Source organism: Saprospira grandis DSM 2844 (assembly GCF_000275825.1).
GTDB lineage: Bacteria > Bacteroidota > Bacteroidia > Chitinophagales > Saprospiraceae > Saprospira > Saprospira grandis_A.
On record NZ_JH719942.1, the window covers coordinates 3,078,070 to 3,135,740 of the forward strand.

Annotated in this window: 46 protein-coding genes, 1 tRNA gene and 1 other RNA gene (1 of these 48 running past the window's edge); 24 read left to right on the forward strand and 24 right to left on the reverse strand. The window is 46.0% G+C overall.

The features are described 5' to 3' along the window. Positions 1–737 precede the first annotated feature (737 nt). From SAPGRDRAFT_RS14010 to SAPGRDRAFT_RS14035, 7 genes are all read left to right on the forward strand, one after another. Positions 738–929 carry a hypothetical protein gene (locus tag SAPGRDRAFT_RS14010; protein WP_037350288.1) on the forward strand — a complete coding sequence of 64 codons (192 nt, stop codon included), beginning with the start codon at positions 738–740 and terminating at the stop codon, positions 927–929. Positions 930–1,303: 374 nt separating this feature from the next. Further along, positions 1,304–1,450 carry a hypothetical protein gene (locus SAPGRDRAFT_RS23140; protein WP_172635361.1) on the forward strand — a complete coding sequence of 49 codons (147 nt, stop codon included), beginning with the start codon at positions 1,304–1,306 and terminating at the stop codon, positions 1,448–1,450. Between the two features lie 178 nt (positions 1,451–1,628). Next, on the forward strand, positions 1,629–3,185 hold the full coding sequence (locus SAPGRDRAFT_RS14015) for a T9SS type A sorting domain-containing protein (protein ID WP_002659906.1): 1,557 nt from the start codon (positions 1,629–1,631) through the stop codon (positions 3,183–3,185). A 113-nt stretch (positions 3,186–3,298) separates the two neighbouring features. Next, positions 3,299–3,553, forward strand: a complete 255-nt coding sequence (locus tag SAPGRDRAFT_RS14020) for a hypothetical protein (RefSeq protein ID WP_002659907.1) — start codon at positions 3,299–3,301, stop codon at positions 3,551–3,553. A gap of 130 nt (positions 3,554–3,683) precedes the next feature. Then, on the forward strand, positions 3,684–4,889 hold the full coding sequence (locus SAPGRDRAFT_RS14025) for a glycosyltransferase (protein WP_002659908.1): 1,206 nt from the start codon (positions 3,684–3,686) through the stop codon (positions 4,887–4,889). Beyond that, on the forward strand, positions 4,855–6,102 hold the full coding sequence (locus SAPGRDRAFT_RS14030; RefSeq protein ID WP_002659909.1) for a bifunctional 3,4-dihydroxy-2-butanone-4-phosphate synthase/GTP cyclohydrolase II: 1,248 nt from the start codon (positions 4,855–4,857) through the stop codon (positions 6,100–6,102). Before SAPGRDRAFT_RS14025 ends, SAPGRDRAFT_RS14030 begins: the two co-directional genes overlap by 35 nt. A 243-nt stretch (positions 6,103–6,345) precedes the next feature. After that, entirely contained in the window at positions 6,346–6,936 is a 591-nt protein-coding gene (locus SAPGRDRAFT_RS14035; RefSeq protein WP_002659910.1) for a bifunctional nuclease family protein, read from the forward strand. Positions 6,937–7,173: 237 nt separating this feature from the next. On the opposite strand, the gene SAPGRDRAFT_RS14040 is transcribed toward SAPGRDRAFT_RS14035, so the two are convergent. The 3 genes from SAPGRDRAFT_RS14040 to SAPGRDRAFT_RS14050 form a co-directional block, all read right to left on the reverse strand. Beyond that, positions 7,174–10,605: a T9SS type A sorting domain-containing protein gene (locus tag SAPGRDRAFT_RS14040; protein ID WP_002659911.1), complete on the reverse strand. Its 3,432-nt coding sequence runs from the start codon at positions 10,603–10,605 to the stop codon at positions 7,174–7,176. A 574-nt stretch (positions 10,606–11,179) separates the two neighbouring features. Continuing rightward, positions 11,180–12,316, reverse strand: coding sequence for an OmpA family protein (locus SAPGRDRAFT_RS14045; protein ID WP_002659912.1), 1,137 nt, complete (start codon positions 12,314–12,316; stop codon positions 11,180–11,182). Between the two features lie 62 nt (positions 12,317–12,378). Beyond that, positions 12,379–13,146 carry an alpha/beta fold hydrolase gene (locus SAPGRDRAFT_RS14050; protein WP_002659913.1) on the reverse strand — a complete coding sequence of 256 codons (768 nt, stop codon included), beginning with the start codon at positions 13,144–13,146 and terminating at the stop codon, positions 12,379–12,381. A 356-nt stretch (positions 13,147–13,502) separates the two neighbouring features. Between SAPGRDRAFT_RS14050 and topA the strand changes: the two genes are divergently transcribed. The 3 genes from topA (at position 13,503) to ffs (ending at position 18,705) form a co-directional block, all read left to right on the forward strand. Beyond that, positions 13,503–16,148 carry a type I DNA topoisomerase gene (topA, locus tag SAPGRDRAFT_RS14055; RefSeq protein WP_002659914.1) on the forward strand — a complete coding sequence of 882 codons (2,646 nt, stop codon included), beginning with the start codon at positions 13,503–13,505 and terminating at the stop codon, positions 16,146–16,148. A 357-nt stretch (positions 16,149–16,505) separates the two neighbouring features. After that, on the forward strand, positions 16,506–18,368 hold the full coding sequence (locus SAPGRDRAFT_RS23760) for a T9SS type A sorting domain-containing protein (RefSeq protein WP_002659915.1): 1,863 nt from the start codon (positions 16,506–16,508) through the stop codon (positions 18,366–18,368). A 264-nt stretch (positions 18,369–18,632) separates the two neighbouring features. After that, positions 18,633–18,705: signal recognition particle sRNA small type (gene ffs / locus SAPGRDRAFT_RS20950), an RNA gene on the forward strand. A 532-nt stretch (positions 18,706–19,237) separates the two neighbouring features. On the opposite strand, the gene SAPGRDRAFT_RS14070 is transcribed toward ffs, so the two are convergent. After that, the gene (locus tag SAPGRDRAFT_RS14070; protein ID WP_002659917.1) at positions 19,238–23,266 is read right to left on the reverse strand and encodes an AAA domain-containing protein; all 4,029 of its coding nucleotides are present in this window, start codon (positions 23,264–23,266) and stop codon (positions 19,238–19,240) included. A 307-nt stretch (positions 23,267–23,573) separates the two neighbouring features. On the opposite strand from SAPGRDRAFT_RS14070, the gene SAPGRDRAFT_RS14075 reads away from it, so the two are divergent. Both SAPGRDRAFT_RS14075 and SAPGRDRAFT_RS14080 read left to right on the forward strand, forming a co-directional pair. Next, the gene (locus tag SAPGRDRAFT_RS14075) at positions 23,574–23,960 is read left to right on the forward strand and encodes a hypothetical protein (protein ID WP_002659918.1); all 387 of its coding nucleotides are present in this window, start codon (positions 23,574–23,576) and stop codon (positions 23,958–23,960) included. 42 nt (positions 23,961–24,002) lie between these two features. Continuing rightward, the gene (locus tag SAPGRDRAFT_RS14080; RefSeq protein ID WP_002659919.1) at positions 24,003–24,494 is read left to right on the forward strand and encodes a hypothetical protein; all 492 of its coding nucleotides are present in this window, start codon (positions 24,003–24,005) and stop codon (positions 24,492–24,494) included. Positions 24,495–24,516: 22 nt separating this feature from the next. Here SAPGRDRAFT_RS14080 and SAPGRDRAFT_RS23290 read toward each other — a convergent pair whose 3' ends face one another. Beyond that, positions 24,517–24,954: a hypothetical protein gene (locus SAPGRDRAFT_RS23290; RefSeq protein WP_216593848.1), complete on the reverse strand. Its 438-nt coding sequence runs from the start codon at positions 24,952–24,954 to the stop codon at positions 24,517–24,519. A gap of 282 nt (positions 24,955–25,236) precedes the next feature. Here SAPGRDRAFT_RS23290 and SAPGRDRAFT_RS14090 point away from each other — a divergent pair, with 282 nt between their 5' ends. From SAPGRDRAFT_RS14090 to SAPGRDRAFT_RS14135, 9 genes are all read left to right on the forward strand, one after another. Beyond that, positions 25,237–28,263 (forward strand): amidohydrolase family protein, encoded by a 3,027-nt coding sequence (locus SAPGRDRAFT_RS14090; RefSeq protein WP_002659921.1) that lies wholly within the window; start codon positions 25,237–25,239, stop codon positions 28,261–28,263. Between the two features lie 299 nt (positions 28,264–28,562). Next, positions 28,563–29,855 carry an amidohydrolase family protein gene (locus tag SAPGRDRAFT_RS14095; RefSeq protein WP_002659922.1) on the forward strand — a complete coding sequence of 431 codons (1,293 nt, stop codon included), beginning with the start codon at positions 28,563–28,565 and terminating at the stop codon, positions 29,853–29,855. Between the two features lie 126 nt (positions 29,856–29,981). Next, positions 29,982–30,359 carry a 30S ribosomal protein S6 gene (gene rpsF, locus SAPGRDRAFT_RS14100; protein WP_002659923.1) on the forward strand — a complete coding sequence of 126 codons (378 nt, stop codon included), beginning with the start codon at positions 29,982–29,984 and terminating at the stop codon, positions 30,357–30,359. A 51-nt stretch (positions 30,360–30,410) separates the two neighbouring features. After that, the gene (gene rpsR / locus SAPGRDRAFT_RS14105; protein ID WP_002659924.1) at positions 30,411–30,680 is read left to right on the forward strand and encodes a 30S ribosomal protein S18; all 270 of its coding nucleotides are present in this window, start codon (positions 30,411–30,413) and stop codon (positions 30,678–30,680) included. Between the two features lie 35 nt (positions 30,681–30,715). Next, positions 30,716–31,240 carry a 50S ribosomal protein L9 gene (gene rplI, locus SAPGRDRAFT_RS14110; RefSeq protein WP_002659925.1) on the forward strand — a complete coding sequence of 175 codons (525 nt, stop codon included), beginning with the start codon at positions 30,716–30,718 and terminating at the stop codon, positions 31,238–31,240. A gap of 128 nt (positions 31,241–31,368) precedes the next feature. Next, positions 31,369–32,112 carry a type III pantothenate kinase gene (locus SAPGRDRAFT_RS14115; protein WP_002659926.1) on the forward strand — a complete coding sequence of 248 codons (744 nt, stop codon included), beginning with the start codon at positions 31,369–31,371 and terminating at the stop codon, positions 32,110–32,112. Then, positions 32,087–33,466, forward strand: coding sequence for a hypothetical protein (locus tag SAPGRDRAFT_RS14120; RefSeq protein WP_002659927.1), 1,380 nt, complete (start codon positions 32,087–32,089; stop codon positions 33,464–33,466). The genes SAPGRDRAFT_RS14115 and SAPGRDRAFT_RS14120 overlap by 26 nt, the downstream gene beginning before the upstream one ends. Positions 33,467–33,828: 362 nt before the next feature. After that, positions 33,829–35,256 carry a hypothetical protein gene (locus tag SAPGRDRAFT_RS14130; protein ID WP_002659928.1) on the forward strand — a complete coding sequence of 476 codons (1,428 nt, stop codon included), beginning with the start codon at positions 33,829–33,831 and terminating at the stop codon, positions 35,254–35,256. A gap of 434 nt (positions 35,257–35,690) precedes the next feature. Then, a complete protein-coding gene (locus tag SAPGRDRAFT_RS14135; protein ID WP_002659929.1) occupies positions 35,691–36,845 on the forward strand; it encodes a vWA domain-containing protein in 1,155 nt (384 codons plus the stop codon). Between the two features lie 65 nt (positions 36,846–36,910). On the opposite strand, the gene SAPGRDRAFT_RS14140 is transcribed toward SAPGRDRAFT_RS14135, so the two are convergent. The 13 genes from SAPGRDRAFT_RS14140 to SAPGRDRAFT_RS14210 form a co-directional block, all read right to left on the reverse strand. Continuing rightward, entirely contained in the window at positions 36,911–38,422 is a 1,512-nt protein-coding gene (locus tag SAPGRDRAFT_RS14140) for a GH3 auxin-responsive promoter family protein (RefSeq protein WP_002659930.1), read from the reverse strand. A gap of 345 nt (positions 38,423–38,767) precedes the next feature. Next, positions 38,768–39,487 carry a YdcF family protein gene (locus SAPGRDRAFT_RS14145; protein ID WP_002659931.1) on the reverse strand — a complete coding sequence of 240 codons (720 nt, stop codon included), beginning with the start codon at positions 39,485–39,487 and terminating at the stop codon, positions 38,768–38,770. 228 nt (positions 39,488–39,715) lie between these two features. Next, positions 39,716–40,885, reverse strand: a complete 1,170-nt coding sequence (locus SAPGRDRAFT_RS14150) for a TlpA family protein disulfide reductase (protein ID WP_002659932.1) — start codon at positions 40,883–40,885, stop codon at positions 39,716–39,718. 41 nt (positions 40,886–40,926) lie between these two features. After that, positions 40,927–42,180 carry a hypothetical protein gene (locus SAPGRDRAFT_RS14155; protein WP_002659933.1) on the reverse strand — a complete coding sequence of 418 codons (1,254 nt, stop codon included), beginning with the start codon at positions 42,178–42,180 and terminating at the stop codon, positions 40,927–40,929. Between the two features lie 156 nt (positions 42,181–42,336). Continuing rightward, complete coding sequence (gene secG / locus SAPGRDRAFT_RS14160; RefSeq protein ID WP_002659934.1) at positions 42,337–42,561, reverse strand: preprotein translocase subunit SecG; 225 nt, start codon at positions 42,559–42,561, stop codon at positions 42,337–42,339. A gap of 49 nt (positions 42,562–42,610) precedes the next feature. Continuing rightward, on the reverse strand, positions 42,611–43,204 hold the full coding sequence (locus SAPGRDRAFT_RS14165; protein WP_002659935.1) for a hypothetical protein: 594 nt from the start codon (positions 43,202–43,204) through the stop codon (positions 42,611–42,613). Next, positions 43,201–43,464, reverse strand: coding sequence for a hypothetical protein (locus SAPGRDRAFT_RS14170; protein WP_002659936.1), 264 nt, complete (start codon positions 43,462–43,464; stop codon positions 43,201–43,203). Before SAPGRDRAFT_RS14170 ends, SAPGRDRAFT_RS14165 begins: the two co-directional genes overlap by 4 nt. Before the next feature lie 238 nt (positions 43,465–43,702). Next, positions 43,703–44,083 (reverse strand): RNA recognition motif domain-containing protein, encoded by a 381-nt coding sequence (locus tag SAPGRDRAFT_RS14175; protein ID WP_002659937.1) that lies wholly within the window; start codon positions 44,081–44,083, stop codon positions 43,703–43,705. A 226-nt stretch (positions 44,084–44,309) separates the two neighbouring features. After that, a complete protein-coding gene (locus tag SAPGRDRAFT_RS14180; protein WP_002659938.1) occupies positions 44,310–45,071 on the reverse strand; it encodes a class I SAM-dependent methyltransferase in 762 nt (253 codons plus the stop codon). A 1-nt stretch (position 45,072) separates the two neighbouring features. After that, the gene (locus tag SAPGRDRAFT_RS14185) at positions 45,073–45,618 is read right to left on the reverse strand and encodes a hypothetical protein (RefSeq protein WP_002659939.1); all 546 of its coding nucleotides are present in this window, start codon (positions 45,616–45,618) and stop codon (positions 45,073–45,075) included. 9 nt (positions 45,619–45,627) lie between these two features. Beyond that, positions 45,628–46,230: a hypothetical protein gene (locus SAPGRDRAFT_RS14190; RefSeq protein WP_002659940.1), complete on the reverse strand. Its 603-nt coding sequence runs from the start codon at positions 46,228–46,230 to the stop codon at positions 45,628–45,630. Positions 46,231–46,237: 7 nt separating this feature from the next. Further along, positions 46,238–46,861, reverse strand: a complete 624-nt coding sequence (locus SAPGRDRAFT_RS14195; RefSeq protein WP_002659941.1) for a hypothetical protein — start codon at positions 46,859–46,861, stop codon at positions 46,238–46,240. Between the two features lie 745 nt (positions 46,862–47,606). Continuing rightward, positions 47,607–48,497, reverse strand: coding sequence for a hypothetical protein (locus SAPGRDRAFT_RS14210; protein WP_002659943.1), 891 nt, complete (start codon positions 48,495–48,497; stop codon positions 47,607–47,609). A 335-nt stretch (positions 48,498–48,832) separates the two neighbouring features. Here SAPGRDRAFT_RS14210 and SAPGRDRAFT_RS14215 point away from each other — a divergent pair, with 335 nt between their 5' ends. The 3 genes from SAPGRDRAFT_RS14215 to SAPGRDRAFT_RS14225 all read left to right on the forward strand — a co-directional run bounded on the left by SAPGRDRAFT_RS14215 (position 48,833) and on the right by SAPGRDRAFT_RS14225 (position 50,901). Next, a complete protein-coding gene (locus SAPGRDRAFT_RS14215; protein WP_002659945.1) occupies positions 48,833–49,630 on the forward strand; it encodes a UDP-2,3-diacylglucosamine diphosphatase in 798 nt (265 codons plus the stop codon). Positions 49,631–49,639: 9 nt separating this feature from the next. Then, complete coding sequence (locus tag SAPGRDRAFT_RS14220; protein WP_002659947.1) at positions 49,640–50,446, forward strand: hypothetical protein; 807 nt, start codon at positions 49,640–49,642, stop codon at positions 50,444–50,446. A gap of 382 nt (positions 50,447–50,828) precedes the next feature. Continuing rightward, a tRNA-Phe gene (locus SAPGRDRAFT_RS14225) sits at positions 50,829–50,901 on the forward strand. A 167-nt stretch (positions 50,902–51,068) separates the two neighbouring features. Here SAPGRDRAFT_RS14225 and SAPGRDRAFT_RS14230 read toward each other — a convergent pair. From SAPGRDRAFT_RS14230 to SAPGRDRAFT_RS14260, 6 genes are all read right to left on the reverse strand, one after another. Further along, the gene (locus tag SAPGRDRAFT_RS14230) at positions 51,069–51,647 is read right to left on the reverse strand and encodes a hypothetical protein (protein ID WP_156001936.1); all 579 of its coding nucleotides are present in this window, start codon (positions 51,645–51,647) and stop codon (positions 51,069–51,071) included. Between the two features lie 187 nt (positions 51,648–51,834). Next, entirely contained in the window at positions 51,835–52,896 is a 1,062-nt protein-coding gene (darG, locus tag SAPGRDRAFT_RS14235) for a type II toxin-antitoxin system antitoxin DNA ADP-ribosyl glycohydrolase DarG (RefSeq protein WP_002659949.1), read from the reverse strand. A 131-nt stretch (positions 52,897–53,027) separates the two neighbouring features. Then, entirely contained in the window at positions 53,028–53,483 is a 456-nt protein-coding gene (locus SAPGRDRAFT_RS14240; RefSeq protein ID WP_002659950.1) for a hypothetical protein, read from the reverse strand. A 402-nt stretch (positions 53,484–53,885) separates the two neighbouring features. Then, a complete protein-coding gene (locus SAPGRDRAFT_RS14250; protein WP_002659951.1) occupies positions 53,886–54,851 on the reverse strand; it encodes a polymorphic toxin type 23 domain-containing protein in 966 nt (321 codons plus the stop codon). A 251-nt stretch (positions 54,852–55,102) separates the two neighbouring features. Further along, entirely contained in the window at positions 55,103–57,517 is a 2,415-nt protein-coding gene (gene pbpC / locus SAPGRDRAFT_RS14255) for a penicillin-binding protein 1C (RefSeq protein WP_002659952.1), read from the reverse strand. Positions 57,518–57,589: 72 nt separating this feature from the next. Continuing rightward, a protein-coding gene (locus SAPGRDRAFT_RS14260; protein WP_002659953.1) for an SPFH domain-containing protein crosses the window boundary here: on the reverse strand, positions 57,590–57,671 show its end. Its footprint extends 977 nt past the window's final position; 82 of the gene's 1,059 nt are visible here — the last part of the coding sequence; the start codon falls outside the window, past its right edge — the gene reads right to left on this strand; the stop codon is at positions 57,590–57,592.

Consider the following 57,671-nt stretch of genomic DNA (forward strand, 5'->3'; position numbering starts at 1 on the left):
AGGCCCTCGCAGAGGGCTGTCTAAAAAAGCTAGCCTAGGGGCTTGTCCCTAGGCAGCAAGAAGGGCAGACACAAAATTTTAAATACGCCCATTTATTAGTCCCTCAACTTTTTCTTGGAGTTTTGAAAAAAGGAGAGGTAAAGAAAGTGTCTTTTAGTGGCTGGGTAGCTTTGGGCCGAAGCTTAATGGAAAGCTATAAGTAGAAAAAGCGAACAAGGACTTTAGTCCGTCAGTTCGCTCAGTTAATAACCCTGGGCTTCAGCCCAGGGCGGTAAGCATAGCAATTGTTTTTACCCCTGATTTTTTTGTGTGGACTTGTTTGGGGCCCATGGGCTGAAGCCCATGGTTGCGGGTCTATGCAAACTGGCGGGCTAAAGCCCTTCTTTGCTGATGGAGCCTAGTGGAACAGCAAATCCCCTCGAATGAGGGGATGGCGTTTTTTTCAATAGCCTAGGGCCTTGGCCCTAGGGTTCCTATGAAATTTATGGGGGAGAAATAATAGCAATTGTTTTTTTGTGTGGAGTTGTTTTGGGCCCATGGGCTGAAGCCCATGGTTGCGGGTCTATGCAAAGAGCGGGCTAAAGCCCTTCTTTGCTGATGGAGCCTATTGGAACAGAAAATCCCCTCGAATGAGGGGATGGCGTTTTTTTCGATAGCCGAGGGCCTTGGCCCTAGGGTTATTATGAAATTTATGGGGGAGACAAAAACAAAATCAAACTACCGAAGAAAAACAACCCTTGTTCAAAGCGGTAGAGGATTTTAATCCTCTCCGCACTATAGATGTAGAATGGGGTTGTTGTATGGCTGCTGGTTTCAACCTGCAGCCACGGCTAGCAGGCGGCAGTATTGAGATAGTTTTATTAGTCCCTCAACTTTTTCTGGGGTTTTTTGAAAAAGGAGAGATAAGAGATAAAGAAAGCGTTTTTTAGTGGCTAGGTAGTTTTGGGCTGAAGCTTAATGGAAAGCTACAAGTAGAAAAAGCGAACAAGGACTTTAGTCCGCTAGTTCGCTCAAGTCTACAACCCTGGGCTTCAGCCCAGGGCAGAAATAATAGTAATCGTTTTCATTCCTGAATTTTAGTGTAGAATTGTTTTGGGCCCATGGGCTGAAGCCCATGGTTGTGGGGCTATGCAAAGAGCGGGCTAAAGCCCTTGTTTGCTGATGGAGCCTATTGGAACAGAAAATCCCCTCGAATGAGGGGATGGCGTTTTTTTCGATAGCCTAGGGCCTTGGCCCTAGGGTTATTATGAAATTTATGGGGGAGACAAAAACAAAATCAAACTACCGAAGAAAAAAATAACCCTTGTTTAAGTTCAAAGCGGTAGAGGATTTTAATCCTCTCCGCACTATAGATGCAGAATGGGGTTGTTGTATGGCTGCTGGTTTTAACCTGCAGCCACAGCTAGCAGGCGGCGAAGCCGCCGCAAAGGAGCGAAGCGACTTGGCCTAGGGGCCTGAAAGGGTGGCCGCAGGCCAGACCGAAGCCCGAAGGGCTGAAGGGCCGAGCAGACCTGCGAGCCCTGCAAGGGCCCGGCCGCCGTAGGCGGCAGGCCCCAAAAAAATAGAAATAGACCCCTTTAAAAGCTAGGCGAAATTGTATATTAGGGCGCACCTTAAATTGTAATATTATGTTTCGATTATATCAATTTTTTATCGCCTTCATTTTGTTGGCGCCTGCATTGCTTTGGGCCCAGCAAGCCAGTCATTTAAATTGTGGGACCAGTCATCAGGCCCAAGCCATTGGGGTAGAACGCCTAGCAGAAAACCGCCGTATGGCCCCCCAACTCTTGGCCGATTGGCAGCAGCAGCTACAAAGCCGCAATAGTTTTGATAGTACGGTTTATGTCCCTATTGTTTTTCATCGGGTATCTAGAGGCGATGGAACAGGAGCCGCAACTTATCAGCAATTGCATGATAACCTCTGTGCTATCAATGGTTTTTATGCCGATATGAATGTGGTTTTTTATATTCATGAAATTAACGAAATTGCCAGCACGCAGCTATATGTCAATCAAGACAATACGGCGGATTATGTGCGTTCTTTGCACAAACGCAATGGCTATGTCAATATTTATGTGGGGGGGCCATATCAGCAAGGGACAAGCTATGGGGCCTATTATGCGCCCAATTTTGACTGGATCTTTGCCTGGAACAACCAAATTGCTGGGGGAACTACCCTGGCCCATGAATTAGGGCACTATTTTACCTTGGCCCATACGTTTTATGGCTGGGAGGGCATGGAGTACAGCAGCGCATCGGTAGGAAATAAGGCCCCAGAAATGGGCAGCAATGGCCGCCCAGTAGAAAAAGTGATCCGTGGCCAAACTGGCGAAAACTGCCAATGGGCCGCAGATGGCTTCTGTGATACCCCCCCAGATTATGCTTCTGGAGGCGGAGGATGTAGCTTTACCGAAACTTGGAGAGATCCCGATAGCATCTTGATTACGCCTAGCAGCAATACGCCACTAATTAATAACCATATGAGCTACTTCTCTTGCCGGACCAGCTTTACAGACCAGCAAAAAGAGGCCATTATGCTCGATATGATTTCTAGAGGACAGCATTATAATGCCGCCCCAGCCGCCCTTACTGCCGATGGTACGCCCAGCCTGATCTTTCCAGAAGATGGGGGACTTATCCCCAATGTAGACCAGGGGGTAGAGTTGCGCTGGCAGGCCGCTAATGCAGCTCATGCCTATTGGGTTGTGGTAGAAAAAGTAACGCCCAACAGTTGTATTCCCACCGGACAAACTCAGGAGTTTATAGCTCAAGGAACCTACCTTTGGTTGGATCTAGAGCCTGGGCAATACTATCGCTGGAGCGTTCGGGCGATGGGAGCCGAAAACCCCTGTAACTACAATGCAAGTCCCTGGGCTTGCTTCCGTACCGAGGCTTGGACCACCGCCGTAGCGGCTACAGAACAATTGGCCAGCGCCAAACTTTGGCCCAATCCACAGCTTGTAGGCCAAGAGCTGATTTTGTCTTTAGAAACAGCCCAAAGCCAAAAAGCCAGCCTTGAAATTTATAACAATTTGGGCCAGCGCGTGGCTAGCCAAAGCCTTTCTTTAGCGGCTGGCGAGCAGCTACTTCGCATAGCTACCCAAGATTTGCAGGCAGGGCACTACTGGCTCAATTTGCAAATGCAGAGCAAAAATAAGCAACTGCCTTTTGTTTTAGTCGATTAAAAAAGAAAGGGGCCAATTGGTTTTTTAAGAGATAAACTATATTTTTACCGCTAATCTATTAAGATTTCATTAGCACACTAGGCCTTTTGGCCCTACTATAATTCCTTTAGAATATGTCTAGAAAACAATATGCCCCTCCTGGTGGATCTCATGAAAAGAAAACAACCCGCCGTGAGAAGAAAAAAATGCGCAAAGAAAACCCCCTACAACCACTAGAACAAACTACAGAAGTGGTCGAAGAGCAAAACATGATGTTTACCGCCCCCGATGAGGAGGACCGCAAGCAGTTGCGTATGCTCACCATCATTGCGGTAGTTAGTCTTTTTGCCCTAATGTTCTTGATGTACTTTGTCTTCATCTCGACCTAATCGGCCAAAATGCCAAGAAAAAAGAGTCAGCCTTTTTAGGTTTGACTCTTTTTTTGTGCCACCAGTTTTTCAACCACTTCTTCCACTAAGGCAAAAAATATGCGTAGTTTTGCGGCCTAAAAGCAGCTAAATGATATTTGGAATAGGGCTTACAATTTTTTTGCTTTCCTCTTTTGCCGTGGTGTACACTTATGTACTCTACCCCTTTTTGCTGCGCATTCTAAGCCAAGGGAAATCTTTGCAAGGAGCCATTTACGCCCCAAAAGACCCCGATTTGCCCGTTTTGGCCGTACTCATGGCCGCCCATAATGAGGAATTGGTCATGGAGCAAAAGATGCAGCAGCTATTAGCTGCTGAATATCCCGCCAAAAAGCTGCATATTTATGTGGGCTCCGATTGCTCTACCGATGCTACTAATGCCATCATGCAAGCTTATACGGCCCAATATCCTGCCCGCATTCACTTTTTCCCTTTTCAAGAACGACAAGGCAAACCCGCTATCATCAACCAATTGGCCGAGGCAGCCAAGGCCATATCTGCTGAGGTCCTCCTGATTACCGATGCCAATGTAATGCCCAAACCGGCCAGTATTTACGAGCTGCTCAAGCACTTTAAACAAAGCGATATTATCCTCGTCGATAGCAATATTCAGCACTATGATAGCGAGGCGGCAGGCATTGGCCGCAACGAACAAGGCTACATCTCTCAGGAAGTACAGGCCAAATACCGAGAAGGCCTAATTTGGGGCCGTACCCTAGGCCCATTAGGCGGCTTTTTTGCCCTGCGGGCCAGCCATTTTTCAGCTATCCCCAAAGGCTATTTGGTCGATGATTTTTATTGGGCTATGCGGGCCTTTGAACAAGGTGGCCGAGCCATTAGCGAACTCAAAGCCCTTTGCCTAGAAGATGTATCGGGCAACCTGGCCGGAGAGTTCCGCCGAAAGGTGCGCATTGCTAGCGGCAACTATAAAAACTTAGCCACCTTTAAGCATCTGCTTTTGCCCAAATGGGGGAGCCTCGCCTTTGTTTTTTGGTCGCATAAGGTCCTGCGTTGGCTAGGACCTGTTTTTATTCTGTTAAGTTGGAGCAGTTTGGCCCTGCTCAACCTCCTAGATAACAACTTAATCTGGACCCTCTTGTTTACAGGACAAAACCTCTTATTTTTTATCGTTCCATTGCTCGATTGGCTATTAGAGCAAATGGGCATACATCAGAAGTACCTGCGGTACATCCGATATTTTTTAGCCATGAATATTGCCCTAGTGAAGGGATTTATCAACTATATAAAAGGAGTCAAAACCAATGTCTGGCAACCAACAAAACGAAAGCTTGGATAGAAAACTGGATAGTATTGAAGCTGCCATTCAGGATATTCGCGACGGAAAAATCATTATTGTCGTCGATGATGAGGACCGTGAAAATGAAGGGGATTTTATCTGCGCCGCAGAAAAAATTACCCCCGAACTGGTCAACTTTATGGCCACGCATGGCCGCGGCCTCATTTGCACGCCACTTACCGAAGATCACTGCAAGGAACTTAAGCTCAAGCCCATGGTGCAAACCAATACCTCGCATCATGAAACTGCTTTTACGGTCTCTGTCGATCTGATTGGCCATGGCTGCAGTACGGGCATCTCTGCCTACGACCGCTCTACCGGAATCCGCCTACTGACCGACCCCAACACGAGCTGGACCGATTATGCCCGCCCAGGCCACATTTTCCCTCTTATCGCTAAAGATGGAGGCGTTTTGCGCCGCGCTGGACATACCGAGGCAGCTGTAGACCTCGCCCGCCTGGCTGGCTTGGCTCCCGCTGGCGTTTTGGTCGAAATCCTCAATGAAGACGGTACCATGGCCCGCCTACCCGATTTGATGAAGGTGGCCGAACGCTTCGACCTCAAAATTATTTCTATTGCCGACTTGATCAAGTACCGAGTAGAAAACGAAAAGTTGGTAGAGCGCCTCATTGATGTGCAAATGCCCACCGAATACGGCGACTTTCAATTGATCGCTTTTGAGGATAAAACCAGAAATGAAACGCATTTGGCCCTCAAAAAAGGCGACTGGAAGGCCGATGAACCCGTTTTGGTCCGGGTGCACTCTTCTTGCCAAACTGGCGATATCCTAGGCTCTCTCCGCTGCGATTGTGGGCCCCAATTGCATGCCGCCATGAAGCAAATTGAGGCAGAAGGCAAGGGACTTTTGCTCTATATTATGCAAGAGGGCCGTGGCATTGGCCTGCTCAATAAACTCAAAGCCTATAAGCTACAAGAACAGGGCTATGATACCGTAGAAGCCAACCTGATGCTCGGATTCAAAGCCGACGAACGAGACTATGGCATTGGGGCGCAAATTCTTAGAGAGTTGAAAATCAGTAAGATGCGACTAATGACCAACAACCCCACTAAGCGTATTGGCCTCATTGGCTATGGCCTTGAGGTTGTAGAAAATGTAGAACTAGAAATTGACCCCAATGAGCATAATGAGTTCTACCTCTTTACCAAAAGAGACAAAATGGGCCATACTATTCTAGATAAGAAAAAGTCTTAGGATTTGGGGCCTCCCGCCTTCGGCGGGCGCTACGTTTCAGGGCTCGCTATTCGCTCGGCCCTTCAGCGCTTGCAGCGCTTCGGTCTGGCGCTTTGCGCCACCCTTGCACATCGCTAGGCCTGCGGCGGCTTTGCCGCCTGTACCCTGCAAAAAAGCCCTGCCGATAAAGCAAAAGGGCTTTTTTGCTTTCCTATAATTTTTTATCTTTGTGCCCTTTGCTGTTCAAACACAACGCATCACCAAATGAAAAAAGTAGAGTTAGAAATTGTCGCCCTTTCGCATAGTTTGGCCCAATCACAGAATTATGCCGTAGTTTTGGGCGAAATGGAGGGCAGTCGCCGTTTGCCTATTGTCATCGGAGGATTTGAGGCCCAGGCTATTGCTGTGGCCATGGAGGGCATGCAGGCTAGCCGACCGATGACCCACGACCTATTCCGCAATACGATTGATACCCTGAATGTAGAATTACAAGAGGTCATTATTAGTAATTTGGTAGATGGTATTTTCTATGCCAATTTGGTGTTTATCCAAAATGGAAAAACCATAGAAATTGACTCTAGAAGCTCGGATGCCTTGGCCCTAGCGGTCCGCTTTGAATGCCCAGTATATACCTATGAGTTTATTTTGGAGCAGGCGGGTATTGTGCTAGAGGAAGAAACCGAAAGAGAGATGGAAGAGGCCAAAAACCGCCGTCAGGAACAACAAAAAAGCCGTTCATTAGAAGATCTGAGTCTAGAAGAACTAGAGCAAAAGCTCAATGAGGTTTTGCAGGCCGAAAACTATGAGCAGGCGGCAAAGATCCGAGATGAAATGAATCGCCGAGGGAGCAACTAAGCCCTATTGGTCCAGATAAAAGAAAAGCCGCTCTCCATTTTAGGAGAGCGGCTTTTTGCGTTTTGCAGGCGGCGAAGCCGCCGCAGGCCCAGCGCTGCGCAGCCGTGGCCCGCAGGGCCAGACCCAAGCCGCCGCAGGCGGCTGCAGGGCCGAGCAGACCTGCGAGCGGCAGAGCATAGCGGCGGCCGAGCTAGGCGAAGCCTAGCCGGCCGCGGGCCCCAAAACCCAGAATAAAAACTAGTTAATTTTAGAAAAGCGCAGTGTTTTTTGGTAGCTACCGCCTTCACTTTTGATACAAATAAAATACTGGCCAGCGGGCAAGTTGGCTAGGGGGCTGAGCTCAAACTCTTGGATGCCTGCCTGTAGGTTTAGCTGAGGCATTTGGGCCAAATTGCGGCCTAGTACATCGGTAATTTGGACCTCTAGCTGCATATCTTGGGGCAATTGCAGGCGCAAAAAGGCCGTAGAGCGGCTTGGGTTGGGGTAGAGCGTCAAGAAATTGAAGCCCTTATCATCTTGATAGCGAAAATGCTGTTGTTCGCAGATTTGTTCTAGGCTGCCATCCAGTTTTTCGAGAACCAAGCGATAATAGTAATCGGTATTGGGCCAGAGGATTTGGTTTTCTTGCCATTGGTAGTTTTGTGCTGTAGCCTGATTGCCCGTAGAGGGGACAAAAGCAACAGTTTGGAAATCGCCATCTGCATTGGCTCTTTCAATGTGAACAGCAAGATGATCTTCTTCTTGGGCTAGGGTCCAAAAGAGGCGAGGCTGTCCAGATTCGCTATTTTCGACTTGGAAATTCTCGCAATTGGTGGCTACGAGAACGCAGCTAATCGTCACATTATTAGTTAGGGCACAACTGCCATCTGTTGCATTGACTTGGTAGGTCGTGCTGCTGCCTATTGGGGTAGCCGTAGGGTTGGCAATATTGGGATCGGAAAGGGTGGCTGTGGGCGACCAGTTGTAGTAATTAACGCCACCAATTTGATAATCTACACGGGCATCTGTTAAGCAAGAGTAGTTTCCTGAGCAGGAGAAATTCACATTATTGTTGGGGACGAGCGTAAGGGTCACTTGGCCGTCGTCATTCCAGCTGTTCCAGCTAGCGCTAGGAATAAGGACCGTATTGCAAAATCCGGGAGAGCCACAATCGGAATAAGAGGCGCCAGCAGTTACTTCATTGAAGAAGCCAAGGCTAACTCCATCTTCACCGAAGAGTTCGACTCCTTCACTACTAGAGCCATAGTCTCCTTCTATGCAAAACTCTAGAGAAACATTGCTAGAGGCATCGGGAACAGAACCATTAAAGAGGAGTTGGTGGGTATAATTGAGGGTCGTTCCAGAGCAATCATTTCCGCCAGCAGCAGGCGTACAATAGCTAAGTTCCATCCGAAGCGAGTCACCTCCACAGAGGCTTTCATTGATTCCACCTTGGTCGGTTGCGGTAAAGACAATGCTGCCATTGGCGGCCCAAGCATCAATTTGGGCATCTGTTAGGCTAATCGTAGTGCTATGTACGGTACCGCATTGGGTACCGCCTCCGCCTATGCTTCCGATAGGGCTGCCATTTTCGTCATCGATATCCCAGACTTCATTACTACCATTAAGGTCTCCATAGGCGTAGATAGTAAGTGTACCACCACCTGAAGCTCCTATGGGAGTTCCTGCAAAAGTAATAGTTGTTATGTTATTTAGTGTTGCGCCAGAGGCTTGGATACCTTGGTCGTAGCAGCTTGCGGAAACGCCAAGAGGCATAGCTTCGGTATAATTTGTAGCGCCACAATAAGAAAGTGTAATAGAGACCGAGTCATTGGTACAGAGGCTAGGGTTCACGGCAGAAGAGCCAATAGAAGTAAAGCTGACGACTCCATCTGCGGCCCAGCTGGCTAGTTGGGCCTGAGAAACCGTAAGGCTAACACATTCGGCGGCACCACATTGAGCGGGGCCGCTTGCATCGGCAATAATGGTCAGTGTATTTCCATTTTCGTCTTGGATGGTCCAGTTTTCATTAGTACTGTTAATATCTCCTTGAACGCAAATATCGAGGGTAGCGCCGGCATTGGGTGAAGTAGGGATGCCTCCAAAGTTATGTGTATTGTTATTTGTTAGCATAGGTTTAGTAATCATGTTTCTTTCTGCGACACAATTGGAGGAATTTAATGGTACTCCATTGATCAATAGTTCGGCCTCTAGTTGAACGGGAGGGTCGCCAGTACAATAGTTGTTTGTACTAGCCGATACATTTAGCTGAATATCTTGGTCAATAATATTGACGGCATTTGTGGCCGTACAACCTGTGGATCCATCGGTAAAGGTTACGCGGTAGGTGCTAGGGGCATTAACGGTAGCGGTAGGGTTTTGGCAATTGGTACAGGAGAGTCCCGTTGCGGGCCCCCAGGCATAGGTTCCTGCTGTTCCGGAGCTAGCCGATAGGGGGGTAGTTAGTGTTTGGCTGGGGCATTTTTCAATATTTTGGCTACCCATGCGTACAGTGGGGAGCTGAACGCTATATCCTAAGACTTGGAAGCCTGGGATAGGGCAGGAATTATCCTCAAAGGTAAGGGTGAAATTATAGTTGGCTAGGGCGCCATTAGGAACGGTCCAGTTTACATCAATATAGGCGGGATTGACATTATCGACGATAGAGATGGTGGCACCGGGGAGGTTGGCGGTTACGGTTTCAGAGATTTGGATCAGATCGGTAAGATCGGGGTCTTGGGCTCTTACTCTAAAGCTCATATTATTGCCCTCACAGGTAGATAAGGTGGTTCCGCTAAGGCTGGCCCCAGAAACATTGCTAACGGGATCTACAGAGAGCACATTATTACTACAGTTAATGACTACAATTTGCATGTCACGGATCGTATTTCCGATGAGGACCCCATTTCTAAATTCCTCAACGAGGACGGCAATGGCGGCAATTTGTGTACCATTAGGGGTAATACTAATTTGGCCCGTATTGGGATTGAATCCAAATGTCCCCGTCGTGCTCATAGGTTGGTTAGCAGTAAAGCCGCCACTAAAAGTAACGCCTGTTCCTGCATTATCTAGAGGCGTAATCATGCTATAGGCTATAGAGTCGCCTTCTGCATCAATAACGCCATGGTTGTATTCAAAGGGAACGCCCTCACAGATATAGGGAACTGGGGGCGTCGTAAAAGATGGCGAGCTATTGCATCCGCCATCTAAATTATTGAGCAAGGCCTCAATATACATCCAAGCAGAGCCAGGATTGGTAATATTGGTAACTACATTATTACGGTTTCCTGTACGATAAGATAAAATCCAATCCGTACAAGCTGCAGGTAGGGTGATGGTTCCGCTATATTGATAGACTTCTACCCCCTGAAGGCTTCCACCATTACAGCTAGAGTTGGGCAATTCGGCAGGGCAGAGGGGAGATGCTTCTGCAAAAGATGTTTGCGTAAGTGTGACAGAGGTAGACTGCCCACAACTAGCCGAATTTATGTTAATAGTAGCTGAAGATGGCGCAGATACACCCGAGCAATCTCTGTAGAATTGTAGATTAACTTGGTACTGGTTTCCGCCCAGACATTGATAGGTGAGGTCTGCCCCTACAATGTGGGTGGCAGAGCTAGATAGAGGGAGTAGTAGAAAGCTTAGAGAAATCCAAGCTAATCTACTTATTGAAGTAGTTAGTTCTCTCATTATTAGTTAGTTAGGTTGTTCTGATCTCCTGGAGAGCAGTAGATTTTGTTCTTCGCATATAAAAATATGGAATTATTTATAATCTAAATAAGAATTTGAGATTTAGGCTTGATTAAAATAAAAAAGCAGCTATTTATTCATTTATAAGTTAAGTGTTAAAGCCTGTATTTTAGGAAGGGGGCGAAGAGGTTTGTAAAAATCTATAAGCAAAGTTGAGCTTGTTTTTTTGTGAAAAAAAAGAGAATTTATAAGCTTGAAATCATCTAATTTTTAAACTAAAATCCTAAAAAAAAAATTCCTGTTTTTAGGTTATTTAGTATGGTCTGCCCAATATTTGCCTCTCTCTTTTGCTCTTAGGCCAAGGGCGGGCTTGGCCCAGCGCTGCGCAGCCGTGGCCCGCAGGGCCAGACCCAAGCCGCCGCAGGCGGCTGCAGGGCCGAGCAGACCTGCGAGCGGCAGAGCATAGCGGCGGCCGAGCTAGGCGAAGCCTAGCCCGGCCGCGGGCCCCAAAACAAAAAAAAAGCCCATCCTTGCAGAACAAGAATGGACCATAATAATTAGGTTTTTTAAAGCTTTACTCGCAGCTTAGTTGTACCTCTACGCGGCGGTTGAGGGCGCCTCCCTCGGGCAAAATCGGCTTTTCGAGACCATAGTATTCAATCTCGATGCGCCAAGGCGAGATGCCCATCATCGAGAGCCAACGCTGCACCTTATAAGCTCGTTTTTTAGAGAGCTCTTTCATGCGCTCCTTATCGCCAAAAATATCGGTATGTCCAATAACGGTCAGCTTAGAGTTGGGGTGCTTTTCCATAAAATCAAAGACGTAATGCAATACCTGCTTACATTTGACCATTCCCTTAAAGTCAGTGGTGCCATCCTGAAACTGCAAGCCATCAAGGACCAAAGGTTGGCCACAAACAACATCTTCCGCCGAGCGAACCCGAGCCACGCCACCTGGCTCTTCTGAAGCCGGAATTTTAGGCGTTTTGGGGATAGGCTTGGGTTGGGGCTCTTTTTTAGGCTTAGGCTTAGGCTTGGGTTTAGGCTTGGGCTCTACCTTAGCAATAGGATCTTTGGGCTCTACCTTAGGCTCTACTTTGGGTTTGGGCTTGGGCTTTTTGTTGGTGTTTACGCCAAATTTGCGCTCAAATTTTCGGACATTTTCTTCAGAGTCTGCAATTTTACCCAAACTTTCGTCATTCCAAGTTTTTAGCTTAACATCAAAGCAATTGAAGTGATTTTGGTCAAATTCATGGCCTCTGCCCTCAATAAAATCGGCGGCTTTGACATCATTGGGCAGGCGCTCAAAATGCACCTCGCAGCTAAAAACCGTATAGCCAAAACCATCCAAAGACATATATTCGCCCTTGCTTCTGAGATGGCGGGCCATCATTTGGCTATTTCTCCGAATATTTTTAATGGCTTTCAAATTAAAAGAACGCCCATCTTTGGCCCGCAAATACCAAGGCGCTTCTCCACCAGGAGGATAAAAAATGGCACTGATGCCTTGGCCAGAGCGACAAACAAAACGAAAATAAAAAACAGTCTCGTTTTTTGTATACTCAATTTTATCCAAAATGTAGTTATCCTGCCATTTTCGATAAACGGGCTTGTGGTCGGTATACTCCTTTTGGGCCAAGAGGGGGGAGCTCAGCCAACAAGCTAGAAAAAGAAAAATAGAGAGTAATCTCAGGGGAACATGCAAACTCATTTATATTTATTTTTAAGTGAACTTAATGGTTACTTTTTGCAAATCAAAAGACTTACCAAACCTTAATCCTGAGCAAAAAACTTACGCAAAGTCGCCAAAAATTCTTGAGGCTGCTCGGCATGTACCCAATGCCCAGCATTTGCTATTGGGGCAATTTGGGCCGCAGGAAAATACTGTTGGTAGTCGGCCAACTCGGCGGGGTTGATGTACTTAGAATTAACGCCCTGCACAAATAAGGTAGGACCTTCATATTGCTCTTCAGGCAAACTGTTGGCCAAAATCTCTTGATAATGCGCCGCAATGACAGGCAGGTTCATTTTCCAACGATAGCCCCCAGCCCGCTCTCGACTCAGATTTTTGAGCAAAAACTGAACAACGCCCTCCTCCGGAATACTTTTCCGCAAATGACTTTCTGCCTCCGACCGACTCGCCAACTCCCGCAAGGGCAGGGCCTGCATGGCCGCAATAATCCGCTCATGATTGCCCGAATAACTTTTGGGCGCAATATCTACAACCACCAATTGTTCTACCATATCAGGCTCCTCTAAGGCCAGCTGCATAGCCACTTTGCCCCCCATAGAATGCCCCAAAATTTTGGCCTCATATAACCAATTGTCTTCCATAAACCGCCGAATATCATCGGCCATTAGGGCATAACTAAAGTCTTCTGAATGCGGCGACTTGCCATGGTTGCGCAAGTCTACCAAAAATACCATATATTCTTTAGCCAATTCCTTGGCCACATACTGCCAATTATCCAACATCCCAAACATCCCATGCATAATCACTATGGGCTTGCCCGCTCCGTACTGCTTAAAATTTAATTTCATTTGTTATATATTTAGTTAATTTTTGGGGGCCTCCCGCCTGCGGCGGGCGCTACGTTTTGGGGCTCGCTGTTCGCTCGGCCCTTCGCTTTTTTCGCTTTGCTCAAAAAACTCGGTCTGGCCTTCGGCCACCCCTACACATCGCTAGGCCAAAAATAGCCCAGTTTTGGCCCCCGAAGTAGGGCGATAAAACAATTTTTCTGGCAAAAAGCTGTCTTTTTCTTGATTTTTACAAAAAAATAAGCGTTCATCTTTTCACAAATACAGAAAAAACTTAGTATTAGGGCAAGGATTATCTCCCCCCACCCAATTTTTGCCCTAAAGCCACCCTCTTTAAGGCACACCTATTTAAACTTACTATGGCCAAAAATCTATTAATCGTCGAGTCGCCTGCTAAGGCCAAAACTATTGAAAAATATCTCGGTAAAGACTTTACCGTGAAATCGAGTTTCGGACATATCCGAGACCTCATCAAAAATTCTAAAGATAAAAAAGCTATCGAAGTGGACAATAATTATAAGGTCCACTACGAAATCTCTCCCGCCAAAAGAAAGGTGGTGAGCGAACTCAAAAGCTGGGTCAAAAAAGTTGATGAGGTTTGGCTCGCAACGGATGAAGACCGCGAAGGAGAAGCCATCTCTTGGCACCTCGCTAAGGTGCTCAACCTAGATGTGCACAAAACAAAACGCATCGTCTTCCGCGAAATTACTAAACCCGCTCTCCAAAAAGCAATTACCGCTCCCCGCCTTATCGACCTGGACCTAGTCAATGCTCAACAAGCCCGACGCGTCCTCGATCGATTGGTCGGCTTTGAACTCTCTGAATTACTCTGGAAGAAAATCCGTGGAAAACTCTCCGCTGGCCGTGTCCAATCTGTGGCCGTCCGCCTAGTCGTTGAAAAAGAACGCGCTATTGATGAGTTTTCACCTCAAGCCTTTTTTGCAGGCACGGCCAGCTTTTTGGTCCCCAACGAAAGAGGGGGAACCTCTAAACTACAGGCCAAACTCTATAGCCGAGAGAGCAAAAGTAAAGAACTACATATAGATACCGTAGAAGAGGCCCAGGCTTTATTGAAAGACTGTATTGCCGCCGAATTTACCATTGAAGATATTGAGGTCAAAGATAGTAAACGCCGCCCCCCAGCACCCTTTACTACCTCTACGCTCCAACAAGATGCTTCGCATAAGCTTTATTTTAGTGTGTCTAAAACAATGCAGGTGGCCCAAAGGCTATATGAGGCCGGGCATATTACTTATATGCGTACCGACTCTACCAACCTTAGCCAAACCGCTATGCAGGCCCTAGAAGCAGAGATTAAAAGTTCTTTTGGCCCAAAATATTATCAAGCCCGTAGCTTCAATAATAAAAAAGGCGCCCAAGAGGCTCACGAAGCCATCCGCCCCACCAATGTAGAGAAAAAAGTGGTCAGCAATAACCGAGACGAACAACGCCTCTATGACCTCATCCGCAAAAGAACCCTGGCTAGCCAAATGGCCGATGCCCTGCTCGAGAAAACAACGGTGACCATCAATATCTCTAGCCGCCCCAATGAAATTTTCTTGGCCAAAGGAGAAGTCATTAAGTTTGAAGGCTTTTTGGCCCTCTACCTGCTTCATAAAGAAGAAGAGGAGGAAGAGGACGATAGCAATAGCGATCTGCTCCCACCCATGAAGCTGGGCCAAAAACTCAAAAACGAAAATATCGATGCCACCGAACGCTTTAGCCGGGGACCCTCTCGATATGCAGAGGCTTCTTTGGTCAAGGAGCTAGAAAAAAGAGGCATTGGCCGACCCTCTACTTATGCCCCAACTATTACCAAAATTATGGACCCTAGCCGCGGCTATGTGACTAAGGAAACTAGAGAGGGCCAAGAACGTAATTATCGTAAGCTCTCTTTGGTCCAAGAAGCCGCAGAAATTAAAGCAGAGGAACTGACCGAAAAATACGGTACCGAGAAAAACAAACTCTTCGCTTCTGATTTGGGCAAACAGGTGACCGATTTCTTGATGGAGCATTTTGGCGATATTATGGACTATAATTTTACCGCCGATGTAGAAGACCGCCTCGATAAAGTGGCCGAGGGCCAAGAGCAATGGCAAAAAATGCTGGACCTTATCTATAAGCCTTTCCACGAATTAGTAGAACAAACCGCCGAAGATGCCGACCGAGTCACCGGAGAACGAATTTTAGGTAAGGACCCCAAAACTGGACATACCCTCCTCGTCCGTATTGGCCGATATGGCCCCCTAGCCCAAATTGGTGCCCCCGATGAACTTGGCGAAGAGGAAAAACCTCAATATGCCAACCTCAAAAGAGAACAGTCTATTGAAACTATTACTTTTGAAGAGGCCCTAGAACTCTTTAAGTTGCCCAGAAATATCGGAAGCTATAAAGGCCAAGAACTAGAAGTAAATGCTGGCCGCTATGGCCCTTACGTTAAGTTTGATGGCAAGTTTATTTCTCTGCCAAAAGGCGCAGACCCCATTAGCTTTACTTATGAAGAGGCGATCCCATTAGTAGAGGCCCGAATCAAAGAAGATGCGCCAATTGGCCACTTCAAAGATTTACCCATTACTAAGGGCGCTGGCCGCTTTGGCCCTTTTGTCAAATGGAATAAGCTGTTTGTCTCTATTACTAAGGGCTCTGGCTTCCAACTAGAAACAATCACTGAGGCCCAAGCTGTAGAACTAATTGAGGCCAAACTAGAAAAAGAAGCCAACCGCTATATCCAAAAATGGCCCGATTATGCCCTCAATATCGAAAATGGTCGCTGGGGACCCTTTATCCGCTCGGGCAAAAAATCATACAAATTACTCAATGCTGAAGGCAAAAAATTAACCCCAGAAGAAGCTAAGGAGGTGACAGTAGAACGCGCTATCGAATTGGTGGAAGAACAAGGCGGTAAGGTCAAAAAACCTAAAGCCAAGAAAACAACGGCCAAAAAGAAAACAACAAGCAAAAAGGCCAGTACCAAAAAGAAGACAACAACCAAAAAAACAAAATAACCTTTGTCTCTTTAGCAAAAAGGAGCGAACAGAATTTTCTGTTCGCTCCTTTTTTTGCCCTAAAAGCTGCCCCTGGCCCAGCGCTGCGCAGCCGTGGCCGAAGGCCAGACCAAGTTTTTTTGAGCAAAGCGAAAAAAAACGAAGGGCCGAGCAGACTTGCGAGCGGCGCAGCATAGCGGCGGCCGACCTAGGCAAAGCCTAGCCGGCCGCGGGCCCCAAATCCCTTAAGTTTAACTTTTTATAATTAGTCTTCTTTAGAATTAAACTTGCAAAATATTGTATATTTGTGACAACAAGTAAATCTAACTCTACCCCTAAGCAATTTTTAATTTTTGAAAAGCTTTTAAAGTTAAAATTTTGAAGAACATTTATCTCTTTTTGTCCCTGTTTTGTTTTGCCCATTTTGCATCTGCCCAAATTCAAGTGAATGCTTATGCCCGAGTGACTAGTATTACTGGCAATAGCCTGCAACTGAGCCAAGTAGATGAGGCTTTTGATAGTTTTGAAGATGGCGAAGAAGTCCTGATCATTCAAGTTCAAGATGATGTAATTGGCGCCAATATCGCTAATAATAGCAGCTTTGGAGAGCTGGACCAAATCCTGAATGCAGGCAATTTTGAAATTGCTCAGATTTTATTTCATACAGAATCTGCCGGCACGCCTGTTAGCATTACACTCCAAAATCCGCTGAGTAGACCTTATAGTACCGGACCTAATAGCCGCCTACAAATTGTCTCTTTTCCAAAATTAGGTAGCCCCAATTATACCACAACTTCAGATATTACGGCCAAAGCTTGGGATGGCCAAACTGGGGGCGTCCTCGCTTTCGAGGTGCCAAATCAACTCACTTTGGCCCACAATATTTCTGCAGATGGCCTAGGCTTTCGAGGAGGAGCCGTCTCTAGAAATGCTTATGGCGCCTTCTGTAGTTCGCATAGCGTCTATATCAGCAGCTCCGATGAATATGGCGCAAAAGGAGAGGGGATCTACCCCAATACAAATGCTAATCATACCTACGCTAAGGCCAAAATACTGAACGGTGGCGGCGGTGGCGGCCACCATAATGGCGGTGGCGGCGGTGGCGGAAATTATACCGAAGGAGGAGAAGGGGGCCGTGGCTATAATGGCGGAAGTAATGTCTGCCCCGCAGCTACATCTGTTGGCGGCCAGCAAGGTATCGCCCTAGCTGCTCAAATCGCTCCCAACCGAGTTTTTCTTGGCGGCGGCGGCGGCGGTGGCCAACAAAATAATAGCCGTGCAACCGCTGGAGCCAATGGTGGCGGAATGATCTATATCAAAGCCCAAGAAATTATTAGCCCCGCTAGCTGTAGCGGAGTCTCTATCTCTGCCAACGGAAATGATGCCGCTTCTTGGACCAATGATGGCGCCGGTGGCGGCGGGGCCGGAGGAAGTATCCTACTGTCTGTTAATAGCTTTTCTATAAATACAACTTGCCCGCTTTTAGTAGAGGCTAGCGGCGGAACAGGAGGTACCAGCAACAGTAGCCCACATGGCGGCGGCGGCGGCGGCGGACAAGGCGTTGTCTTCTACTCTAATACTAGCCTAATTACTAATGTTAGTAGCCGAACAGATAACGGATTGGCAGGCTGTAATAATAACTCTAGCCCCTGTAATAATTTTGCAGGCAGCCCCACCGGAATCAATGGAGATGGCGTCTTTGATGAGGTCCTCCTTCCCCTAGAATTGAGCTACTTTAAGGCCCAAAAACAAGACGAAAAAGTGCTGCTCAGCTGGGGCGTTGGCTCAAGCGATCAAACTACTTTGTTTGAACTGCAACGTGCCGCAGATGGACTGGAATTTGAAGCTATCGCCCAAATCCCCGCCCAATTTAATCAAACGGAATATACCTTCCTAGATGCCGACCCCATCAAAGGTCAGTCTTATTATCGCCTCCTGCAAATTGGCGAAAATGAAGAGCAACAGTACTCTATTATCCAAGCGGTTTATCTAGAACAACTGTCCAATAATATCCAACTTTGGCCCAATCCCGCCAAAAATGAACTCTACCTCGCTAGCGAACAAGTAGATGAGATTACTCAACTAGAGTTGCTGGACCTCCAAGGCCGTAAGCAAACTATTCAATACCAAAAAGAAAATAATCGCCTGCATATCCAATGGATGAACCTCCCCCAAGGCATTTATTTTCTCCAAATTATTGGAGAAGACTTTTACCAAACTAAAAAGATCCAAATCCATTAGATAACTATTCTTCTGGGGCCTGCGGCCGCCCTTTTACTCGGGGCGGCCGCCCCTATGCTACAGGGCTCGCAAGCCTGCTCGGCCCTCAGCCCTTCGGGCTTCGGTCTGGCGCTTTGCGCCACCCTTCCGCAGCGGTAGGCCAATGGCCCTGCGGGCCAGGCGGCTGCGCCGCCCCCAACCCGCAAATTGGACCAATGGGCAAAAAAAATGAAGCAAAATTTGTAATTCCACAAAATGAACGTATATTTGCCATCGAGCCAAGAGGCAGGAGCAGCTCCCACTGAACTCCCCCAGGTCGGAAACGAAGCAAGGGTAGGTGGTTGAGCGCTCCGTGCAGGTCGGGCTCTTTTTTTATGCCTATAACTAAGCCAAATATATAAAGCCGCTTTTCTATACAGAAAAGCGGCTTTTGCTTTTTATAATAACTGTTCAGGATCTTCTGTACCCCAATAAAATTGGAGCTTTTAAAGGGCTTAATTTTATGAGGGTTTCCACCCTCATTCATCAATCATTGCGAAGCAATACCATACTTGCTGTAGGTTTCAACCTACAGGTATATATCCATCCTACAGGCCCGAAGGGCCGCAGGCAAAGGCCAAATGAAAGCCCTGCCACTTCTATCCTTTGATTTAATTTCCTGCTATTCTTCGTTATTTTTCTCAGCCATAGCTAAGGCTATGCCTTTAAAAAATGCCTTGACTAGCCTGAAATTTTTATCAAAGGATGGCCGAAGCGCAGAACTTCCATTCGGCCTAGGGGCCTGAAAGGGGGCCGCGCAGCGGCAGACCCAGCCGCTGAAAGCGGCGCAGGGCCGAGCAGACCTGCGAGCCCTGAAAGGGCCCGGCCGCCGAAGGCGGCAGGCCCCAAAACTACCCCAAAGCTTGCAAAATCGCCCGAATCCGAGCCTGCTCCGCCTCCGGCTGCTTCCACCAACTGTAGGTCCAAACCCGCTCCAAAGGAATATTCATCCGCCGTAAATAATCACGACGAAAGAAGTCCCAAGCATAGGCCTCCTCCGAATAATCCGCATGATAGAGGTCAATGAAAAAGGCTAGCTTAGGTCGCCCCAGCCCATCTCTCAACAAAAAAGGAATCTGCAAACCCGCCAACTGCGCCTGCCAATCCAATTGATAGCCCTCGGGCAAATGCCCAGACAAAAAACGATGAAAACGCAAGGCAAAACCCGCCAAGCGACTCTCCGGATTGAATTCCTCTAGCTGCTTTTGGTCCGAATGCGTATAAACCAATTCTAAAATCTGCTGCCGCAATGCCTCATTGCCCAAACTAACCGCCTGCGCATAGGCCAAATAAGCATAAAATATGGCCTTGCCATAGTTGCCCTGCTCGGGAATCAACTCCCGATAACGCAAAATATACTCCTGAGGAATACTCGAGAAAAGAACAATTTTCTGCTTGGCCCGACTAATCAATACGTTCAATAAACGATAGCCCCGCTCTCTGTTGATCGGACCAAAGTTTTGTATAAAACGCCCATCTTCTCGCTGCCCAAAGGTGGTCGATAAAAGCAAAATATCCCGCTCATCTCCCTGTATGTTCTCCAAGTTCTTAACAAATAAACCCGCTGCCTGCAAGGCCTCAAAGGCATTGGCCTCAGTCTCTGACTGACTCATCCGCTCCTGCATTTTTTCCAAAATGAGGTTGCGCTGCTTGAGGTTAAAAGTAGCCACGCCTATAGCAGGTAGTTGCGCTTTATGTTGCTCATAAAGAACCAACAACTCTTCTAAAATTGCCTCGGCCTCTGTCGGATTCGTCGAGTTTTCATACAAACCATTTATCGCCCGAAACTCAATAGGACAATAGTCTTCCTGCGCAGGTACTGGCCGCAAGCGCTTTCCATAAAAGGCCGCATTAGAAAAATCAATGAGGTAGGGGTGCCGACTCCGATAGTGAATTTGCAAAAAACTCTCTTCATAGCGCCCATCAGCCACCGAGTACTCTAGTAAAGACTCACTGCCTGCCAAATAATCTACCGCCTCTTTTTCCAATTCCCAGGCGTTTTCATCCTCTTCCTCTTCTTCCAAAAAGGCCGATTCTCGACTGGCAAAGTAGTCGGAGGGCGGCATCTGCTGACTATCCCCAGAAATGACCTTAAGCCGCCCCCGCAATAGGGCCGAAAAAGTGTCCTCCAATCGCAATTGACTGGCCTCATCAAAGATGACGACATCAAATAGATGAGGCGTTAAGGGCAACATGGCCGCCGCTACCGAAGGATTGACCATCAATACCGGGAAAAAACTGCTAAATAGCTGCGGATCGGCCTCAAAGATTTGCCGCAATGGGGTGCGCTTGCCCCCATTGGCCCCCCTGAGGTTATAAATGGAATGCACTTTTAAGGGCGCTTTCTCCCGATTAAATTGATCTACGGCCTGCGCCTGCTTGGCCCGCCAATGCAATAGGGTATGTTGCTTCAATTCTTTGCGCATCCGCTCCTGCTCTTCCTCATAGTACTTGAGCAAACGAGCATAGCTCTCGGCCTGAGGTAAACGCTCTTGGTCTTGCCGCTCTAAAAGCTCATAGATGTACCAGCATCTAAAATGCCCCTGCCAATCCGGCGGGTTGGCCTCTGAAAGCGCCCGAAAGGCCTGCCGCTCTGCCGTATTGAGCTGCTCCCAAAAAAACTTTAGCCGATGATAGGCCTCAAATTCAGCCTCAAAACGCTCCAAGAGTTTCCCCAAGTTCTCATAAAGGTTCTCCAAATGATTGAGCCGCTGCCGCAAAATAGGGGAGTCAAAACGAAAACCGACCTTGAAGATTTTACTCTTGCGGTAACTCTCTGCAAAAATATCTAAGTTGCGACTGAGCTCCTGCACCCGCCCCTTAAAATCTACATGTGGATGCATATTCTGCAAAGAAAGCTCATTGACCAAACGCTGGATGTCTTTGCTCCGCTCAAAGTACCAATCACTCAACTTTTTGCTGTATTGCCCTATGTTTTTCTGAACATCCTCAAAGATGATGATGTCTATATCATCCAACTTCAAAAACGGAAAGTCAAAGTAGTTGTACCGCTGATGAAAACTGCGCAATAATTTATAATGGGCCAGCACTTTTTCCTTATCGTCTTGTAGCTTTTTATACTTGCTAGACACCGAACGAAGCAAAGAGCGATAAAAGCCCTTGTTTTTATTAAAGAAGTATTTGCTGGTCTCAAAACCATCTTCTATAAGATCACGCATTTCTTCCAAGGCCTTGCCCTTAAAGCTCATGGTCTCGCTATAATGATCTTCCAATAGCTTTTCATACTCATAAAGGTAGGAGAGTAGGTCGCTCTGCGCCGCATCCAAGGCGTTTTGTAGGCCTCTTAGCTTTTTGCCTAGCTCTTGCTTAACCGCATGCGTATTCCCATTACTAAAAAAATGATCACTAAAGGCATTAAATGGATGCTGTAAGCTCCCCAATGCCCTAAAAAGAGGTTCGCCCTCTTCCAAAATTCTAAGTATTTCTTCCAACTCGGCATTCTCAAAGCTAAAGGCTTTGGGGTTGAGCTGCCCCGCAATCCGCTTGCGATCATAGGTGGTAGAGAGCTCCAAATACTCATCCACCAAATCACTCCAACGCTTTTCTCCCGATAGCTGAGCCAATAGTTGCTCATGATAGCCCTGCAGTTGCTGACTATAAGCCGCCATGCTCTGCAAACTCCGCAAATAATGACTAGAAGGCTTATAACTCTTTTGCTTTTGCTGCAAACGCGCCCGCATAGAACGAACCAAAGGCCCCCGATCTCGATATAAATCCTCTACAATCACCGCCAATTCCTCTAAACCCAGTTCCTTGAGGTTGTTGTACAAAACATCTAGGGCGGTCTTCTTCTCACAAACCACCAAACAACGGGCCCCATTAGAGAGTAGGTTGCTCAATACTGCCGTCAAACTCTGGCTCTTTCCCGTACCCGGAGGACCCTGCACTATAATCTGCTTCCCTCTAAATAGGTCATGCAAAAGATGCTGCTGACTCGGATCAGTGGGCAGCATCGGAAAACTATGCTGCATGAGCTTGGGCACCGCCTGCTCGCCAAAATCCCCCCGCCCAATGGGCCGCAATAATTGCCCTAGTTCATCAAATCGCTGTATGAATTCCTGTATGTCCTGGGCCAAACTCTCTTTCTGCCCCTTATACAAACCAAATAAACCACCCCAAACCAATTTTGGCCCATTTTCCGTCAACTCCAATAACTCATCCTTCAGGGTCGGCAAAGGCGCTAAGCCCTTTTTCCAACTCGCCAAAAGCGCTTCCCTAACCTCAGCTTCTTGCTTTTCTGGACTCAATTGGGCCAGCTGCTTCACGACCGTCTGCATCAGTTCCCGCTCATCCAATAAACCATCTTCCATAAAATGATCATAGCGCGGAGATAAACGGATTTTCATGTCCTTGAGCAAATGCGCCGCCAAGGACCGATTGCTAGAAAGCGCAAATTCATCACTTCTTTCTAAGGTCCACTCATTACTTTTTCGCCAATTGCGCTTTAACTCCAAAGACCAAACAAAAAGCGGCGCCTTGATGATCCGACTAGGGTCCTCTTGGTCCCTTTTTAATATAATCGGAAACCCAAAACCAAAGGTCGCCACTCCCTGCTCCGCCAAATGATCCTGATGATCCAATAACATATTGTTGAGCCGACGCATCAACCGCCCCAACTCAGGCTCCTCCTGCCAACGCTCTGCCCTAGGCCGAAACTGTAAACGGAAGTTAGGCTTGCCCAATAATAACGCAATAAATCGCTCCGCCAAACGAGGCTCAATCTGATTGAGATCCGTCAAATTTAAACGGTTGCGAGAACGCCCCGCCAAAGCATTTAAGTAAATAGACCGGCGGTTAGAAAGTTGTAATCGCTGCTTGAGCTGCTCTAAAAATCGTAAGTCAAGTGATGAGGCCTGCATAAGATTGGGCGGTTTTTCCAAGGAATTTTATAGCAGGAAGATAGCGAGTTTTTTTAGAAAATGCTTTACTTCTATCCCGAAATGAATACCTTCTTGTTTTTCTGCCGTTTTTGGGGCTGCCCCGCCTTGCAGGCGGGTCGGGCTGTATCGCAGCTCGCAGGTCTGCTCGGCCCTTCAGCGCTTGCAGCGCTTCGGTCTGGCCCTGCGGGCCACTGCTGCCCATCCCTCAGCCGGCTCGCTGCGCTCGCCTCTAAACGCAAAAGTTATGGCAAGCCTCTCTTCGCACTCATTTTTTAAACTATACCTTATGAAGTACCTACTTTCTAGCGCTATCGCGCTTTTTCTGCTCGGCGCCTGCTCTGGCCCAAAAAAATTAGCCCAATCCTCTAAGTTTGACCTAGACCTGCTCTACCAATCTTGGGAGGTGGTCTATATCGAAACCCCAAAAATGCAAATCGCCGGACAAGCTATGGGCGACCCCATCTATACCTTTAGCCGCGATAGCTTCCGCATCAAAAGCTTTGAGGTCCCCCCACATGCCGATAGCGTTCGCTTCTTCTTTAGAAATGATAGCCTCTTTTATCAACATCCTACAAAAGTATTGCCCCCCACAGCTATTATAGAACTTAGCGATAGTTTGCTAATTTTGCAGAGCGAAAAGGCGGAATGGAAATTGCAAAAACCTGCACCATAAGCCTTTTCTATACCGCATTTTTATCAATCTTAAACGCTTATTATGCCCCTTAGATCATTAGTTGTTGCTTGTTTTTTGGCCCTTTTGGTCCTTCCGCTACAGGCCCAGAAAAATAAAAAATACAAAGCCAGCAAAGAAGAGAAAAAGACCATGAAAACACTCAAAAGCCACCCCTGGCAAACCGAGTACTTAGAACTCAATGGTCAATATATCGATTGTAACGCCCAAGCGGGCCCTATCGTCATGTATTTCTATGACCTCAAAGAAAAAGTAGAGGTCAAAAGAGGAAAAAAAACCAAGTACAAAAAACAAAAGGTAGATAAATGGAAGATGGATATCGGTGGCCGTGACCGCATCTTTGATTTCCAAGTCAGAAAGGACTCTATCCAGTTTCTACAAGTACGGGGCTGGAACGATATGCGTATCATCAAATTAGAAGATGGCAAACTCGTAGTAGACCAACTGCATGAGGGCAATCTCCGCCGCTGGTATTTTGTCCCCGCCGAAGAAGAAAACATTTTTATGGATAACTAATTAGGCCCCTTTGGCCCTTAACCTAAAGCGCCCGTCTACCGACGGGCGCTTTTTTTTGTTTCTCTTTTCTACTTTTCTGGACCAAGCTTTCGGGATGCCGTTCTGCATCTGCAGAATAGGGCAAAAAGGCTTTGATGAGGTGTTCTGCATCTGCAGAATAGGGCAAAAAGGCTTTGATGAGGTGTTTGATCTCTGTCAAATAGGGCGTAAAGGTTTTGATGAGGTGTTCTGCATCTGCAGAATAGGGCAAAAAGGTTTTGATGGGGTGTTTGATCTCTGTCAAATAGGGCGTAAAGGCTTTGATGGGGTGTTTGATCTCTGTCAAATAGGGCGTAAAGGCTTTGATGGGGTGTTTGATCTCTGTCAAATAGGGCGTAAAGGCTTTGATGAGGTGTTTGATCTCTGTCAAATAGGGCGTAAAGGTTTTGATGGGGTGTTTGGCCTTTGGCCATGGTGGCACTGCCGCTACCTGCAGCTATGGCCGAAGGCCAAACGGCCTAGCGATGCGAAAGGGGGCGGCGAAGCCGCAGACCAAGGCCGTCAGGCCGCAGGGCCGAGCAGACCTGCGAGCCCTGAAGCGTAGCGCCCGCCGCAGGCGGGAGGCCCCAAATAAAAATCATTTAGTGGATAAGAGAAAAGCGTCTATCTAAAAAAAATGCAGTAGCCTGAAAACTGCCCTATATTGGCCAAATAGCGTATCTTTCGCTTAGGAATTACATCAAAAAACCAAATTTTATTTCGTATGAGGATAGTCTATTTATGTTTACTGCTTTATTTGGGCTTAGGGGCAAGCCTCTTGGCCCAGCGGCCCAGCTTTCCAGAAAATGGGGTGGTGGACCAAAGAGAGGGCTGCTACCTATTTACAAATGCCCATATTCAGACCGGGCCCAAGCAGCTGCTCAAAAATGCCCAGTTGCTGATCAAAGAAGGGAAGATTGTGGCCGTGGGCCAAGACCTTAAGCGGCCAAAAGGGGCCGTGGAAATTGATCTGGCGGGCAAATATATTTATCCCTCTTTTATTGAGTTAAGTAGCAATTACGGTCTATCGGCCAATCCTAAAAAGGACAATAATCAGGGCCGTCCGCAATTTCTATCGGATAAAAAGGGGCCCTTTAGCTGGAACGAAGCAATCCGGCCAGAACAAAGAGCCGACCAACTATTTTCTCCCGATAAAAAGGCGGCTAAAGCCTTGCGTCAAGCAGGTTTTGGCCTTTGCCTCAGCCAACAAAAGGATGGCATCGCCAGAGGGAGCTCGGCCCTCGTTTTCCTAGGCGAAGAATCGGCCCAAGAGATGATTCTCAAAGGAGAGGCCGCGGCCCATTATTCTTTTTCTAAGGGGAGCTCCTCGCAAGATTACCCCAGCTCTTTGATGGGGGCGATCGCCCTGCTCCGCCAAACTTATTATGATGCAGATTTTTACCAAAAGCAGGAGGCTGGACTAGAATACAACCGCTCTTTGGCCCGCTTTAATGAGCTACAAGCCTTGCCGCAGTTTTTTGAGGCCAAGCAGCGCTTTAATATTCTGAGAGCGCATAAAATTGCCCAAGAATTTGGCAAGGAATACATCTTTGTTGGAGCAGGTGATGAGTATCGCCGTTTGGAGGCCCTACAGGCCGCAAAGGCCAAATTGGTCGTGCCCCTGAATTTTCCAGCCGCCTATGATGTGAGCGACCCCCTAGATGCCAACTTCATCAAATTGGGACAACTGCTGCATTGGGAGCTGGCCCCCGCCAATCCCGCGGCCCTAGCCGAAGCTGGTCTGGCCTTTTCCTTGACCACAGAGGGACTCAAAAAACCAACCGCCATTTGGGCCAGTTTGCGCAAAGCGTATGCGGCTGGATTAAGCGAAGAGGATCTCTTGGCCGCCCTTACCACTCAACCCGCTAGCTTTTTGGGCCTATCGGAGCAACTGGGAACTTTGGAGGAAGGCAAATGGGCCAACTTCTTTATTAGCTCAGCCCCCATCTTAATGGAAAATAGCCAGTTGTTGCAGCATTGGGTTAAGGGCAAGGTCTATAGCGAGGCCAACCTTCAAGCGGATGATATTCGCGGGACCTACAGCCTCAATTTGGAGCAAAAAAGCTATCAAATTAGCATAGAGGGCAAAGCCTTTAAACCCACAGCAAAACTTACTTTTGCCGATAGCAGTCAAAAGCCAATCAAACTAAAGTTGGATTATCATTATCCCAGCCTTAGCCTTTCAGGAAAGTTTACGGCAGATAGCACAGCGCCCATTATTCGCATTACAGCCCAATGGAAGGAGGGCAGCATCATCGGTTATGCCGAGGATGAAAAAGGCAATTGGCTGAATGTAAAAGGCCAACGCCAAGCAGCTTTTGTACCCAAAAAAGCCGCCGAATTACCCAAGAGAGATAGCAGCCTGAACTGGGCCAGCAAATTGCGCTATCCCTTTACCGCCTTTGGTCATACCGCCGAGCAAGCGCCCAAACAGGAGGTCGTTCTCTTTAAGGGGGCCACGGTTTGGACCAATGAAAAGAAAGGCATTTTGGAGAATACCGATGTCTTGGTTGAAAATGGAAAGATTAAGAAGATTGGCAAGAATATCAAGTTGCCCAAAGGGGCCAAATTGGTGGATGCTCAAGGCAAACACCTCACAACGGGCATTATTGATGAGCACTCGCATATTGCCATCCAGAACGGAGTCAATGAGGGCACGCAGGCCAGCTCTGCGGAGGTCCGCATTGGAGATGTACTCAATAGCGATGATGTCAATATTTATCGACAATTGGCTGGGGGCGTGACCACCGCCCAATTGCTACATGGTTCGGCCAATCCTATCGGGGGACAAGCCGCTTTGATAAAATTCCGTTGGGGCCTTTTGCCCGAGGAGCTCAAGTATGAAAATGCGGCTCCTTTCATCAAATTTGCACTGGGCGAAAATGTAAAGCAGTCCAATTGGGGCGATCGTCAGAACAAACGTTTTCCCCAAACTCGTATGGGGGTAGAACAGGTCTATGAAGACTATTTTAGTCGGGCCCAAGCCTATGGCGAAGCCCTGAAGAAGGATCCCGAAAATACCCGCCGAGATATTGAACTAGATGCGCTCTTGGAAATCCTCAATAAGGAGCGCTTTATTAGCTGCCATTCCTATGTGCAAAGCGAAATTACCATGCTCATGCGAGTGGCCGAACGCTATAATTTCCGCATCAACACCTTTACCCACATTTTGGAAGGCTATAAGGTGGCCGATAAGATGAGGGAGCATGGGGCCGGGGGCTCAACCTTCTCGGATTGGTGGGCTTATAAGGCCGAGGTGCGAGATGCAATTCCCTATAATGCCAAGATTTTGGATGCTATGGATGTGGTCACGGCCATCAATTCGGATGATGCCGAGATGGGCCGCCGCCTCAATCAAGAGGCGGCCAAAAGTGTAAAATATGGACAGATGAGCGAGGAAGAAGCCTGGAAAATGGTCACGCTAAATCCCGCCAAACTGCTCCGTTGCGATGATCAATTGGGCAGCATCAAAAAGGGCAAATCTGCGGATTTGGTCCTTTGGTCCAACAATCCGCTCTCTATCTACGCCAAGGCCGAACAAACTTATGTAGATGGCATTTGCTACTATTCTTTGGAGCGAGATCAGCGCCTTCGGGCAGAGCTCAAGGCCGAGCGTCAGCGTCTGATTCAGAAGATGTTGGGCGCCAAATCGGCTGGAGAACCTACGCAGCCCGCTATGCCCACAGAGGACAAACACTACCATTGTGGAGATGTGCAGCTCAATGCCTTGGGGGGCTGGAAAGTAGATTAGGGGGATTTGGGGCCTCCGCTGAATATAATGTTGCGGCGGTTACTCCCTTCGGTCGTCGAACTGCGAACTAAAGTTCTTGTTGTCGCTGCGGGGCTCGCTGCTGTTTTGGGGCCTCCGCCTCGCTGCGCTCGTCGGCGCTACGCTGCGGGGCTCGCAGGTCTGCTCGGCCCTGCGGCGGCTTTGCCGCCTGGGTCTGGCCTGACGGCCACCCGCTCCGCATCGCTAGGCCGGCGGGCTTCGCCCGCCTCTAGGCGCAGAAAAGGGGGCCTAATTATTAACATGATACATATTATATATAGATGAAAAAATGGAGTTTGCTGGTCCTTTTGTTTTGGGCCATAACTGCCTCGGTCTGGGCACAGAAAACAGATCATTATCTCTTGAAAAACGTTCGTATTCATACGGGCCAAGGAGATATTATAGAAGAGGGGGCAATAGCCGTCAAGGCCGGTAAAATTGTAGACATTGGACCGGCCAAAGAACTGGCCCAAAAAAACTACAAAGAGCAGATAGATGGGCAAGGGCAGTGGGTTTATCCGGCCTTGATTGCCGCCAACACCCAATTGGGCTTGGTAGAGGTAGAGGCGGTTCGGGCTACCTTAGATTTTAGAGAGGTTGGCTACTTCAATCCCAATATTCGCTCTGTGGTGGCTTACAATACCGACTCAGAAATATTGCCCACTATATTGAGCAATGGCATCTTATACAGCCAGGTAGTACCAGAAGGTGGACGGATTTCGGGGCAATCATCTGTTTTGCGCCTATCGGCCTTCAATTGGGAAGATGCAGCTGTAGAACTGGATGAGGGCACGCATTTATGGTGGCCCAAGCGCTTTCAGTTTACGGGTTGGTGGGCGGCTCCTGGTCCTACCAAACTCAATGAGAAATATCGGCCCACCATAGCGGGTTTGCAGCTCTATTTGGCCGAGGCCGCAGCTTATTGTCAGCAAGAGGCGCCTGAAAAAAAGAACATCAAAATGGAGAGCATGCGGGGTTTATTCTCTGGTGAAAAGCGGTTGTATGTACATGTAGATGAGGCCAAGGCGATGTTAGAGGCCCATCAATTGTTGTCGCCTTATGGAGTAAAGTTGGTTTTTGTTGGGGCGGCAGAGGCTTGGCGCATTGCCGACTTCTTGGCCGAGCAAAAGATTCCCGTCATTTTAAGCAACTTACACGCCTTGCCTCGTTTGGAGCATGATGATGTGGACCAGCCGTATAAAACACCGGCGATTTTGCATAAAAAGGGCGTCAAATTCGCTTTGAGTATGCAAGGGAGCTGGAACCAGCGCAACCTTGCCTTTCAGGCGGGCCAAGCGGTAGCTTATGGCTTGCCCAAGGAGGTGGCCTTGGCGGCTATTACGAGCAATGTAGCAGAAATCTTGGGCCTATCGGAGCAGATTGGGAGCTTGGAAAAGGGCAAAGCGGCTAGCTTCATCCTTTCTAAGGGCGATTTATTGGATATGCGAAGCAGCCAGATTATGGCCGCTTATTTGGATGGGAAGCTTTTGGATTTGGACAAAGACAAGCAAAAGCAGCTCTACAAAAAGTATATGGATAAATATGAGCTAGAGATGCCCGCCAGCAAAAACTAAAAACCTTGGCAATAAGGACCAAATAGTTTTTGATAATTGAGATAAAAGCTTATTTTTGCAGCCGCTTCTCTGCTAAGAGGGGCGGTTTTTTATTTTATCTAACCATATTTAACACTGTAAATCTTAATGAGACAATACGAGTGTACTTTCATCGTCGATCCCGTTCTGTCAGGTGATGAAATCAAAGAGACAGCTCAGCTTTATGTAGAGCATTTGAAAAGCAACAAATGCGAGATCGTAAATGTTGATGAGTGGGGTATCAAGCAATTGACTTATCCCATCAACCGCCGTAGTTCTGGAGCCTACTTCGTAGTAGAGTTCAAAACTGCAGAGGTAATTGGAAATTTGATTGAGGAGCTAGAGTTGGCTTTCCGTCGTGATGACCGTGTTTTGCGTTTCTTGACTGTCAAATTGGACAAGCATGGCGTAAAATACAATGACGACAAGCGCAACGGTTTGATCGGCAAGAAAAAAGAGGAGAAAGAAGAGTCTGCTGATAAGTAGTCTAATCCTTTCTAGAATCATTCATTTATTCCAATTTAAAATTAACTTGTTATGGCAAGTAGAGAAGATATCAAGTTTTTGAGCAATCCTAAAATCGGCCAAAAGCGCAAGAAATATTGCCGCTTTCGCCGTTATGGCATCAAGTACGTAGACTACAAAGATGTCGATTTCCTTATGAACTTCATCAACGAGCAAGGTAAATTGTTGCCTCGTCGTATCACTGGTAACTCAATGAAGTACCAGCGCAAAGTGGCTACTGCTGTTAAGCGTGCTCGCCACTTGGCTTTGCTACCTTATGTAGCTGACTTGATGAAGAAGTAATTGATTAAAGAAGATTGTTCAAAACTGATCCTGTTATGGAAATTATCCTTATCAAAGACGTAGAGAACCTAGGTTATGCCAACACTTTGGTGACTGTAAAGCCTGGCTACGCTCGTAACTTTCTTATCCCTCATGGGTTTGCTATTGTTGCGAATAAAGAAAACAAAGACTCTCTAATGGAGCAAATCAGCAAGCAAGAAGCTCGTTTGGCCAAGATGGCTGCTGAAGCTCAGGACTTGGCTAGCAAGATTGAGGCGGCTACGCTTCGTATTGCGGCTAAAGCTGGAACTAGCGGTAAAATCTTTGGTTCTGTTACTTTTGTACAGATTGCCAATGCGCTTAAAGAAGGATTTGGTCTAGAAGTAGACAAGAAGAAAATCAAAATGCCTGAGGAGGTAAAAATGTTGGGTAAATACAATGCGATCATCACTTTGATGAAAGACGTACGTGCCACAGCTACTTTCGAGGTATACAATGACGATCCTAATGCTGTTGTTGCTGATGAGGTTGTAGACCAAACTGAAGCCGCTGCTGAAAATACAGAAGAAACGGCAGAGTAATTTGCTATTCTTCGCCTAAAAGGTCACTACTTATAATGGGGTAGTGGCCTTTTTTTTTGGCCTAAAAGGCCAAACTGCTTTGGATGAAAATAGTTATCTTGGCCGCTCAAAACTAGTTGACTTTTTATATGAATCTTTGCATTGACATTGGCAATAGCCGCTCGAAGTTGGCGGTTTTTTCTGAGGAGGGAGACCTTTTGCAATTGGTGACTAGAGAACGTTTTAGCCAAAAAAAGCTGGATAAGGTCTTAAAAAAGTACCCTATTCGGCAGGCGATTCTGTCTTCTGTACGCCGAAGAAACAGCCGGATAGAGCGACAGCTCAGTGGGCAGTTAGAGCATTTTGTTCGGCTCAATTGGGAACTTGCGCTGCCCATAGAAAATAGTTATGTTACTCCAGAGACCCTAGGAAATGACCGTATTGCTGCGGTAGTGGCTGCACATAGTTTATTTTCTGACTCGGATGTATTGGTTATAGATGCGGGCACTTGCATTACCTATGATTTTATTACAGTGGGAGGCAACTACTTGGGCGGCAGTATATTAGCCGGTGTAGAAATGCGTTTTTCCGCCTTAGCGCATTTTACGGACAAGCTGCCTTTGGTCCAAAGAATAGATTTGGACCAAGAAATAGGCAATACCACATTGAGCTCTATACAAACCGGAGTGCAGTCTGGTGTCGTTTACGAGATGCAAGGCTTTATTGCTCAATACCAAAAAGAATATCCCGAACTTCGGGTGTTAATTACTGGGGGCGATGCCGATTTTTTTGAAAAGCGCCTGAGCAGTCAACTTTTCAAGGTGCCCAATCTGGTCCTTATGGGCCTCAATCAAATTTTAAACTATCATGTGCAACAACACACTGCCGACTAATGCAGTCTGCTGGGCTTTTGCCCTTCTTTTTTTGACTTCCTCTCTTTTTGCCCAAGATTATACCCGGGCCAATTCGCCTTACTCTCGTTTTGGTTTGGGAGATTTACAAGGCAATCAATTGCAGGTGGTACAGGGCTCTGCAGGAGCACTCAGTGCTACCTTTAATAGTATCTGGGAAGTAGATCTTAGCAACCCGGCTTCTTTGGGCCACCTCAGAACGACTGCCCTAGAAACGGGGATTTATTATAAGCGCTCTAGCCTGAGCGAGAAAGCCTCTGGCCTCTCGGCCACCGCAAATGATGGTAATCTGAGCTATTTTTCTATTGCTTTTCCAATTACTAGAGCTTGGGAGCTAGAAAAAGACAGCCTCCGAAAAGGGATTCCGATCCAGTGGGGGATGGGCCTAAGCTTGCTGCCACATAGCTCTATTGCCTATGATGTGCGGGTACTGCGCTCCGATGCCCAATTTGGTGATATTGAATATCAGTATGAGGGAGAAGGAAACCGCTTTAGAGCAAACTGGTCCAATGGCTTTAAGTATAAAGGCGTATCGGCTGGAGTGAATTTGGGCTACCTCTTTGGCAACTTTTACCAAAACAATTATATCGATTTTCAGGATAGTATCTATACCTTTGGCTATGATGAAGAGTTTCAGCTAGAAGAAAATGCCTCTGGTTTGCTCTGGGATGTAGGCCTGCAGTATGAGCACTTTTTCTCTCCTTTAGATGACGATCCCCTACTGTTTGAGGATTTACGTCTGACCGTAGGGGCTTATGCTAGCGGAAGTAGCAAAATTCAGCTACTTTCTCAAGAAAAAGTGATCCGCTATGGCGCCATTTATGCCCGAGACACCATCATTAACACAGAAGATGCCGTGAGCAGCATGCAAATGCCCTTAACCTATGGGGTTGGGGTTTCCTTAAATAAAGGCTTGCATTGGCGCTTGGGCCTCAACTTTGAGCAAAGCCTTTGGTCCTCTGGTTTTTCTCATGATAACTCTAATATCAGAATGGAGGATAGCTATACCTTTGCCCTAGGCGCAGAGTATACGCCCAACTATAAAACCAGGCATCTGCTGCAGCGGGCCAGATACCGGGCAGGCCTCTTTTATGGAACCGATGCTCGAACAATTGAGAGCGGTGGCAACGATTATCAGCTGCAGAAGTATGGCATAGCTTTTGGCTTGGGACTTCCCATACAGCCCCTAAAATCGCCCCTGTTGGGCCATGTACAACTAGGCATAGAATATGGATTTTTGGGCCATAGCGAACTGATCAAAGAGAATTACTGGCAGTTTAATCTGGCCTTTACGCTCAATGATGGTAGCTGGTTCCGCCGTTCTAAGTTTAGATAGAACATTATTTGTAAAAGAGCAGCTGGAGCAAGAAAATAGCCCTTTAACTTGGCTTTTTTAGAACAAATCTTTGCTCAACTCTTTAGAATGTTGTTTTTTTGGCCCCCAAGGTCCAAATTTGCAGCAGACAGGCGGCAAAGCCGCCGCAAAGGAGCGCAGCGACGCGGCTGAGGGATGGATAAGGGGGGCCGAAGGCCAGACCGAGCTTTTTGAGCAAAGCGAAAAAAGCGAAGGGCCGAGCAGACCTGCGAGCCCTGACACAGCCCGACCCGCCCAAAGGGCGGGGCAGCCCCAAAAGAAAAAAGCTCGAAACAAACAAGAATAAGAGCCTTGCTCTTAGCTAACTAAAAAGAACTTATATTATGAAATTGCATCCAAAAAAAATGATGAAATGGGCCCTCTTCCTTGGGCTCGGGCTCTTTAGCCTGCAAACGGCTTATGCGCAAGATGCCACAACCGACAATAACTGTACAACTTGGGAGAATTACCCCAAGGGCCGAAAAGCCGCCCGCCAGCAGCACGTTATCTATCGAGACCGATTTAATCAGCAGCAGTATAAGGAGGCCTACCCGATTTGGGAGGAGCTTTTTGAGTATGTAAAGGCGCCCAAAGAAGCAGAGACGCGCCACTTTGAAGATGGAGCCGTAATGGCTTACTATTTTGCGGGCCAGGAGGCAGATGCAGAAAAGAAAAAAGAATGGTTTGAAAAAGGGAACGCCCTTTATGAGCAAAATGCCGCCTGTAATGGTGAAGATGCGCTGGTGCGTGCCTATCAGGCCTACTATTTATACGCCAATCAGGCGCCCATGATGGAGACCATCAAGGCCTATGAGCGCAGCCTAGAGTTGGGCAAAGAGAAGGCGCCAGCAATGATTATGACGCCTCTGGCTACCCTAACCGTTTATGCTTTCCGCTCGAATGTAGAAGGCATTGATGCAGAGTATATGCGTAAACTTTATGCAAGTTTGGAGGAATTGGCCAAAAAGAACCCCAAAGATGATTACAAAAAAGCTTGGACCGAAGTAGATGCACAGTTTGAGCCCATTAAAGATGCCATTTTTGGCTGTGCTTATTATACCAAAATCTGGCGCCCCAAGTTTGAGGCAAACCCTCGAAACCAAGCACAGAATACCGAAATCTTGACCGTAATCGGTAAAAAATGTGGTGGGGAAGATGAGTTTTATCTGGAAGTACGAAAGGCTTTTGAAGAGGTGGCAGACAGTATTGCTGCGGCCAACTTTGATAAAATCCTTAATAGTGATACGACTACCGCCTATACCAAAATTTTGATGTATCGCTCTAAGGGCGCTCGCGAAGAAAGTGAGGAGCTCAAGAACAAAGCTTGGGAGTTTTATCCCGCGGCCATTGATGAAGAGGGTTGGGTAAGCAATGAAGTAAAAGCTGATTTGGCTTATCGCTATGCCGACCGCCTTTTCCGTGCAGGTAGTTTTGGCTCTGCTCGTAGCTATTGCCGCAAGGCCTCTAAATTCCGTCCCAACTGGGGAGAGCCTTATTTGCTCGTAGGAATTATGTACGCTTCTAGCGGTGGACGTTGTAGCGCCAAAGGAACGGGCTGGGATGCTCAGATTTGTGTTTGGCCCGCTATCGACGAATGGGCAAAAGCTAAGTCTGTTGATCCTTCTGTAGCGGCTAAAGCCAACAAATATATTGGCCAATATAGCGCATTTATGCCCACCAAAACAGATATTTTTCAGCGCCAACTCAAAGAGGGGGCTAGCATTAAGGTGCCTTGCTGGATTCAGCAAACAACTACTATTCGCGGACGCTAGACCGTAGAAAAAAACATAAATTTGCACTAAAGAGCCAACTACTAAGGGGTAGTTGGCTCTTTTTTCTTGCCCAAAGCCTATGCTTTAATCAAAAAATTACCCATTGAGTCTGTGCCTAGATATCCTTTGGCCCAGAAATAGTTTAGCAAGATAAGTAGATAGTTTGGGGCTGCCCCTCGCTTCGCTCGGGTCGGGCTATGTCGCAGCTCGCAGGTCTGCTCGGCCCTTCGCTTTTTCGCTTTGCTCAAAAGCTCGGTCTGGCCTTCGGCCACTGCTATCTATCCCTCAGCCAGGCGCTGCGCGCCTCGGCGGCGGCTTCGCCGCCTTCCATTTTGGACCCAAAAAAGAGGAAGCACCAAAAACGCAACTGCTTACATCTTATCAATAATACTATTAAGCCCAAAGGATTCCCCACTAATAAAAAACTAGAACATATGAAAATTCTTCATTTTTTCGTCTTTGGGCTGTTGCTCAGTTTTGGCGCAGTCCAAGCCCAAACTCCATCCCTAACAGCCCCCCTAGTAGAAAAATCGCGACAGCAGACAGCCGAACCCAAAATTCAAATTGCGCTCCTATTGGATGCCAGCGGCAGCATGGACGGCCTTATTGAACAAGCCAAAGCGCAGCTCTGGAAAATTGTCAATGAATTGGCCCGTAGCCGCAAAGATGGCAAAGCTCCAAACATTGAGTTGGCGCTCTATGAATATGGCAAAGACAATCACCCCAGCAAAAACGGCTATTTGTTGCAGCTTGCTCCATTGACTACAGATTTGGACCTAGTTTCGGAAAAACTTTTTGAAATTCGCACCAATGGCGGCTCTGAGTATTGTGGTTGGGCCATAGAAGATGCCTTAGATAATTTGAATTGGTCCGATAGAGAGGAAGATCTCAAACTCATTTTTATTGCAGGTAACGAACGCTTTACTCAAGGTCCAAAAAACTATAAAAAGGTTTGCAAAGCTGCCGTAAAACGCAATATTGTGGTCAATACCATTTTTTGTGGCGCCTGCAAACAAGGTGTGCAGCTATTCTGGAAAGATGGAGCCGATCGGGCCGAGGGCAAGTACCTTTGCATCAACCAAAATGAAAAGATTGCCCATATTGAAGCACCTCAGGATGCAGAAATTCTCCGCCTCAATGACACCCTCAATCGTACCTATATGAGTTATGGTGGCCGCAAAGGAGCCGAAATGAAAGCTCGCCAAAAGAAACAAGATGTCAATGCCGCTGCTTTTAGTCTAACCGAGCGGGCCATTTCTAAATCTTCTGGGGCCTACAAAAACTCCTCTTGGGATGCTGTAGATGCCTATGTAGAGAATGAAGATGTCATTTTGGAGGCTGATGAAGAGGAGCTACCCGAAGAACTCCAAGGGCTAGAGAAAGACAAGCGCAAGGAAGTGATAGAAGCCAAGATGAAGGAGCGAGAACGCATTCAAAATGAAATTCAGGAACTAAGTAAACAGCGTTCGGCTTACATAAGTAAGGAGCGGAAAAAACAAGCGGGCCAAAAAGGCAATAGTTTAGATGACGCCATGCTTGATGCCGTTCGAGAACAAGCCACTAAAGAAGGCTTCATTTTTGAGAAATAAAGTTAGACCTTAAAGTTGTCCCAAAAGAAGGGCTGCCGAATTTTCGGCAGCCCTCTTTTTTGGTCTTAGGGTTCAAATTGAGCGAGGGACTCAATATATTCTCGGCTATTGGATAGGCGAGGGACCTTATTTTGGCCCCCATATTTTCCTCTAGATTTTAGCCAGGCATGAAAACTCCCTTTGGCCAAAGTATGCAATTTTAGCGGCTGCAGGGCCAGGTTGCGGTATCTTTTGGCCTCATAATCAGAGTTGAGGCTTTGTAGTGTTTGGTCCAGATCTTGGGCAAAGGTGGTTAAGTCTTTGGGGGGCTGTTCAAACTCTATCCACCACTCATGTCCGCCCTTGCCTTCTTCTAAAAAGATGGGGCCAACGGTATATTCACTAATTCGGGCGCTCCATTTTTCGCAGCAAATGGCCAGGGCTTTATCGGTATTTTGGACCATGACCTCCTCGCCAAAAACATTGATAAAATGCTTGGTTCGCCCACTAACTTGAATGCGATAAGGGGCCAGACTCGTAAAGCGGATCGTATCGCCAATTTGGTAGCGCCAGAGGCCGGCATTACTGCTAATGAGCAAGGCATAATCTTGGTCCAGTTCCACCTCGGCCAAACTCAAAACAATTGGTTGAGCCGAGCCCAATTCATTTAGAGGCATAAATTCATAATAGACCCCATTGTCCAATAAGAGCAACATATCCTTATTTTGGCCATTGTATTGGCTGGCAAAATAGCCTTCAGAGGCATTATAGCTCTCTCGATATTGGATTTTTTCTGAGGGCAAAAAGGCTTTAAATTGTTGGCGATAAGGCTCAAAACTAACGCCTCCATGCATATAGACCTCAAAGTTGGGGAAAATCTCTAGGATATTGGATTTGCCGGTAACTTCTAGTAGTTTCCGAAAGAGCACAATGGTCCAAGTGGGCACTCCGCCAATGGTTGTCAGATTTTCTTGGCAGATTTCATGGGCCATCAATTCAATTTTTTGCTCCCAGTCTTTCATCAGGGCTATTTCCATAGAAGGCGTATAAAAGTACTTGCCATAAGAAGGCATATTGAGGAGCATAATGGCTGAGATATCGCCAATTTGGCTTTCTGGAAATTCGGCAAAGCGCTCTAGACTTCCGCCCATAATCAAACTTTTGGCATTGCTCATGACTTGCGTTTGGGGTTGGCCATGATACCAAAGCGCTAGGGCGTCATGGCTACCTTGCAAATGGCATTTTTTGAGGTTTTCCATAGAAACCGGCAAATATTTGCTCTTATCGTTGGTGGTTCCTGAAGATTTTGAGAACCATTTGGTTTGCCCGGGCCAAAGTACATCTTTTTGGCCCAACATCATCTGTTGGATGTAGGGCTTTAGGGTCTCATAATCGCTTAGGGGTAGCTGTTTTTGAAAATCCTTATGTGTTTTAATATGTTGAAAACCAAACTCTTTTCCCCATTGGGTATGTTTTGCTCTGCTAATCAAATGCTGTAGCCATTGCTCTTGTACTTCATGTGGGTGTTGCATGAAATAATGAATTTTTTTGGCCCGAAATGAAAATGCAAAACGCACAAGACTATTCAGTATCTTCATAAATTTCTTTTTTAGTAGGCTTTTGGGGCGTTACTCCTTTCAGTCGTCGAACTGCGACTTTCAGCCTTGTTGTCGCTGCGGTTATTCCTTTTGGTCATCGAACTGCGGCCTAAAGGCCTTCTTATCGTTTCAGGGCTTGCAGGTCTGCTCGGCCCTTTATTTTTCGTTACGCTCAAAAACTCGGTCTGGCCTTGGGTCCTCCTTTCAGATCGGTTACTCTCTTTGGTCGTCGAAGACGCCCTAAAGGGCTTGTTGTGGCTAGCTCGCTGCGCTCGCCTCTAGACGCAAAAAAGAGATGGATAGATGAAGCGGCTAAAATAGTGAAGTTTTGGCTTTTTAGTCTTTTTATTTAGAGAATAAAAAGTCTTTAAGAAAAGCCAGATACTCTCTGGGGAGTTGGTTGAGTAGCCAGAGAAAGGGCGTGGGGGCGGCTTGTGCTTTAATATTTTGGAAGCCTTTTTTTTGGGCCAAAAAGTGGGCACGTTTTAGGTGGTAGTCGCTACTGACAATAATGCTTGGGGTTATTTTTAGTTGGGGATACTTTTGGGCGGAGAAGTCTAGATTTTCTTGGGTGGAGGTAGATTGATTTTCTTGAAGAATGCGTCTTTTGTCTATGCCTTTTTGGACCAAATAGTTTTGCATAGCTTGGGCTTCGCTTAGGGGTTCATCGGGGCCTTGGCCGCCGGATAAAATGAGTTTGGCTTGTGGGTAGATTTGGGCTAGTTCATAGGTTTTATCTAGGCGGTAGCGCAATTGATTTTTGGGTTGGCCATTTTCTCGAACGCCAGCGCCAAGGACCAGAATATACTGGGGAGAAAAATCTTGATCTAAGGGTTGATAAACACCATGGACTAGCCAAAAGCTAAAGCCTATCCAAGAAGCAAAGCCCAAAGCAAAGAGGAGAAAGTAGAGTTTGCCCCAATTGGGCCAAGCCTTATATAAGCGTTTTCCCCAGCGGAGGGCCAAGAGCAAGAAGACTAAAAAAGCCAGGCCAAAGCTTTGGCCCAAAACAATAAAAAGGGGAATAGCCAGAAGGCCAAGAATATCCCAGCGGTCAATAGGCATAAGGAAATGGATTTAGGAGGTGAGTCTAGTTGGCCCAGCGCTGCGCAGCCGTGGCGCGCAGCGCCAGACCCAGGAGCGAAGCGACGCAGGGCCGAGCAGACCTGCGAGCGGCGCAGCATAGCGGCGGCCGACCTAGGCGTAGCCTAGCTGGCCGCGGGCCCCAAAAAAAAGAAAAAGCTAGCACTAAAAATAGCACTAGCTTTTGAGAAAGGGAGTAAAGAACAAAAATTAAAGTAACTCTTTGACCTTAGCTTCTAGGGCGGGTCCACGGAGGCCATCGGCATATCGGAGCACGCCATTTCTATCGAGTAAAAAGGCTCTGGGGATAGAATTGATCCCAAACTGGCGGGCGACGAGGCTGCTCCAGCCGCGCAATTCGCTAACATGATAGGGCCAAGCGAGTTGATCTTGTTCGATGGCTTGTTTCCAGCGTTGGGTCTGTTGTTCCATTTGCATTTTGAGCATATCGCCTTTGCCTTTGAAGAAAGCCATTTTGCGGTCATCGAGACCATCTAGAGAGACGCTATAGACGGTAAAACCTTGCTCTTTATATTTATTATAGATGTTGACTAAATTGGGGTTTTCGCGGCGGCAGGGGCCACACCAGCTAGCCCAGAAATCGACCAAAACGACTTTTCCTTTGAGGGAAGAGAGGGCAATTTGTTCGCCAGAGGGGCTAGGCAGTTTAATGTCGGGCATGGGGTTACCGATACCAAAGGGTTGTTGTTGTTTCTTTTGGGCGGTAAGCATAATGCGGTTATTAAACTCGCGGGTATAGTTCCAGTTGGGGTAGGTTTTAGTAAGTTGGTCACGGACCTTTTGGTAGAGGGGCAAATAATTGTTAATATCGAGGCTTTCGACGATAAAAAGGTTGACTAAGACTTGTTCTTCGGTTTTATCTTCTAGGTATTTTGCTCGATCTTCTTGTTTGGCTTTGGCCAGGACGAGTTTATTGAGTTCGCTAGAGAAGGGGGATCCTTGGATATTGACTTGGCTGAGGGCTTTTTCATTGAGAGTAGCTTCAATTTGGAGGGTTTCATTACCTTCTAGGGCCAGCCAGATATACTGGGCATTAAATCGTAGGCGGAGGATATTGGGGTGGGCAAGTTCTGCATGGAGTTGGAACTGTCCATTTTCGTCAATTTCTACAGAGGAGAGGGATTCGACGCTATTGGTACCTCTTTGGTCGAGAAAAATTTTGGTTTTTGGGGCGAGACCGTTGATACGTCCAGAGATTTGGAGGGGCAGGCCTTTTTTTTCTTCCTTAGGGGTTTGGGCTATTTCTTTTTCTGTCTTTTGGGGGGTATTGGATTCTAGGGCGGGGTTATTTTCGTTGCTACAGCTGGCCATAAAGAGGAAGATAGTGAGCAGGCTGCTATGTAAGAAGAGTTTGTACATAATTGACAAAATATTTAGTAGAGGCTAAAAATAAGGCTAATTTATTTGGGTGAGTAGAGGTCTAGGGCTTCCTCCCAGAGATCTAGGGGGAGGGCGGCAAATTGTATTAGAAATTGTTTTTTATTGAGGGGTTGATTATTTTTGGTCATTTTATAGTTTAGTTCTCTGAGGACTTCATTTTGGAGTTTTGGTCGGACTAATTGGCCGGGTTGAGAGCGAAGATAGAGAATTAGTTGTTCTTGGAAGTAGTTTGGGAGGGGGCTATTTTTTTGGAGAAAAGCTTTTAATTCTTGGATTGTCCAATTTTGGTTATACCAGCCTAATTCGGCGAGGAGTAGTTTAGTTTGCCAAATTTGAGCGAGGAGGATTGTTTTTTCTTCTGTTTTATTTTGGGGGTTAAGTTCGATTAGGTTGGGGAAGGGCAGGGGAAGGAAGGGGGAGAGTAGGAGGCTATCGATTTGGGAGAGTTCTTTTTCTAGTAGGGGGGCTAGGGGGAGCAGGCTTTGGGGCCAGCTATTTTTTGCGGATAATTTTTGGAGGCCAAGAATTTGGTCTTGGCGGACGAATGGGGGCAGAAAGAGGGTGCTAATATCTTCTATGGGGAGTTTGGGCAGGCTATCGATTTGGCCTTTTTGTTTTTGGAGTTTTTTCCAGTAGTTGGGCAATTGGCTGAGGCTATCGATTTTGGCCAATTGGGTATAGAGGCTATCTAGTTCTTCTTGAAAGACGCCAAAGAGGAGTTCGGTTTGGACCTCTTTTCCCATGAGGAGTGCGAGGCGGTTTTGGAAGTATTGTTTTTCTGTTTGGCTGGCTTGTTGGCAGTTGGGTAATTTTTTGAGGCAAGTTTGCAGGCTATCGGGGGCAGTTTGGCGCAGCCATTTTTTTTCTAGGGTTAAAAGGGCGATAGAATCTGGGGGGCAGTATTGGGGGTTTTGCAAAAACTGGATGAGGGGTGGGCGTTGGCTTCTTTGGTCTTGGATATGTCGTTGGAGCAGTTGTATGCTCAATTTTTCTTTGGCTTCTAGGGCTGAAATTTGGAGGCTATCTTGGCTATAATTGCTAGCCCAGCGGAGGAATTGGGGGCTGAGTGTATTATTTTGCAGACTATCTTTATAGTGCTGTATAAAAGTTTGGGCGGCGGCTCTTTGGGCTTTATTTTCTTGTCCCCAATATTGAGAGGAGAACCAGTTTTCTTGTTCTCTAGAGCCATAGAATTGTAAAAAAATCCAAAAGCCGAGGCCAAGCAGGGCCAAAATAGGCAGTATGCGAAGCAGTATTTTGAGAAAGTTGCGCATGCTAAAAGCGTTTTGATGGGCAAGGGATATACATCAGCTAGACAAAAAAGGGGGGGCTCTTGTTTGGGGTGTTTTGGGCGAAATTCGGGCTTAGGGACAAAAAAAGCCCCGAGAACGGGGCTTAGCGCTTATTATGAATACAATCAATCTTAAAACCTAGACAATGAGGCCAGCAAGAAGGGTAAGCAGCATGAGCAGGCCGCCTAGCGTCCAAGTTACCTTTACTAGGATGTCGCCTGATCTAGAGGCGCCCATAATTTTTTGGGCTTCTTGAGTACCTCCAAACGCCGAGTTAAGTCCTCCTCCTTTAGGGTTTTGGACCATAACAACGAGGATGAGTAGCAGGGCGATCAGGGCGATGAGGGTTGTGAGCAGTGTCATAATTTATATCTTACTATTAGTAGGCTTCTAATGGAGAGACTCGCTAGATTTAGATAGAGAGTTCTTTAATCTTATTGGCAAAGAAAAGACTTTTTTTAGGAAATTTCAAACTTAGGCGCTGGTACATTGCAATTGCCGCGGCTTTTTTTCCTTGCTGGGCCAAAATTTCGGCTAAGCGTTCAGAGGCCAATTGATTATCGGCTAAGATACTTTGTTGTATATCTTCTTCGAGTTGTTGGGAAGCGTTCTTTTTTTTCTGTTTGCGGTTGGCTCTGAGGTCTACTAGTTTTTGGTCAATTTTATCCAAAAACTCTTGGGTATCGTCTTGCTCTTGGGCGGCTTGTTCTAGGCCTTTGGGCGGGCTGCTTTGCTCATCGCCAGTAATAATATAGCCATCTGCGGGTTGTTGGTCCTCCTCTTGGAGTTGGTCGAGCAGGGCTTTTAATTTTGGAAATCTCAAGAACTTAAAACGTTTTTTGCGGTCTGGAATTGGAATTTCGCCTATGGGTTCATCTTGGGGCAGGGGCTCGCCTTGGGCTGCTGCATTTTCTTGCAAAAACCGCTCTAGCAGGGATTGCCCTTGCCTTGGATGGATATTGTTTTGGGGTTCCTTTTTGGAGGGACCTTCTACATACTCTCTCATAGGCTGTGCTTGCTCTGCAATTTTAGGCCTTTTGTTAAAAGTTTGCTGCGCAATCCTTTAACTTTTGGATCATAAAAGGCAAAAATTTGCTGTTGTCTGTAATAATTTCGGCCTTGGTTTTGGCCCAACTTAATGAGAAAAAGGGCACGAATGAGGCTAGAGCTAGGGTAGTGGAGCAGGAGTTGCTCTAGTTGTTCGTAGCTACAGCTTCTTAGGGCCTCTGGTTCTTCTATTAGTTGTTGGAGCTGTTGGGCAGTCATGTTTTTAGTATTTTGGGAAGTAAATAGTAGGTAAAAACAAATCTGTTGGCAACTCTAAGATGGTAAATTTACAAAATAAACTTTTTGTGGACAAATTCCATTTTCCCCATTTCTTATTTGTAGGTAATTTACCTAAGCCCAGCTAAAGCAAAAAAAAAGCAACTCCTAAAAAAGGAGTTGCTTAGTTGTTTCTATCAGTTGGACCAGCCAACTATATTAGAAGGTAAGGTGTTGTCGTCTAGTAGTCATAACCACCACGGCCACCACGATCGTAACCACCGCCACTACGGCCGCCACGGTCATAACCACCACCGCTACGTCCGCCACGGTCGTAACCGCCACGTCCGCCACTGCGGTTGTTGTTACGAGGACGCTCCTCACGGGGACGAGCTTTCTTAACAACGATAGTGCGCTCATGGAATTCGGTTTCGTTCAAAGCGTCGATAGCTGCTTGGCCATCCTCTTCGTCGGGCATTTCAACAAAGCCAAACCCTTTTGAGCGGTCCGTTTCACGGTCCATAATGATTTTAGCAGAGTCCACAGTACCAAACTGAGCGAACAGCTCTTCTAGCTCTTCAGAAGTAGTTCTGAAGTTCAACTTCGCTACGAAAATGTTCATAGAAAAAATATTAAATAGAATGAATAAAATTTAATGTAAAAGCTTTGCGGCCTAAGGCCCAAGACCAAAACAGGGGAGATAACAACAAAAGAAAAAAGGCACACACAAAAGCTAATACAACACTTATTACAACCTAATTTTTACCTTATCGTAGCTTACCAGTTTGCCGGTCAAAGCAAAAGCGTATGCACAAGATAGGCTTTTATTTTTGGTCTGTCTAACTTTTTTAGCTTTCTTTTTGTAAACAAACAAAGTAAGTCATACAATCAGCCCAATTAGCCTGCTCTTGCACTATGTTTTGTTCTTCGTCAAAAGTGGGCCCAGTTTGTAATTTGCTGATTTTGAGCGGGGTATTTTGTAGCAGCAGCTCAAAGTCGGCAGGAGTGTAACAGCGCAAAGATTGTTGATAAATTTCTTCCGGACAATTTTTTAGCCACCATTTATCAATCAAACGGCAATTGATGGGGTCAAATTCATGTCTTCGGATGCCCAGGTCAAAATCATACTCTTGCCCCCAGGCTTGGCCCGACCAGTACCAGCTGGCGCCTACTTCAATGATAATAAGGCCTTCTGGGGCCAGCCAATCATGCATTTTTTGCAAAAGTTCTTGTTGTTCACTATCGCTGCCAATGCCAAAGCTATCAAAATAACAAATGAGGTCGTACTGCTTTTCTGGCCCCTCCCAATCATAAAAATCGGCCTGAATGATATTTAGGCGTGAAGCAGCATGTTGTTTAGCCAGTTTTTTGGCCCAATTGGCCGAGCTTTCTAAAAGCTCTACCATATCTACTTCATGCCCCAATTGGGCAATGGCCAAAGCAGTCTGCCCGCCACCACCACCCAATTCGAGCACCTTTTTTTTACCACTCAAGCCGGCCAAGTCTTGCAAACGTTGGGCCCTCCGATGGTCTTCTTCGCTAACTGGACCAAGGTAAACGCCCAGCCAATCATTTTGCTTTTTATAAAATTCAGCTACCCAATCTCGCATATTATAATTTGACCGTTTTTATCACTAATCCTTTGTCTATATCCAGCTGAAAGATCTGTAGCTCGCGGCTGCGTACATCAATTCGCCAATCTACTTTTGCCGCAGCAGCAAGCAACAACTGATGCTTTTGACCCAAACTGTCCAGCAACCAAAAACGTCTTTGCTCGCCCGCTCGACTCCAAACCAAAATTTGGCCCTCCAAAAAATCTTTGTGCATAAAATTGTAGTCATTTAATATATGCTGCTGATAAGCATAACCATTAAATCGCCAAGAACGCTCATCAGAAAAATCTAAATGCTGAATCAAAAAGCCTTCGGCATATTCTCCCTCAGCCAAATCCAATTGGCCCAAAAGATCATATTGTTGCCCCTTCTCTTTATTATGTATCCAAAGCTGAGGCAAACTTTCCGAAACCGCCGCTTTTTTAGACAAGATACTTTTGTTCTTGCCCAGGGCCTGCTCCTGCCAATAAATGTAGTTGATGAGCTCATAGCCCGTAAAGTAGTTGCAAATTTTATGTATACTCAGTTTTTTTGAGGGCTGCATAGTTGTTTTTTAAATTAAATCCTGAAAAGAAAGGGTTTTGACCAAACTACTGTCTGGCGCATAGCCCATCATGGCCTCATCCCGATGATAAAAGCATTCTATATCTACTTCTCCCGATCGAAGGGCTTTGATTTTTAGAATATTCGCCAGCTTTGCTAAAACCTTAGGATCTTCTACAATCTGGTAGCTGCCATCAGTCTGAGAAACAAAGAAAAGCGAGATGCTGGCATAACGCAGGGCACTTCCACCATCGCATTGAATATAAGGCACATTTAAAGCAGCATCTTCTTGCCCATCGGCATTCAAATCGCCTTTTATAATTTTGCCCTCTAATTCTGCCGCCAGCGGCAAACCAATTCCTGGGCCTTTGTAATCATCGGCTAAGGTGATTTCTATCGTACAGTTTTTTTCTGACTCATATTTTTTAGCAGAAATTTGTTCGCTCCGCCAATCTGTATACAATTGCTCAAAAGAAACTTTAGGTTGTTGTTCTACCGCCTCTTCTTTTTGCACTTCTTGTTTTACACTGCTTTTTTCTGCTTGCTTTTCGGGGCTACAAGCGCCAAGACTTAGGGCCAAAAGACCAATGACCAAAACTTTAGGGTTTAGCATAAGGGTTTTATTTTAATAATTTAAATAATCCGGCTTCATATTTAAATTGCTTTCGCTCTTCCAAAGAAGGGCAGCAAAGTGGATCTTCTTGCGCAAAATCACCATAATACATCTGCAAGCGCCCATCGGCAAAGAGGCTGTCTATACGCTCTACCGATGCTCCTTTGCGCAAAATACTGGGGTCGTCTAAAATAGCAAAATCTCCTTGGCCATCAGATAAAAAGACCAAAAGATGTACGGCGGTCGCCTGGCTTTTTCCGCCATCGCACTGCAAAAGCGGCACATTGGCCACCGCATCCATTATTCCATCGCCATTGATATCGGCTTGCATCCAGTTCGGAATTTCATCGGGCAGGCCTGTATTGCAGGCTTCTTCGCCCGCCTCAATTTTTTTCATCCAAGTTTCTGGATTACAATCGGCTTCGGGACAAGCTTTTCCGGCCGCAAATTGTGCTTCCATCCATTTTCGATACTTTTCGTCTATGCCTTTTTGTTTTTTGGGCTGCTCTTGCTGGCTACTGTCAGCACTTTCTTGTTTTACGGGCGTCGCTTTGGGCGGCGTTTTTTCTTGGCAGGCACCAAAAAAGCTAGCAAAACAGAGGGAGAGTAAAAATAAACTACTTTTTTTCATGAGGTTTTTTTTTATGATAGGAATTTTGGGGCCCGCGGCCAGCTTCGCTGGCCGCCGCTATGCTTCGCAGCTCGCTATTCGCTCGGCCCTTCGTTTTTTCGCTGCGCTCAAAAACTCGGTCTGGCCTTCGGCCACTGCTGCGCAGCGCTGGGCCAAAACCGCCTGGCCGATTTTTTTAGCCAATTGGCCCCGCATTTCAATTTAACCATTTTTTTGAGGCCGTTTTTCTCTTTGCCTATAATTTTCATCCATTTTTTTGGACCAAAGAAAAAAGCGGCAGAAAAATCAGAAAGATTTTCCTACCGCCCGCTAATTGAAAGCCGCTAATTGAAAGGGCCTTTTTGGGCCGAAGAAAAAAAACAAGAGAAAAAACAAAAGTTGTGCGGCTAAGGCCAAATAAAAGCCCTACCACTTCTATTTTTTGATTTAATTTCCAGCTATTCATCGTTATTTTTCTCAGCCATAGCTACGGCTATGCCTTTGAAAAATGCCTTGACTAGCTTAAAATTTTTATCAAAAAATGGCCGAAGCGCAGGACATTTATTCGGCCTAGCGATGTGCAGCAGGGCGGCGAAGCCGCAGACCTAGCAAAAAACTTGTTTTTTTGCGCAGGGCCGAGCGAACAGCGAGCTGCGAAACGTAGCGCCGCAAGGCGAAGCCGCAGCGGAGGCCCCAAAAAAAGAAAATAAAAAAAGCCAAACTTAAAAAAGCTTGGCTTTGAGTGCTCCCATAAAAAAAGGAAAAATTATAGATAAGATGCAGCCGAAGGGGCCGTTGTTTTTTGCATTTGGTAACGGCCAAATAAAGAGCGGGCCTCAATGGGAGAGCTTAGCTCTAGGCAGCGCAATTCTTTGGAGTGAAAAATATGTTGCCCTTCCGTTTGCCAGTTAATATCGAGGCGGCTATCTTCTAGTTCTAAATTTTGGCGGAGGTTGCGCAATTCTTCAGACCAAGGGAGGTCTCTGCTCCAACTAACAACAAAAAGAGGCGCTGGCCCAATAAAAGCCGACTGTTTACTTAGTTGCTGTATTTTATTTGAATTGAGGGACTCTTTTTTATTTTGTGGCAAACAAAGTAAGCGAATTTGCGCCTGCGTATCAATAAGTAGGGGCGCAAAGGTCCAGTTGCTAGAATCTATAATTAAAGGGCGCTGGCTGTAGACCCAAGAGTTTTTGGTCTCCAACTCATATTTGTGGCTATATTTTTTTTCAATTTCGCTCAAGCAAGCATCAGCGCTCTGATCCGCCTGTAAGTAAATTAAATCGGCTTGCAAATGGCTGAGCTGATCTAATAAAACCGTTTTTTCTTCGGGCAAAACCGCTTTAAGATCTAATTGTAAAAGTTGAAAAACGGGTTGCTGTTGTTGGGCCGAAGCATAATAAAAACTATCGCTACTTCCCTTTAGAAAATAACAAAAACTCATGCAAGCCAACCAAGATTGCAACATAAGATAGGGCCGCTTGAGAAAAAGAAAAATTCCGCCCACTAAAAAAAGACCAAACATAATGCTTAGACTTTCGGCGGCAATTTTTTGGGCAAAAGCAGAGTCGCCAGGAAAATAACTGATGTAGAGTAAACTCATCATGGCGCCCAGGTAAACGAGCTGCAGAAAAGGCTGCTTCATGCTCAAATTCATAGTAGTATATTTTTTGCTGATAAACTGTTTTAGTGCGAAAAAGGCGCCAAAATAGTGGGGGGGAGATAGAAAGCCAAAGTATTTTTTTTATGGGCTCGTTTTTAATAACTCTTTTTGTTCTTGCGTTTATCGTCAAATAAACGGAAGAACAGCCTTAAATGTGATGCATTTTTTTTTCTTCGGTCACAATTAGCAATTCCTTAATGCACTGATTTCAAATCAACTTGCATAACAGTACCATTTTATAACGGAAAGAGCCAACGCTTTATTTTAAGGAATCTATATCAAAGTCGCCACTGCTTTTTGGTATCTTGCGGCAAACAGCTATAAAAATCATGTCCGCTCGTATTTATTTTGCTTCAGATATTCATTTGGGAGTAGCCAATTCGGCAAAAAGAGAACGACAATTTGTTCGTTGGTTACAAACCATTTTAGCAGATAAGGAGGCCGAAGCCCTTTATTTGGTCGGCGATATTTTTGACTTTTGGTTTGAGTACAAAACGGTGGTGCCCAAAGGTTTTTTGAGAAGTTTGGGCCTTTTGGCGCAATTGGCCGATCGGGGAGTAGACTTACATTTTTTCACAGGTAATCATGATGTTTGGATGTTTGATTACTTTGAAGAGGAGCTGGGCGCAAAAATTCATCGCGATCCGATTCAAGTTTGTTTGCAGGGCCAAAATTTTTTGATTGGACATGGCGATGGCTTAGGACCCGGCGATCATGGCTACAAGTTTATCAAGAAAATTTTTAGAAATTCTTTTTGCCAGTGGTTGTTTCGTTGGTTGCATCCAGATGTTGGAGCGGCTTTGGCGCAATTTTTTTCGCATTCTAGCCGAGCCGCCCAAGATGGCCCCCAAAATTTTTTAGGCACAGAAAAAGAGTGGTTAATTTTATATTGCCAACGAAAAAAAGAGAGCTGCCCGGCAGTTGATTTTTTTATGTTTGGCCACCGACATTTGGCACAAGACCTGCGCTTAGATGAAAGCGGTCGCCGTTATATTAACTTGGGCGATTGGTTTTCGCAGCCCACTTTTGCTCGTTTGCAAGACGGAAAGTTGCGTTTGCATTATTTTGAACATCCGGAGGGCTTGGATATTTTAGCTGAACAAAATTTGGCCGAGCTTCCGACTTAATCTTTTTTTATGCGCCATTTTTTTCTGCTCTTCTTTTTTTTCCTCTCTTTTTGGGCTCAGGGCCAAGAATTACTCTGGAGCATTCCGCAAAAAAGTAGTTTGATCCGCCTCGATCATCTGCAACAACTATATATAGTATCGTCGGATGGCAAAAAAATCGACAAATACGATGGCGAGGGCCAAAAGTTATACAGTTTTAGCCAAAACAATCGGGGCGCAATTCAAGAATTGGATGTAAGCAATCCCTTTCAGCCCCTCATTTTCTTTTCCGATTTTCAAGAAGTTTTATTGTTGGACCGCAGATTGGGCCAAATGCAAAGTCTTGATCTCAATGATTGGGATTTATTGCAGGTGGATGCGCTTTCGGGCAGTTCGGACCAAAAAATTTGGTTGTTCGATGCGATTGACTTCCAACTTAAAAAAATGGGCCCCGATGGCCAAGTGTTAATCGAAACGGCCGAATTATGGCCCATTTTGCGAGATGATTTTTTGCCTACTCGTCTTTGGGAGAGCCAAGATAAATTAGCACTTTGGGAGGAGGGCCGCGCTTTATACCTCTTCGATTTATTCGGCAATTTTTTGCGCAAAATTCCTTTGCCCGATGCGCAGAGCCTACAACTCACGGGCCCTTATTTATCTTGGCTGGATCATCAGCAGCATTGGCAGCGCATCCATCTTCAAAGTTTTCAGCAGCGAAAAATTGATTTAAAAAAGTCGGGCATTCCCACAGAGGGCCTCAAAGCCTTGCGTTATCAGGCCTACCGTTTATATTTGGCCTACGAAAATGAAATTCGAGTGTATCGTTGGGAGGAATAATTTTTTTATTTTTTGGGGCAGTCCCTGCGGCCTACGGCCTTGGGTCGCTATGGTTACTCCCTTTGGTCGTCGAACTGCGGACTAAAGTCCTTGTTGTCAGGGCTCGCAGGTCTGCTCGGCCCTGCGTTTTTTTCGCTGCGCTCAAAAAACTGGGTCTGGCCTTCGGCCACCCTTGCGCAGCGCTCAGCCCATTGTTGCCTGGCGCTAGGCTTTTGCTTTAATAGGGTGGGGAATGGAGCTATTTTTCTTTTCGGGATAAAAAATAAAATTTTTCTGGCTCATAATCAGGAGACTATATTTTGCGGTTAATTTTTTTGCAGATAAAATTTGTTTTTCTGCCTATAGATGTCCTATATTTGTGTCGCTGACAAAGCAAACTATTGGTTTCGTAGCTCAGCTGGTAGAGCATCGGACTGAAAATCCGTGTGTCGGCGGTTCGAGCCCGCCCGAAACCACTTCAAAACCTCTAAGTTTAGGCTTAGAGGTTTTTTTTTGTGCAAAAAATGCAGCGGCCTTTCAATTAGCGGCTTTCAAATAGGGAAGGGCAGCAAAAAACTAAATGTTTTTGCTGCCCTTTTTTTGTGGGTGCGGCAGAGCGGTGGATTAAATAATATGGATGAGTTTAATCCTCTGTTTCAGCATACCAGATGTCATTATTCACTAAAACAAGTTTGCAAGCTTTGTTTTGGATGTATTTTTCTACGGTTTTGATTAAGTGCTTAGATTGTTTCTTCATGTAGAGGTTCCAAAAAATGACGACATAGTACTGCTCCTCATTTTTTAAAGGGTAAGGAGAAAGTAGGTGTTCTAAGCCTTGGGTACAACTTTTTGCATCGACATCAGAACGGGGAGGGAAATTAGCTAGCTTTCCTTTTGCGGACCAATTTAGTTTTGTTAATCCTGGCGATGCATAGCAATTGATATGCGTAGCAAGATGTTGGAAATTTGCATCTAAATAATGGACCTGTAGCGGCTGAAATAAATTTTTGACCAATGTTGAGTCGCTACAACTATCTATAGCATAGTAGTAGATGCTGTATAGTGAATCTTTAAGAATTAGAGATTCATCTGCATCAAATTCCTTAACAAATTCTGCTATGCTTTTATCGTCAAAAGGCCTCTGTTTGATCCCATATAAAATAGTACAAGAAGAGTTTAGAATGCTTAGGCTAATTATTAGGAGTGCGAAGTATTTGCTCATAGGGTAGCTTAAAGCTGCGCTTAATTTTTTTTTTAACTCTTTTTCTGTATCTTTCATTTGGGGCAATTTATGAGTTGGAAATTATTGATTTGATACCTACAATTTACAACTTTTTAATTGCTCCTTTTTTTGTCTTTTGCTTAAATTTTTTAGAAAAAATAGACTTTTTGTTTGTGGAGGAAGCAATTTATGAGGCTTTGATTAGAGAATCGTATAAGCCTGAATTTTTAAGTTGTTTTAGCGCTAGCTGAATATAGCGTTCATTAGAAAAGTGTTTAGTTTTTCGGCTGCTCCAACTGTGTAAGGCTTCTTTAACTTTTTCTAAATCGGTACTTTGTTGTTCCTGACAGATATAATCAATGGTAGAAAGCAGTTCTAAGCCAAAGGGGGAATAGAATCCAGATAAAAAATTACTGGTTTTATCTACAATAGCTTTATATTTTTTGTGTTGGGGTTTATTCAGGTAAGCCAAGACAGTAGCTTCTGCATCCATAATCAGTTCAATTTCTTCAAAGGGTTTTTTGTCTTTGCTGTAATAGCCTTTAAGATAACTACCATTTAAGTAATGTAGAACATGATTTACTTTTCCTGAATAAGGGCCATAAAAATAGGGCTTGTAGATTAAGTTTTTGAATGCTTCTTGGCCGCCTAGCCGCTGTAAAAAATAGGCTACTTTTTCTCCTGCAAATTCAGATACAAATTCTCCTTCTTTAATCAAATCGTAGAAAATAGCGAGCAGCATAGCTCTTGCAGGGGTAAGTTTAACTTTCTCTGCTTTTATTTTTTCAGGGAGTTTATAATTGGGTTGGTACAAATATATTGTGCAGTCTAAGTTACCTAAGGCCGCAAAAATCATTTTTCTTACTTTGGACCAATCTAAACCACCATGACCAACACCCAATGAAGGAATGGCAATAGATTTTATATGTTGAGTTTCTATTAGCTTTTTCAGGTCGGCTAAGCCCTCTTGAATATATTGATATTCGGAAGGTTTTTTCCAAGTTGTTTTTGTTGGAAAGTTGATGATAATTTTAGAATCGGCCAGCAAGTTTTGTTCTGTTGTGATAAACATTTTGCCGGGTACTACTTTTCCTTCTTGGCAGGCCTTTTTATATAACATAAAGTTATTGGGAAATTTCTTTTTGAATTGCAGGGCTATACCTTTTCCCATAACGCCCACCGTATTTACGGTATTGACTAGTGCTTCTGCTGGACTATCGAGCAGATCGCCTGTAATTTCTTTTATCATAGTACTATATTTTTATTTCAAATAAAAAATAGTGTAAGTTGTCTTCTTGAGCGTTGTTGTCTAAAAGTAACGTTCTGGAGAGATATGCACCTTTTGTTCAGGAATATTTTGGTCAATCATGCCCTTTCCCCCTACGCCACCTCTGCCAGCCATTTTTCTTTTTTCTCTCCATACAACAGCTCCAAGCCCAGCAGCAGTACTTGATAATACTGCTGCAAAAAGTTTTGCCAGAGGGCCAAGGGCGTAGAAATTGGCCGTAATGCAGGGCGATTTCTGTTTTGGGCTTGTTTTTTCTTCTTGCTTTGGGGCAATGCTTTTTGGCTTTGGCCTTTGATAAGTCCAAGGTTTAGGAGTTGCTCATAAATAAAGGCGAGCTCCTCAATTTCTTTTTCGATTTGTTGGGGCTGGCCCAAAGCTTTAAAAATGAGTAGGAATTCGGCAAAGAGAAATTTTCTGCGGCCAATGAAATGCTGCAGGCCTGCAGTGCGCAAGCGTTTGCGTAGGGTGGGATAAGAAATGCCGTAAAAAGCTTTGAGCATTTTTTTGCTCAATTTATAGTCTTGTAATTTTTGATCGAGTTGAATCATGGCTTGTTTTTTAGTTGCTTACTAAAGTTAAGTCTTTTTTGTGCTAAGCGCAAGTTGTTCTCTAATAAAAGTTTAGCTTTTTTAGGGCCTTTCAATTAGCGGCTTTCAAATAGGGAAGGGCAGCAAAAAACTAAATGTTTTTGCTGCCCTTTTTTTGTGGGCCAGTAAAATATCTTGGCCATATTTATTTTGGGAAAAAAATCTTGTGTTTAAACTGCCGAAGAAAAAAAATAGACTGAAAAAAACAAGATGAGCGGCCTAGCGATGCGAAAGGGGGCGGCCTAGCCGCAGACCCAGCAAAAAACTTGTTTTTTTGCGCAGGGCCGAGCAGACCTGCGAGCCCTGAAGCGTAGCGCCGCAGCAAAGCTGCGGAGGCCCCAAAAAAAACAGCCCCAAAAAAAATCAATAAAATTCTACCTCATTGAGTTGAAGCTCGCCAAAAAAGCGGGGCCGACGAATCTTTTGGCCCGGCAAATATAAATACGAACAGCCCTCACGGTCTACCATCGGAATGTGAGGGTTTTTTTCGTCATCCCAATTTATTGGCAATAAAGTAGAATCATGAATCCATTTATTTTGGACCAAATTCCGAATTTGCTCGGCATCTACGCCCAAACGCAAAGATAATTGCGGTTGTAAATACACTAAAAAGTCATGCGATAAGGCCTCAAAATTGGGCCGCCAATCTATTTTTAAAGCCAAAATACCCAAAGATTTATCGCCATAAGGAGCCGAAGCCATATCTATGTAGCCCGAAGCAGAAGGAAAATGCGAATTAGTAATCCAGGGACTATAAGGGCTGTAGGCATCGCCCGTATACGTAATGTTGCTAAAGCCAAATTGCCAATCTTTATAGCGATAATGCAGGCCCATGGCCCCCGTTCGATAACGATCTAAACTTTGAAAGGCCAAAAAATCATTCTCAAAAAAGAAGCGAAAATCTTTAATCTGAGCAGAAAAAACACCCGAACGCTGCGAAGTTTTCCATTGGTCCAAATAAAAAATATAGGCATAGCCCAAGGCATAAGGCCGAGCCGTTTGCTGCCCCGCCGCCGTCAAAAAAGGATGTATTTGCTCTAATTGCTGGTATTTTTTGCCCCAACTTCCCTGCGCCCCCAATTTGATCTGGCTCTCCCAAGCCCGCTGATCCGTCCCTCTAGCCGACCAATTATAGTGCTGATGCCATTGCAAATTCAACTGATAAAAATCGCCAGCATAATACAAACGCCCCATCAGGCCCATGCGCCGCAAATGCGTTCCCAAACTAAAACTAATTCCCAATTGTCCCCCAAAATGTGGCGACAAAGATTGGGCAGACAAAAATGAACTGCTCAATAAAAAGAAGAGAAAAAAAAGAGGGCGTTTCATGCTAAATTATTCTGTGGCAAAAGTCCCAAAATACCCATTTTATTCTAGTCCCTAAAGAGAGAATGTAGAGATTTAATTTTTGTTTTTTTGGGGCCTCCGCAGCAAAGCTGCGGCGCTACGCTTCAGGGCTCGCAGGTCTGCTCGGCCCTGCAGTTTTTTCGCTACGCTCAAAAACTTTGGTCTGCGGCTTCGCCGCCCCCTTTCGCATCGCTAGGCCGTTTGGCCTTCGGCCAAGGGGCCGGATCCAAAACCTAATCACCTTCAGATAAAATTTCAATATTTCGCCTAATACTTTGGCCCAATTCATCCATCACCACAATCGTATGTTGTCCTTTGTCCGCCTGAACCTCCATTTCGTGAAAATCTTGGGTGCTGCCCAAATAAAGCTGGTCCAAATGCCAATGTAATTTGGCCTTATTATCCTGATGCGTCACCTTAAGGACCAATTTAGAGCGCTTGCCATCATAATCAATGGGCAAAAAGACCTTTAAATCTTGTTTGGGGTAAATAAATTGCATACGGCTAGGCGCTTCGGGCAAATCAGCCAAACAATCTGGCCGATAAGGCGGAGGCGGCTCATACAAAGGCTGCCGCAAACGGTAATAATGGGCCTCCAAAGGGGGCAGCATCAGATAAGATTTTTGCTTGCTCTCGGCCAAAGGAGCACAGTTGGCATGTAGGCGGTACTGCTCGGCACTATCTACCACCAATTGCTGATGATAAGGGCAAGTAGGCAACTGCGATTGGGCCGAAGGCGGCAACAATAAACGCTCTTTTTTGATGCAGTTTTCTTGTGCCCGACAACCCGAATGCGCACAAACCGTTAACGGCTGCAACTCTGTTTTGGGCAAAACAAATGCCTCGGCCTCATCGGCAGGCAAAAGGTCTAGAATATCAAATAGGATAGGGGCCGCAGCCTGTACGCCCACTAGTTCGGGCCGACCTTCACCAGCGGCATTGCCCACCCAAACTCCTAAGGCATATTTACCATTAACGCCCATGGCCCAAGCATCTCGAAAACCAAAACTAGTACCTGTTTTCCAGGCCAAAGGTCGGGCCGACTCAAAATACTCCCAAGCGCCCTCAGAAGCGGGCCGCTCTAAACGCTGCATATTTTGAAAACAATGATAAATTGCTCCAGCCGATAAAAGCTGCGGTTGGGCGCTGCAGTTTTCTAAGGCGGGCTGTTCATGGGCCAGATTAGGCAGATAGGAGAGCGGACGAAACTGATCGGGCAAATAAGGACAATAGGGCCGCTCTTCATAAGCTTTTAAGGTACGGGCCATACTGGCAAAACCAGCCAGCATTTCATCTAAACGTCCCTCGGCCCCACCCAAAATAAGAGAGAGACCATAATCTTGTGGCGAACGATGCAAACTACTCATGCCCAGACTGCGCAGCCGTTGCTTAAATTTGGCCACCCCATATTCTTGTAGCATTAGGACCAAAGGAATATTGAGCGAGCGCTCAATAGCTTGGCCCGCAGAGACCAAACCCATATATTGCCCACTATAATTTGTGGGGCGATAGCCTTTTATGGAAATCGGCACATCCGATTGCCAGCTTTGGGGACTCAATAAGCCCTCTTCTAGCATAAAGGCATACAAAAATGGCTTGAGAATACTGCCCGTACTGCGTTCGGCCCGAATTAAATCTACATCATCGGCATGGGCATCAGATTGGTCCTCATCCTGAATATTTCCCACATAAGCGAGTATCTCTCCCGTTTCTATATCGGCAACCAAGGCGGCTATATTATAAATTTCTTGCTGCCGATAATCTCGATGATAGCGTTGCAAAAGCGCCGACAACTGTAGCTGTAGGAGTCGGTCTACAGAACTCTGAAGTTGTAAACCATCGCCTAGTTCTTGGCGGGCCCGCTCCAGCAAATGCGGGGCTTCTTGAGGCAAAGGCAGGGGCGCCTCGGGAATGGGTTCTTTTTGGGCCAGACTCGCTTCCAAACTGTCTAAAACTTCTCGTTTGACCAAGGTCTGTAATAATCGATCACGCTTGTTTTTTAGGGCCGATCTATTTCTTCCTGGATGAATCAGGGCCGGGCTATTGGGCAAGACGGCCAAGGTGGCGGCTTCGCCCCAACTCAGCTCTTGGGCCGATTTTCCAAAATATCGCCAGGCTGCGGCCTCTATGCCCACCACATTACCCCCAAAAGGCGCATGGCTAGCATAAAGCTTCAAAATTTCATCCTTAGAATAGGACCACTCTAAACGAGAGGCCAAAATACTTTCCATGATCTTTTGGCTAAAGGCCCGCCCTTTGCGCTTTCTCGATAAGCGCATCAGCTGCATGCTAATTGTACTGCCCCCACTAACCACTTTTCCAGCCTGCCAATTATCTCGAACAGCCCGCCCAAAACCATAAATATCAATGCCCCAATGCGAATAAAAGCGCCGGTCTTCAAATTCTAATAAACAACGAACATATTTTGGAGATAAACTATCTGTAGGGGGAAAACGCCACTGCCCGTCTTGGGCAATTCTGGCCCCCAAAAACTGCCCTTTGCGATCCAATAAAACAAAGCTATAAGGATCTTTAAATAGGGTTTTGGGTAGGCAAAAAATATAAAATAAGAGCGCCGCCGAAAAACTCAGCAGCCAGAGGTAGCGCCAGCGATATAAAAAACGGCCAAAAGCTCGGAAAATCTTCATAGGATAGGGGCTAAAAAAAGTCAATCTTACCTCAAAAGATAAGATTGACTAAATAAGGGAAATTACTTTGGCTTAAAGTTGGGCCAAAAGCTCCGCTTTTTTACTATTAAACTCTTCTTCAGTTAGGATACCCATTTCTTTGAGCTCTCCCAAC

What these genes read in the sequence shown, in the direction of transcription:
- SAPGRDRAFT_RS14015 (WP_002659906.1), top strand. Translation starts at nt 1,629, where the DNA reads ATGTTTCGATTATATCAATTTTTTATCGCCTTCATTTTGTTGGCGCCT.
- SAPGRDRAFT_RS14020 (WP_002659907.1), top strand. Translation starts at nt 3,299, where the DNA reads ATGTCTAGAAAACAATATGCCCCTCCTGGTGGATCTCATGAAAAGAAA.
- SAPGRDRAFT_RS14025 (WP_002659908.1), top strand. Translation starts at nt 3,684, where the DNA reads ATGATATTTGGAATAGGGCTTACAATTTTTTTGCTTTCCTCTTTTGCC.
- SAPGRDRAFT_RS14030 (WP_002659909.1), top strand. Translation starts at nt 4,855, where the DNA reads ATGTCTGGCAACCAACAAAACGAAAGCTTGGATAGAAAACTGGATAGT.
- SAPGRDRAFT_RS14035 (WP_002659910.1), top strand. Translation starts at nt 6,346, where the DNA reads ATGAAAAAAGTAGAGTTAGAAATTGTCGCCCTTTCGCATAGTTTGGCC.
- SAPGRDRAFT_RS14040 (WP_002659911.1), bottom strand. Translation starts at nt 10,605, where the DNA reads ATGAGAGAACTAACTACTTCAATAAGTAGATTAGCTTGGATTTCTCTA.
- SAPGRDRAFT_RS14045 (WP_002659912.1), bottom strand. Translation starts at nt 12,316, where the DNA reads ATGAGTTTGCATGTTCCCCTGAGATTACTCTCTATTTTTCTTTTTCTA.
- SAPGRDRAFT_RS14050 (WP_002659913.1), bottom strand. Translation starts at nt 13,146, where the DNA reads ATGAAATTAAATTTTAAGCAGTACGGAGCGGGCAAGCCCATAGTGATT.
- topA (WP_002659914.1), top strand. Translation starts at nt 13,503, where the DNA reads ATGGCCAAAAATCTATTAATCGTCGAGTCGCCTGCTAAGGCCAAAACT.
- SAPGRDRAFT_RS14070 (WP_002659917.1), bottom strand. Translation starts at nt 23,266, where the DNA reads ATGCAGGCCTCATCACTTGACTTACGATTTTTAGAGCAGCTCAAGCAG.
- SAPGRDRAFT_RS14075 (WP_002659918.1), top strand. Translation starts at nt 23,574, where the DNA reads ATGAAGTACCTACTTTCTAGCGCTATCGCGCTTTTTCTGCTCGGCGCC.
- SAPGRDRAFT_RS14080 (WP_002659919.1), top strand. Translation starts at nt 24,003, where the DNA reads ATGCCCCTTAGATCATTAGTTGTTGCTTGTTTTTTGGCCCTTTTGGTC.
- SAPGRDRAFT_RS14090 (WP_002659921.1), top strand. Translation starts at nt 25,237, where the DNA reads ATGAGGATAGTCTATTTATGTTTACTGCTTTATTTGGGCTTAGGGGCA.
- SAPGRDRAFT_RS14095 (WP_002659922.1), top strand. Translation starts at nt 28,563, where the DNA reads ATGAAAAAATGGAGTTTGCTGGTCCTTTTGTTTTGGGCCATAACTGCC.
- rpsF (WP_002659923.1), top strand. Translation starts at nt 29,982, where the DNA reads ATGAGACAATACGAGTGTACTTTCATCGTCGATCCCGTTCTGTCAGGT.
- rpsR (WP_002659924.1), top strand. Translation starts at nt 30,411, where the DNA reads ATGGCAAGTAGAGAAGATATCAAGTTTTTGAGCAATCCTAAAATCGGC.
- rplI (WP_002659925.1), top strand. Translation starts at nt 30,716, where the DNA reads ATGGAAATTATCCTTATCAAAGACGTAGAGAACCTAGGTTATGCCAAC.
- SAPGRDRAFT_RS14115 (WP_002659926.1), top strand. Translation starts at nt 31,369, where the DNA reads ATGAATCTTTGCATTGACATTGGCAATAGCCGCTCGAAGTTGGCGGTT.
- SAPGRDRAFT_RS14120 (WP_002659927.1), top strand. Translation starts at nt 32,087, where the DNA reads ATGTGCAACAACACACTGCCGACTAATGCAGTCTGCTGGGCTTTTGCC.
- SAPGRDRAFT_RS14130 (WP_002659928.1), top strand. Translation starts at nt 33,829, where the DNA reads ATGAAATTGCATCCAAAAAAAATGATGAAATGGGCCCTCTTCCTTGGG.
- SAPGRDRAFT_RS14135 (WP_002659929.1), top strand. Translation starts at nt 35,691, where the DNA reads ATGAAAATTCTTCATTTTTTCGTCTTTGGGCTGTTGCTCAGTTTTGGC.
- SAPGRDRAFT_RS14140 (WP_002659930.1), bottom strand. Translation starts at nt 38,422, where the DNA reads ATGAAGATACTGAATAGTCTTGTGCGTTTTGCATTTTCATTTCGGGCC.
- SAPGRDRAFT_RS14145 (WP_002659931.1), bottom strand. Translation starts at nt 39,487, where the DNA reads ATGCCTATTGACCGCTGGGATATTCTTGGCCTTCTGGCTATTCCCCTT.
- SAPGRDRAFT_RS14150 (WP_002659932.1), bottom strand. Translation starts at nt 40,885, where the DNA reads ATGTACAAACTCTTCTTACATAGCAGCCTGCTCACTATCTTCCTCTTT.
- SAPGRDRAFT_RS14155 (WP_002659933.1), bottom strand. Translation starts at nt 42,180, where the DNA reads ATGCGCAACTTTCTCAAAATACTGCTTCGCATACTGCCTATTTTGGCC.
- secG (WP_002659934.1), bottom strand. Translation starts at nt 42,561, where the DNA reads ATGACACTGCTCACAACCCTCATCGCCCTGATCGCCCTGCTACTCATC.
- SAPGRDRAFT_RS14165 (WP_002659935.1), bottom strand. Translation starts at nt 43,204, where the DNA reads ATGAGAGAGTATGTAGAAGGTCCCTCCAAAAAGGAACCCCAAAACAAT.
- SAPGRDRAFT_RS14170 (WP_002659936.1), bottom strand. Translation starts at nt 43,464, where the DNA reads ATGACTGCCCAACAGCTCCAACAACTAATAGAAGAACCAGAGGCCCTA.
- SAPGRDRAFT_RS14175 (WP_002659937.1), bottom strand. Translation starts at nt 44,083, where the DNA reads ATGAACATTTTCGTAGCGAAGTTGAACTTCAGAACTACTTCTGAAGAG.
- SAPGRDRAFT_RS14180 (WP_002659938.1), bottom strand. Translation starts at nt 45,071, where the DNA reads ATGCGAGATTGGGTAGCTGAATTTTATAAAAAGCAAAATGATTGGCTG.
- SAPGRDRAFT_RS14185 (WP_002659939.1), bottom strand. Translation starts at nt 45,618, where the DNA reads ATGCAGCCCTCAAAAAAACTGAGTATACATAAAATTTGCAACTACTTT.
- SAPGRDRAFT_RS14190 (WP_002659940.1), bottom strand. Translation starts at nt 46,230, where the DNA reads ATGCTAAACCCTAAAGTTTTGGTCATTGGTCTTTTGGCCCTAAGTCTT.
- SAPGRDRAFT_RS14195 (WP_002659941.1), bottom strand. Translation starts at nt 46,861, where the DNA reads ATGAAAAAAAGTAGTTTATTTTTACTCTCCCTCTGTTTTGCTAGCTTT.
- SAPGRDRAFT_RS14210 (WP_002659943.1), bottom strand. Translation starts at nt 48,497, where the DNA reads ATGAATTTGAGCATGAAGCAGCCTTTTCTGCAGCTCGTTTACCTGGGC.
- SAPGRDRAFT_RS14215 (WP_002659945.1), top strand. Translation starts at nt 48,833, where the DNA reads ATGTCCGCTCGTATTTATTTTGCTTCAGATATTCATTTGGGAGTAGCC.
- SAPGRDRAFT_RS14220 (WP_002659947.1), top strand. Translation starts at nt 49,640, where the DNA reads ATGCGCCATTTTTTTCTGCTCTTCTTTTTTTTCCTCTCTTTTTGGGCT.
- SAPGRDRAFT_RS14230 (WP_156001936.1), bottom strand. Translation starts at nt 51,647, where the DNA reads ATGAGCAAATACTTCGCACTCCTAATAATTAGCCTAAGCATTCTAAAC.
- darG (WP_002659949.1), bottom strand. Translation starts at nt 52,896, where the DNA reads ATGATAAAAGAAATTACAGGCGATCTGCTCGATAGTCCAGCAGAAGCA.
- SAPGRDRAFT_RS14240 (WP_002659950.1), bottom strand. Translation starts at nt 53,483, where the DNA reads ATGATTCAACTCGATCAAAAATTACAAGACTATAAATTGAGCAAAAAA.
- SAPGRDRAFT_RS14250 (WP_002659951.1), bottom strand. Translation starts at nt 54,851, where the DNA reads ATGAAACGCCCTCTTTTTTTTCTCTTCTTTTTATTGAGCAGTTCATTT.
- pbpC (WP_002659952.1), bottom strand. Translation starts at nt 57,517, where the DNA reads ATGAAGATTTTCCGAGCTTTTGGCCGTTTTTTATATCGCTGGCGCTAC.